Annotated in this window: 48 protein-coding genes (2 of these 48 only partly in view); 26 read left to right on the plus strand and 22 right to left on the minus strand. The window is 74.3% G+C overall.

What is annotated here, in order from left to right; genetic code table 11:
• Positions 1-461 carry the 3' portion of an EF-hand domain-containing protein gene (locus ACIQVT_RS02555; protein ID WP_403747864.1) on the plus strand. The gene continues 73 nt to the left of window position 1, outside the view, so only the last 461 of its 534 coding nucleotides appear in the window; its start codon lies off the left edge, out of view; the stop codon is at positions 459-461.
• A 25-nt stretch (positions 462-486) separates the two neighbouring features.
• On the opposite strand, the gene ACIQVT_RS02560 is transcribed toward ACIQVT_RS02555, so the two are convergent.
• The 11 genes from ACIQVT_RS02560 to ACIQVT_RS02610 all read right to left on the minus strand — a co-directional run bounded on the left by ACIQVT_RS02560 (position 487) and on the right by ACIQVT_RS02610 (position 19,036).
• Positions 487-1,392 (minus strand): class I SAM-dependent methyltransferase, encoded by a 906-nt coding sequence (locus ACIQVT_RS02560; protein WP_403746240.1) that lies wholly within the window; start codon positions 1,390-1,392, stop codon positions 487-489.
• A gap of 79 nt (positions 1,393-1,471) precedes the next feature.
• Positions 1,472-2,578, minus strand: a complete 1,107-nt coding sequence (locus tag ACIQVT_RS02565) for an NAD(P)-dependent alcohol dehydrogenase (protein WP_403746243.1) — start codon at positions 2,576-2,578, stop codon at positions 1,472-1,474.
• Entirely contained in the window at positions 2,575-3,984 is a 1,410-nt protein-coding gene (locus ACIQVT_RS02570) for an aldehyde dehydrogenase family protein (RefSeq protein ID WP_403746246.1), read from the minus strand. Before ACIQVT_RS02570 ends, ACIQVT_RS02565 begins: the two co-directional genes overlap by 4 nt.
• 8 nt (positions 3,985-3,992) lie before the next feature.
• Positions 3,993-4,748, minus strand: coding sequence for a (5-formylfuran-3-yl)methyl phosphate synthase (locus ACIQVT_RS02575; protein ID WP_403746249.1), 756 nt, complete (start codon positions 4,746-4,748; stop codon positions 3,993-3,995).
• Between the two features lie 341 nt (positions 4,749-5,089).
• Positions 5,090-8,038: a condensation domain-containing protein gene (locus tag ACIQVT_RS02580; protein WP_403746251.1), complete on the minus strand. Its 2,949-nt coding sequence runs from the start codon at positions 8,036-8,038 to the stop codon at positions 5,090-5,092.
• A complete protein-coding gene (locus ACIQVT_RS02585; protein WP_403746254.1) occupies positions 8,028-9,911 on the minus strand; it encodes an amino acid adenylation domain-containing protein in 1,884 nt (627 codons plus the stop codon). The genes ACIQVT_RS02580 and ACIQVT_RS02585 overlap by 11 nt, the downstream gene beginning before the upstream one ends.
• Position 9,912: 1 nt before the next feature.
• Positions 9,913-11,805, minus strand: coding sequence for a non-ribosomal peptide synthetase (locus ACIQVT_RS02590; RefSeq protein ID WP_403746257.1), 1,893 nt, complete (start codon positions 11,803-11,805; stop codon positions 9,913-9,915).
• Entirely contained in the window at positions 11,805-14,957 is a 3,153-nt protein-coding gene (locus ACIQVT_RS02595; protein WP_403746261.1) for an amino acid adenylation domain-containing protein, read from the minus strand. The genes ACIQVT_RS02590 and ACIQVT_RS02595 overlap by 1 nt, the downstream gene beginning before the upstream one ends.
• A gap of 304 nt (positions 14,958-15,261) precedes the next feature.
• Positions 15,262-16,557, minus strand: coding sequence for a condensation domain-containing protein (locus ACIQVT_RS02600; protein ID WP_403746264.1), 1,296 nt, complete (start codon positions 16,555-16,557; stop codon positions 15,262-15,264).
• Positions 16,558-16,689: 132 nt separating this feature from the next.
• On the minus strand, positions 16,690-18,054 hold the full coding sequence (locus tag ACIQVT_RS02605; protein ID WP_403746267.1) for an MFS transporter: 1,365 nt from the start codon (positions 18,052-18,054) through the stop codon (positions 16,690-16,692).
• A 316-nt stretch (positions 18,055-18,370) separates the two neighbouring features.
• Positions 18,371-19,036 (minus strand): ScbR family autoregulator-binding transcription factor, encoded by a 666-nt coding sequence (locus ACIQVT_RS02610; protein ID WP_403747867.1) that lies wholly within the window; start codon positions 19,034-19,036, stop codon positions 18,371-18,373.
• 526 nt (positions 19,037-19,562) lie between these two features.
• Between ACIQVT_RS02610 and ACIQVT_RS02615 the strand changes: the two genes are divergently transcribed.
• On the plus strand, positions 19,563-20,321 hold the full coding sequence (locus ACIQVT_RS02615) for an HAD family hydrolase (RefSeq protein ID WP_403746272.1): 759 nt from the start codon (positions 19,563-19,565) through the stop codon (positions 20,319-20,321).
• Between the two features lie 697 nt (positions 20,322-21,018).
• Here the strand turns inward: ACIQVT_RS02615 and ACIQVT_RS02620 are convergent.
• Complete coding sequence (locus ACIQVT_RS02620; RefSeq protein WP_403746274.1) at positions 21,019-21,588, minus strand: hypothetical protein; 570 nt, start codon at positions 21,586-21,588, stop codon at positions 21,019-21,021.
• A gap of 227 nt (positions 21,589-21,815) precedes the next feature.
• Between ACIQVT_RS02620 and ACIQVT_RS02625 the strand changes: the two genes are divergently transcribed.
• Complete coding sequence (locus ACIQVT_RS02625) at positions 21,816-22,103, plus strand: hypothetical protein (RefSeq protein ID WP_403747869.1); 288 nt, start codon at positions 21,816-21,818, stop codon at positions 22,101-22,103.
• 66 nt (positions 22,104-22,169) lie between these two features.
• Here the strand turns inward: ACIQVT_RS02625 and ACIQVT_RS02630 are convergent, their stop codons facing one another.
• Complete coding sequence (locus ACIQVT_RS02630) at positions 22,170-23,576, minus strand: FAD-dependent monooxygenase (protein ID WP_403746277.1); 1,407 nt, start codon at positions 23,574-23,576, stop codon at positions 22,170-22,172.
• Positions 23,577-24,016: 440 nt separating this feature from the next.
• On the opposite strand from ACIQVT_RS02630, the gene ACIQVT_RS02635 reads away from it, so the two are divergent.
• The 5 genes from ACIQVT_RS02635 to ACIQVT_RS02655 all read left to right on the plus strand — a co-directional run bounded on the left by ACIQVT_RS02635 (position 24,017) and on the right by ACIQVT_RS02655 (position 27,347).
• A complete protein-coding gene (locus tag ACIQVT_RS02635; protein ID WP_403746280.1) occupies positions 24,017-24,613 on the plus strand; it encodes a TetR/AcrR family transcriptional regulator in 597 nt (198 codons plus the stop codon).
• A gap of 186 nt (positions 24,614-24,799) precedes the next feature.
• Positions 24,800-25,585: an MEDS domain-containing protein gene (locus tag ACIQVT_RS02640; protein ID WP_403746283.1), complete on the plus strand. Its 786-nt coding sequence runs from the start codon at positions 24,800-24,802 to the stop codon at positions 25,583-25,585.
• A complete protein-coding gene (locus ACIQVT_RS02645) occupies positions 25,582-26,541 on the plus strand; it encodes an anti-sigma factor RsbA family regulatory protein (protein ID WP_403746286.1) in 960 nt (319 codons plus the stop codon). The genes ACIQVT_RS02640 and ACIQVT_RS02645 overlap by 4 nt, the downstream gene beginning before the upstream one ends.
• A 127-nt stretch (positions 26,542-26,668) precedes the next feature.
• Positions 26,669-26,851, plus strand: coding sequence for a hypothetical protein (locus ACIQVT_RS02650; protein ID WP_403746289.1), 183 nt, complete (start codon positions 26,669-26,671; stop codon positions 26,849-26,851).
• Between the two features lie 61 nt (positions 26,852-26,912).
• The gene (locus ACIQVT_RS02655; RefSeq protein WP_403746292.1) at positions 26,913-27,347 is read left to right on the plus strand and encodes a glutaredoxin domain-containing protein; all 435 of its coding nucleotides are present in this window, start codon (positions 26,913-26,915) and stop codon (positions 27,345-27,347) included.
• A 45-nt stretch (positions 27,348-27,392) separates the two neighbouring features.
• Here the strand turns inward: ACIQVT_RS02655 and ACIQVT_RS02660 are convergent, their stop codons facing one another.
• Positions 27,393-28,025 carry an AAA family ATPase gene (locus ACIQVT_RS02660; protein WP_403746295.1) on the minus strand — a complete coding sequence of 211 codons (633 nt, stop codon included), beginning with the start codon at positions 28,023-28,025 and terminating at the stop codon, positions 27,393-27,395.
• Positions 28,026-28,435: 410 nt separating this feature from the next.
• Here ACIQVT_RS02660 and ACIQVT_RS02665 point away from each other — a divergent pair, with 410 nt between their 5' ends.
• The 4 genes from ACIQVT_RS02665 (at position 28,436) to ACIQVT_RS02680 (ending at position 31,767) form a co-directional block, all read left to right on the plus strand.
• A complete protein-coding gene (locus ACIQVT_RS02665; protein WP_403746298.1) occupies positions 28,436-28,588 on the plus strand; it encodes a hypothetical protein in 153 nt (50 codons plus the stop codon).
• A 320-nt stretch (positions 28,589-28,908) separates the two neighbouring features.
• On the plus strand, positions 28,909-30,075 hold the full coding sequence (locus ACIQVT_RS02670; protein ID WP_403746300.1) for an alanine--tRNA ligase-related protein: 1,167 nt from the start codon (positions 28,909-28,911) through the stop codon (positions 30,073-30,075).
• 48 nt (positions 30,076-30,123) lie between these two features.
• Positions 30,124-30,768: a dihydrofolate reductase family protein gene (locus ACIQVT_RS02675; RefSeq protein ID WP_403746303.1), complete on the plus strand. Its 645-nt coding sequence runs from the start codon at positions 30,124-30,126 to the stop codon at positions 30,766-30,768.
• 114 nt (positions 30,769-30,882) lie between these two features.
• Entirely contained in the window at positions 30,883-31,767 is an 885-nt protein-coding gene (locus ACIQVT_RS02680) for an aminoglycoside phosphotransferase family protein (protein WP_403747871.1), read from the plus strand.
• Here ACIQVT_RS02680 and ACIQVT_RS02685 read toward each other — a convergent pair.
• On the minus strand, positions 31,692-32,849 hold the full coding sequence (locus ACIQVT_RS02685; RefSeq protein ID WP_403747875.1) for an MFS transporter: 1,158 nt from the start codon (positions 32,847-32,849) through the stop codon (positions 31,692-31,694). The genes ACIQVT_RS02680 and ACIQVT_RS02685 overlap by 76 nt on opposite strands.
• 556 nt (positions 32,850-33,405) lie before the next feature.
• Between ACIQVT_RS02685 and ACIQVT_RS02690 the strand changes: the two genes are divergently transcribed.
• Positions 33,406-33,747, plus strand: a complete 342-nt coding sequence (locus ACIQVT_RS02690; protein WP_403746307.1) for a hypothetical protein — start codon at positions 33,406-33,408, stop codon at positions 33,745-33,747.
• 65 nt (positions 33,748-33,812) lie between these two features.
• Here the strand turns inward: ACIQVT_RS02690 and ACIQVT_RS02695 are convergent, their stop codons facing one another.
• On the minus strand, positions 33,813-34,049 hold the full coding sequence (locus ACIQVT_RS02695) for a hypothetical protein (protein WP_403746311.1): 237 nt from the start codon (positions 34,047-34,049) through the stop codon (positions 33,813-33,815).
• Between the two features lie 63 nt (positions 34,050-34,112).
• Positions 34,113-35,066: a Ku protein gene (locus ACIQVT_RS02700; RefSeq protein WP_403746315.1), complete on the minus strand. Its 954-nt coding sequence runs from the start codon at positions 35,064-35,066 to the stop codon at positions 34,113-34,115.
• Between the two features lie 181 nt (positions 35,067-35,247).
• On the opposite strand from ACIQVT_RS02700, the gene ACIQVT_RS02705 reads away from it, so the two are divergent.
• Both ACIQVT_RS02705 and ACIQVT_RS02710 read left to right on the plus strand, forming a co-directional pair.
• A complete protein-coding gene (locus tag ACIQVT_RS02705) occupies positions 35,248-36,135 on the plus strand; it encodes a GNAT family N-acetyltransferase (RefSeq protein WP_403746318.1) in 888 nt (295 codons plus the stop codon).
• Positions 36,136-36,438: 303 nt separating this feature from the next.
• Positions 36,439-36,981, plus strand: coding sequence for an MOSC domain-containing protein (locus tag ACIQVT_RS02710; protein WP_403747877.1), 543 nt, complete (start codon positions 36,439-36,441; stop codon positions 36,979-36,981).
• A gap of 201 nt (positions 36,982-37,182) precedes the next feature.
• Here ACIQVT_RS02710 and ACIQVT_RS02715 read toward each other — a convergent pair whose 3' ends face one another.
• Positions 37,183-37,620, minus strand: coding sequence for a MarR family winged helix-turn-helix transcriptional regulator (locus tag ACIQVT_RS02715; protein WP_403746321.1), 438 nt, complete (start codon positions 37,618-37,620; stop codon positions 37,183-37,185).
• A gap of 200 nt (positions 37,621-37,820) precedes the next feature.
• Here ACIQVT_RS02715 and ACIQVT_RS02720 point away from each other — a divergent pair, with 200 nt between their 5' ends.
• The 6 genes from ACIQVT_RS02720 to ACIQVT_RS02745 all read left to right on the plus strand — a co-directional run bounded on the left by ACIQVT_RS02720 (position 37,821) and on the right by ACIQVT_RS02745 (position 44,652).
• Entirely contained in the window at positions 37,821-38,993 is a 1,173-nt protein-coding gene (locus ACIQVT_RS02720) for a PP2C family protein-serine/threonine phosphatase (RefSeq protein ID WP_403746326.1), read from the plus strand.
• A 133-nt stretch (positions 38,994-39,126) separates the two neighbouring features.
• Positions 39,127-40,023: an STAS domain-containing protein gene (locus tag ACIQVT_RS02725; RefSeq protein WP_403746329.1), complete on the plus strand. Its 897-nt coding sequence runs from the start codon at positions 39,127-39,129 to the stop codon at positions 40,021-40,023.
• Positions 40,020-40,448, plus strand: coding sequence for an STAS domain-containing protein (locus ACIQVT_RS02730; RefSeq protein WP_403746335.1), 429 nt, complete (start codon positions 40,020-40,022; stop codon positions 40,446-40,448). Before ACIQVT_RS02725 ends, ACIQVT_RS02730 begins: the two co-directional genes overlap by 4 nt.
• Positions 40,448-40,903, plus strand: a complete 456-nt coding sequence (locus tag ACIQVT_RS02735) for an ATP-binding protein (RefSeq protein WP_403746338.1) — start codon at positions 40,448-40,450, stop codon at positions 40,901-40,903. Before ACIQVT_RS02730 ends, ACIQVT_RS02735 begins: the two co-directional genes overlap by 1 nt.
• A gap of 739 nt (positions 40,904-41,642) precedes the next feature.
• Complete coding sequence (locus tag ACIQVT_RS02740; RefSeq protein ID WP_403746341.1) at positions 41,643-43,487, plus strand: PP2C family protein-serine/threonine phosphatase; 1,845 nt, start codon at positions 41,643-41,645, stop codon at positions 43,485-43,487.
• Entirely contained in the window at positions 43,465-44,652 is a 1,188-nt protein-coding gene (locus ACIQVT_RS02745) for a PP2C family protein-serine/threonine phosphatase (protein ID WP_403746344.1), read from the plus strand. The genes ACIQVT_RS02740 and ACIQVT_RS02745 overlap by 23 nt, the downstream gene beginning before the upstream one ends.
• Before the next feature lie 33 nt (positions 44,653-44,685).
• Here ACIQVT_RS02745 and ACIQVT_RS02750 read toward each other — a convergent pair whose 3' ends face one another.
• Together ACIQVT_RS02750 and ACIQVT_RS02755 are read right to left on the minus strand one after the other, a co-directional pair.
• Positions 44,686-45,192: a MarR family winged helix-turn-helix transcriptional regulator gene (locus tag ACIQVT_RS02750; protein WP_403746347.1), complete on the minus strand. Its 507-nt coding sequence runs from the start codon at positions 45,190-45,192 to the stop codon at positions 44,686-44,688.
• Positions 45,193-45,444: 252 nt separating this feature from the next.
• The gene (locus ACIQVT_RS02755; RefSeq protein ID WP_403746351.1) at positions 45,445-46,674 is read right to left on the minus strand and encodes a phosphatidylserine/phosphatidylglycerophosphate/cardiolipin synthase family protein; all 1,230 of its coding nucleotides are present in this window, start codon (positions 46,672-46,674) and stop codon (positions 45,445-45,447) included.
• A 187-nt stretch (positions 46,675-46,861) separates the two neighbouring features.
• On the opposite strand from ACIQVT_RS02755, the gene ACIQVT_RS02760 reads away from it, so the two are divergent.
• A complete protein-coding gene (locus ACIQVT_RS02760; protein ID WP_403746354.1) occupies positions 46,862-47,104 on the plus strand; it encodes a hypothetical protein in 243 nt (80 codons plus the stop codon).
• A 24-nt stretch (positions 47,105-47,128) separates the two neighbouring features.
• On the opposite strand, the gene ACIQVT_RS02765 is transcribed toward ACIQVT_RS02760, so the two are convergent.
• A complete protein-coding gene (locus tag ACIQVT_RS02765) occupies positions 47,129-48,412 on the minus strand; it encodes a PAS domain-containing protein (RefSeq protein ID WP_403746360.1) in 1,284 nt (427 codons plus the stop codon).
• Positions 48,413-48,756: 344 nt separating this feature from the next.
• On the opposite strand from ACIQVT_RS02765, the gene ACIQVT_RS02770 reads away from it, so the two are divergent.
• Genes ACIQVT_RS02770 through ACIQVT_RS02785 form a run of 4 tightly spaced genes read left to right on the plus strand, consistent with a single transcriptional unit; the run spans position 48,757 to position 53,906 of the window.
• Positions 48,757-50,130 (plus strand): acetyl-CoA carboxylase biotin carboxylase subunit family protein, encoded by a 1,374-nt coding sequence (locus tag ACIQVT_RS02770; protein ID WP_403746363.1) that lies wholly within the window; start codon positions 48,757-48,759, stop codon positions 50,128-50,130.
• Positions 50,127-52,139 carry a PEP/pyruvate-binding domain-containing protein gene (locus ACIQVT_RS02775; protein WP_403746367.1) on the plus strand — a complete coding sequence of 671 codons (2,013 nt, stop codon included), beginning with the start codon at positions 50,127-50,129 and terminating at the stop codon, positions 52,137-52,139. The genes ACIQVT_RS02770 and ACIQVT_RS02775 overlap by 4 nt, the downstream gene beginning before the upstream one ends.
• Positions 52,140-52,147: 8 nt before the next feature.
• The gene (locus ACIQVT_RS02780; protein WP_403746371.1) at positions 52,148-53,485 is read left to right on the plus strand and encodes an MFS transporter; all 1,338 of its coding nucleotides are present in this window, start codon (positions 52,148-52,150) and stop codon (positions 53,483-53,485) included.
• Positions 53,486-53,519: 34 nt separating this feature from the next.
• Entirely contained in the window at positions 53,520-53,906 is a 387-nt protein-coding gene (locus ACIQVT_RS02785) for a thiol-disulfide oxidoreductase DCC family protein (protein WP_403746374.1), read from the plus strand.
• A 955-nt stretch (positions 53,907-54,861) separates the two neighbouring features.
• Here the strand turns inward: ACIQVT_RS02785 and yicI are convergent.
• Positions 54,862-57,122 carry the 3' portion of an alpha-xylosidase gene (gene yicI / locus ACIQVT_RS02790; protein ID WP_403746379.1) on the minus strand. It continues 16 nt past the right edge of the window, so only the last 2,261 of its 2,277 coding nucleotides appear in the window; its start codon lies off the right edge, out of view; it ends in the stop codon at positions 54,862-54,864.

A 57,122-nucleotide genomic window follows, 5' to 3' on the forward strand; every position in this document is an offset into this window, starting at 1 on the left:
ACTCCGACGACTTCGACCTGATGACGGACCGGGTCCTGGAGGCGGCGACCGCGTCGGACGACGGCGCCAGGGCCGCCGTCCGGGCCGCGTTCCGCCGCTGGTGGACGACGCTGGCCACCGAACTGGACGGCGACGGCGACGGCGTGATCACCGTGGACGAGTTCCGTCCGTTCGTCCTCGATCCCGCGCGGTTCGGTCCCACGATCACCGAGTTCGCCGAGGCGCTCGCCGCACTCGGCGACCCCGACGGGGACGGTCTGATCGAGCGCCCCCTCTTCGTGTCGCTGATGACGGCGATCGGCTTCGAGGAGGCGAACATCCACGCCCTGTTCGACGCCTTCGGCCCGGACGCCGAGGACCGCATCACCGTGGCCACGTGGGCCGCCGGCATCGAGGAGTACTACGCCCCGGACAGGGCCGGGATCCCGGGCGACCGGCTGGTGGGTACCCGGGCCGTCTGACCGCGTCGTCGGAGCGCTGCGGGCGTCACGGCCGGGGTTTGTGCGCGAACACCCAACGGTTCCCCTCCAGCGCGTCGTTCGGCTCGGGGAGGGGGCCACGACCGTGCCGACGGGTGAAGTCGAAGGGCGTGTGCATCGAGGTGGACCAGCCCTTGGCCGTGAGGACGCCCGCGGAGTCGGGCCGTGGCCCCGCGTCGAAGAGATCGAGCAGGTCGATGCCGATCCGCTCCCGCGTCGCCGTGTAGATCGGGCTGTCGCGGTACGCCAGCAGGTCCTTCTCCAGCTTGGCCTCGAAGGCCAGCGCGCTGCCCGAGGTGGTCAGCCGGTCCACCGTGTCGATGAGGTACGTCTCGACGGGGCCCGGCAGGTAGAAGAGGAGTCCTTCGGCCAGCCAGACGCTCGGTGCGGCCGGGTCGAAGCCGGCGCCGGTCAGCGCGGTGACCCAGTCCGTGCGCAGGTCGGCCGGTACGGCGACGCGCTTCGCCTTCGGGGTGGCCGCCAGGTCCGTGAGCACCCGGTGCTTGAACTCCAGCACGCCCGCCCGGTCGAGCTCGAAGACGGTGCGGCCGGACGGCCAGTCCAGCCGGAAGGCGCGGGTGTCCAGCCCCGCGCCCAGCAGGACCACCTGCCGGGGGCCCGTCCGGACCGACCGGAGCAGGAAGTCGTCGAGGACCCTGGTGCGCAGGCCGAAGTAGCGGGCGAACCGGCCCCACAGCGGGTTGCCGTCCCCGTCCGGGACCTGGTCGATGCGCACCGGCCAGTCCGCGCAGGCGGGGGCGGCGCGCACGAAGTGTTCCGCGTAGCCGTCCCGGGCCAGGCTGTCGTCGCGGTGGGTCTCGATCGCCCGTGCAGCGGCGACCAGGAGGGCGGTCAGGCCCACACCTCCGTCCACGCCTTCCACGTCCGTGTGCCGCGGTGCCGTGCCGGTCATGCTTCCTCCGTTGCGGGGAGCGGGGGCGGGAGCTGTCCAGGTGTGGGTCGGGGTGGGTTCTCGGTGCCGCGTGCCTCGTTCACCGGCTCGTCCGCTCCGGGAGCAGGACCGGTTTGACCACGCGGCCGGCGTCGCAGTCGCGTTCGGCCTCGTTGATGCCGGCCAGCGGGTAGGTGCGGATGAGCTGGTCGAAGGGGAAGCGGCCGGCCTGCCAGAGCCGGGTCAGCAGCGGTATCAGCAGTGCGGGGACGGCGTCGCCCTCGCAGATGTGGCGGATGCCGCGGCCCCCGTCGAGCGTGCCGGGTTCGAGCGGCAGCGCGGTGTGGAGCCGTGCCACCAGTCCGAGCGTGCCGGTGGGGCGCAGTGCCCGGAGCGCGTCGTTGATGAGCGGGGCGGAGGCGGTGGTGTCGAGCGCGTACCGCGCGCCGCCGTCGGTGAGCCGCCGGATTCGCTCGGCCTGTCCGGCCGTTGCTGCGGGCAGAGGGATCGCGCCGAACCGTTCGGCCAGGGCCAGCCGCCGGGGGTGCCGGTCGACGGCCACGGTCAGCGCGCCGGCGGCGGTGGCCGCCATCACCGCGGCGAGCCCCACGGCTCCCGCGCCGAGGACGACGAGGGTGTCGCCCGGACCGGCGGCGAAGGTGTTCAGCACGGCTCCGGCGCCGGTGAGGAAGCCGCAGCCGAGCGGCCCGAGCAGTTCGACGGGGAGCGCGGGGTCGACCCGTACGGCGTTGCGGGCCGGGACGAGCGCGTACTCGGCGAAGGAGGACTGGCCGAACCAGCGGGGGGCCAGCGCTCCCCCGGCCGCGTCGGTGAGCCGCGGCGCGTCGTCCTCGCGTCCCCCGAAGAGGTTGAGGGAGGCGAAGGAGTCGCAGTAGGCGGGGGCCGCGCCGCGGCAGTTGCGGCAGTGCCCGCAGGAGTCGAAGCTCAGCACGACGTGGTCACCGACGCCGAGTCCGGTGTCCGCGCCGCCGCCCGTCCGCACCACGACCCCGGATCCCTCGTGGCCGAGCACCGCGGGCAGCGGGCTCCGGCCGGCCGATCGCCGGACCGCGAGATCGGTCCGGCACATCCCGCAGCCGGCGATCTCGACCAGGACCTCGCCGGCGGCGGGTTCGGTCCGCAGGGCCACCTCCTCGACCTCGAACGGGCCCTCGTACGAGCGCAGTACGGCCGCCCGGAACCTCACCGTGGTCCCTCCTCCGGCCGGTGGACGACGAACGGCCGCAGGTTGCCGTACAGCCCCCACGGTCCGCCGGCCACGCCGACGCCGCTGTCCTTGACGCCCGCGAAGGGCTGGGCGAGGGACAGTTCGGCGTGGTGGTTGATCCAGGCCGTGCCGCATTCGAGCCGGTCGGCCACCGCCGCGGCCCGGTCGGTGTCGGTGCCCCACACCGAGCCGCCCAGTCCGAAGCCGGTGCCGTTGGCGGCGTCGACCGCTTCGTCGAGACTCCGGTACGGCAGCACCGGCAGGACCGGACCGAACTGCTCCTCGGTCACCACCGGGCTGTCGGGCGGGACGTCGGTGAGGATCGTGGGGGCGAAGAACCAGCCCGGCCGGTCCAGTCGGTGGCCACCCGCCGCGGCCCGGGCGCCGGCCGCCAGGGCCCGCTGGGCGAGCTCCTCGACCCGGGCCAGCTGGGGGGCGTTGTTGACCGGTCCCAACCGGGTGTCCGGGTCGAGGCCGGGCCCGACGGTGACGGTCCTGGCGCGCTCGGCGAGCGCCTCGACGACCCGGGCGTGGAGCCGGGCCGGGACGTAGACGCGTTTGACCGCCATGCAGACCTGCCCGCAGTTGCGGAAGGCGGCCCAGAACAGCCGGTCGGCGATCCGGTCCACCTCGACGTCGTCCAGCAGGACGGCGGCGTCGTTGCCGCCCAGTTCCAGGGTGACCCGTGCGAGTGAGGCCGCCGCCGCTCCGGCGACGGCCCGCCCGGTCGGCACCGAGCCGGTGAAGGTGACGTGACGGATGCCGGGGTGGGAGGCGAGGCCGGCGCCGAGCGGTTCGCGGCCGGTGACGACGGTGAGCACGTCCTCGGGCAGGACGGTGGCGAGGACGGAGGCGAGCAGCCGGGTGGCGAGCGGGGTGAACGGGGACGGTTTGAGGACCACGGTGTTGCCCGCCGCGAGCGCGGGCGCGAACTTCGCCGCCGCGAGCTGGAGGGGGAAGTTCCACGGCACGATCGCGGCGACGGGTCCGAGGGGGCGCCAGCGGATCTCACTGTGCACGGGCCGGCCGTCGGCGATCCGCCGGGTCCTGGGGGCCAGGCCGGCGAAGTATCGCAGGCGAGCCGCCGTTCGGGCGGTCTCCGCGTGCGACTCGGCCAGGGGCTTGCCCTGTTCCCGGGTGAGCAGCCGGGCGAGGTCGTCGCCGGCCGCCTCCACGGCGTCGGCCGCCGCGAGCAGCGCGGTGGTGCGGGCGTCGGGATCGGCACGCCAGCGGTGCCAGGCGCGGCGGGACCGGTCGACGACGGCGTCCAGCGTGTCCGGCTGCTGGTCGGGGGCCTCGTCGAAGACCTCCGCGGTGGCCGGATCGACGACGGGGAGAGGCGCGGCCCGGTGTCCGGGGACGCGGTGCGGCTCGGAGGTCGGCATCCCGGCGGTCAGCTCACGGCGGTGACGCCGGCCGCGTGCTCCCGGGCGTGCCGGTCCATCTCCGCCCGGAAGGCGGCCACCAGGTGTGGTCGGATCCGGCCGGTGTTGCGGTCGCCGCCCTCACAGACGGCCCCGCGGACCCCGACGATGTCCGTGCCGATCCGGGTGAGCGGACCGAGGTCGGCCTGTTTGACACTGCCCGCGAGCGCGGCGAGCAGCCCGGCGGCGTGGGCCAGCCGGACGAACTCGGCGCAGGCGTCCGGCGGCACGTGATCGAACAGCCGCGTCCCGTCCTTGATCGCGGTGTCGAGCATGGCGGCGTCGGCGCCGGAGCGGGCGGCGATGTCGGGCAGGGCGAGCGGGTTGACGCAGCCGACGCGGTGGGCGTCGGCGTAACCGGAGGCGACGACGAGCGCTTCGGGGCGGTGGTCCTTCACCGCCCGGACGACCGCCCGCATGACCTCGATGCCCTGGTCGGGCGTCGTGCATCCGTAGAGGCCGACCTTGATGTAGGTGGCACCGGAGACGACCGCGCCGAGCGCGGCCTGCGCCACCGTGCCGGGCTTGTACGGGACGTCGCCCACGGTCGCGGACACCGGCTTGTGCGCCGGTACCGCGTCGCGGATCGCCCGGATGACCCACGGGAAGTTCGCGCCGAGAGAGCCCTCGTCGGGCTTCTTGACGTCGACGATGTCGAGGTGTTCCGCCGCCTTCGCACAGTCGAGAGCCTCCTCGACGCCGTCCGGGGAGATGAGAAGCAGCACCGTGAACTCCCTCCGCCCGCCGATCCACCCGGCCGGGGGGCAGGGGACCGCGGATCACCTGGTTCCTGTGTGGTGCACCCATCCTTTCCGTCACCCGAGGGAACCGGGAGGGCGCACAGAGTGCCCATCGGGCGCTCAGGCCCCCGGGAGGTGCGCCGTACATAGCTGCCCGAACCCTTTCGAACAGTGACGTTTCGCCCGGCCGTGCACGCTCGATGAGGCGTGTGCGGCACCCCCGCGTTTCGGCGCGAGAGGCGGGTCCGGCCGGTGGCGGTCGCTGCCACCGGCCGGACCCGCCTACGTTCCGGGGCCGCCCGGCGGCCGACGGACGCCGGCGGTGCTCACCGGTCGTCGTGGGTCATGCCCTCGATCATCTGGGTGAGTACGGTCCGCCGGTCCTCGCCGGGACGAGCCCGCAGCGGCCGGGCCAGGCGGGCGCTGTCGTAGCTCCAGCGGTGGTCGAGGTCCCGGGGGACCTCGTCGGTCTCGCGGATGTCGGCCCGGGTGCCCAGGAGTTGTGCGAGGTCCCGCGCCAGGTCGTGCCAGGAGACGTGGCCGCCGCACGCGTTGGCGACGCCGTGCACGGGCCGGTCCAGGCTTTCGGTCACCGCTCTGGCCAGGGCGGCTGCGTGCACCCAGGCCACCCCGTACCAGTCGTTCCCCCCGGTGCCGGGGCGGGGCAGGTCTATCGGCGCGCCCGTGCGGGCGGCCTGGTAGAGCCCGCCGATGGCCCCCCAGCGCAGTTGTTCGCGCAGCCGGTCGTGGGCGCCCCAGACGATGGGTGACCGCACGGCACTCGCTCCCCCGCGTCCCCCGGTCCCCGCGGCACTCAACAGCAGGGCCTCGCAGTCGAGTTTGGTCCTCCCGTACGGGCTGACCGGTTCCTGGGCGGGTGATTCCTCGGCGACCCGGTGCGTGGCGGGGTGTCCGTAGGCGTCGACGCTGCTGACGAAGACGAAGGGGCCCTGCCGCCAGGCCCCGACCATGGCCTCCATGGCCGCCAGGTCCACCTCGTGGCGGGTGAAGGTGCAAGCGGCGTGGACGACCGCGTCCGCGCCGGCGACGGCGTCCCGCAGTCCCGCCAGGTCCGTCAGGTCGCCCTCGACGACATCGACGCCGTCACCGGCGACCAGATGCGCCGACTCGGGCCGGGCCAGTGCCAGCACGGGCCGGCCCTGGGCGACGAGTTCCCGCAGGACGAACGCGCCGACGCCGCCCGTCGCTCCGGTGACGAGGACCGTGCCGGTGCGCGGGCCCCGGGAGCGGGCCGGCTTCCGCGCGGCCTTGGCGGTGCTCTGCTGCGCCGCGCGTTCGTCGAGGAGCGCGGTGAGCGCCCGGGGGGTGCGTGCCTGGAGGACGTCGAGGCCGGTGAGCGGCAGCGCGAGCCGTGTGCGCAGCCGTTCGGCGAGTTGCACGGCCACCAGGGAGTGCCCGCCGAGGGCGAAGAAGTCGTCGTCCGGTGCGGGCACGGTTGCGAGCAGGGCGGCGAACGTCTCCGTGACGGCCTCGGCGCGGGGACCGGGTGACGCGGTGGGAGCGGGCGCGCCGGGCAGCCGCGCGAGGTCCAGGGTGCCGGTGGCCGTGCGGGGCAGCGCGTCGAGCACGGTGACGGCGGCGGGGACGTCGCCGGGCGGCAGCGACCGGCGCAGCAGGCCCAGCAGTTCGTCGCCGCGGGGGCCGACGCTGTCGCGCAGGACGGCGTAGGCCACGGGTCGTTCCCCGACGCGCTCGTGCACGTCGGCGTCGGCGACCCGGGGGTGGGCGCGCAGGGCCCGGGCCGCCGGGTGGCCGGCGTCGTCCGCGGCGGGTGCGGGACGGGTGCCGGGGCCGGTGAGTTCGCTCAGCGGGGTGTCCGGGTGGGCCGCGGCCGCGGCCAGCAGCCGGGCGTGGTCCTGGACCGTGGTCCGGGCCACGGCGTCGTCCAGTGCGCCCGGGTCGTACTGGACGAGTGCCGCCGGGCGCGTGGGGTCGGCCAGGTCGAGTCCGTAGGACAGGGTGAACTTCGCGTCGCCGACGCCGATGTCGACGTACTCGGCGGTCGTGCCCGGCAGGCGGAGCACTGTGGGTTCGCCGAGGACGTCGGAGGTGACGCGGACCAGGCCGGTGCCGTCGGTGCCGCGTGCCTGGGTGCCGAGGCGTTCCAGGACGAGGTCGAAGGGGAGGCGCCCGTGGCGCTGGGCCTCCAGGAGCGCGTCGCGGACCCGGTGCAGGAGCCGGGCGAAGGACGGGTCGCCGGAGGTGTCGACCCGTACGGGCAGGGTGTTGACGCAGAGGCCGACCAGGGCGCGCATGGCCGTCCCGGTGCGGTGGGTGCTCGCCACGCCGATGACGAGGTCGTCGTCGCGGGTGAGCCGGTGCAGCGCGGCGAAGGCTGCGGTGAGTGACACCGCGAACAGGGTGGCGCGGTGTTCGGCGCCGAGCGTGCGCAGGGCGTCGGGCAGGCCGGGGGCGAGGGGCACCGTGTGGACGGCGGCCGGTCGGGCGGCGGTGCCCCCCGCGGCCGTCGTCGGCCGGGGCAGTGCGGGCGGTGCGGCGTCGGCCAACAGACCCGCCCACCGGTCGAGTTCGGCCTCCAGACCGGGGAGCGCGTCGTGCTCGCGGTGGGCGTGGTCGGCGTACTGCGGCGGTGCGGCGAGCGGCTCGGTGCCGTCCTGGTCGCCGGCCGCGTACAGGACGGCGAGTTCGGCCGCCACCGTATCGAGCGAGCCGCCGTCGACGGCGATGTGGTGGAAGGTCAGCAGTACCGTGTGGTCCCGCGGTCCATGGCGCAGGACCAGGGCCCGGACGGCCTCGCCGGCCGTGAGGTCGAAGGGGCGGGCCGCCTCGCGGCGCAGTGCCTCGGGCGTGTCCGCCGGGTCGGTGTCGGCCACGGGCACGGGGACGGCCGCCGGCGGCGGGAGCACCTCCTGGCCGGGGGTGCCGTCCTCTTCGGTGTAGCGGGTGCGCAGGATCTCGTGCCGGGCCACCAGCGCGGTGAGGGCGGTGGCGAACGCGGCCGGGTCGAACGGGCCGCGCACGCGGGTGGCGAACGGCACGTGGTAGGAGTCGCCGGCGCCGCCGAGCCGTTCCATCAGCCACATGCGGCGCTGGGCGCGGGAGAGCGGGTGGCGTCCGTGCCGGACGGTGGTGCCCGGCCGGGTGCCGGACGGTGCGGGACCGTCGGCGTCCGCGGTGGCCGCGCCGCCGGGGGCGGTGGTGGTGCGCCGGGCGGCGCCGGCCCGGGCCCGGCGCAGCAGTTCTTGCTGGAGTTGCCGCCGGGTCGGCGCCGTGGGGTCGGCGTCAGTGGGCATCGTGGTGCTCCGGGGTCGGGGGGTGCAGATCGTGGTGGGCGGTGAGCAGGGCCTGTTCGACCAGGGCCGCCTGTGCGGCGACGGTCGGGGCGGCGAAGAAGTCGGCGAGGGTGAGTTCGACGCCGAGTTCCTCGCGCAGGTCGTCGGTGACGGCGAGGGCCAGCAGCGAGTGACCGCCGAGGGCGAGGAACTCGGCGTCCGCGCGGGTGACCTCGCTGCCCAGGGAGCGGCTCCAGACGTCGGCGACGGCCTGTTCCACGGGGGTCATCGCCGCGGCCGGAGCGTCGGGGCGGCTGTTGCCGGCCGTGCGGGCCAGGTCGGCGAGGGCGCGCCGGTCCACCTTGCCGGCCGGGGTGAGGGGCAGGTGGTCCACCAGGGTGACCGTGTCCGGCACCAGGTGGGCGGGGAGGACGGCGGTCAGGCGTTCGCGCAGCGCGGCACCGGCGGGCACGGGTCCGGGTGCGGCGACCACGAGGGCGACGAGCCCAGCTTCGGCGGTGCCCGCGCGGTCGACGGTGACGGCGGCGTCGACGACGTCGTCGTACCGGCGCAGGGCGTGCTCGATCTCCCCGGGTTCGATGCGGAAGCCGCGGACCTTGACCTGGTCGTCGTTGCGGCCATGGAAGTCGAGGGTGCCGTCGGGGCGGGCGGAGACCAGGTCACCGGTGCGGTAGAGCCGGCCCGCGGCCGGGTGCTCGACGAACCGTTCGGCGGTCGGTCCGGGCAGGCTCGTGTAGCCGTGGGCCAGCCTGCTGCCGCCGACCCACAGTTCGCCGCGCTCCCCCGCCGGGACGGGCCGGCCTTCGGTGTCCAGGACGTGGGCGGTGGCCCCGGCGATGGGCCGGCCGATCGGTACGGGGGCGTCGCCGTCGTGGGCGGTGACGCGGTGGGCGGTGGCGAAGGTGGTCGTCTCGGTGGGCCCGTAGCCGTTGACCAGTTCCAGCCAGGGGAAGGCGGTCAGGACGGCGTGGGCCGGTTGGGCGGCCATCGCCTCACCGCCCACGACGACCGAGCGGAGCTGGCCGAAGAGGCGGGAGCGGCGGGCGGCGAGCTGGTGGAAGAGGGCCGTGGTGAAGAACGCGACGGTCACACCGTGGCGTTCGACGTGCCGGGCGAGATCCTCCAGCGAGGGCCGCTGCTCGGTGCAGACGACGACCGCGGCGCCGTTGGCGAGCGCCACCCAGATCTCGAACGTGGAGGCGTCGAAGGTCATGGGCGAGTGGAACAGGACGCGGTCGCGGGCGGTGACGGTGACGTAGTCCGGTGCGGTGACCAGCTCGGCGATGGCGCCGTGCGGTACGACGACTCCCTTGGGACGGCCGGTGGAGCCGGAGGTGAACATGATGAACGCCGGGCCGCCGGGGTCGCTGTGGTCCAGCTCGGGGCCGTCCGTGAGCGGCTCCTCGGGCAGGGCGAGGACGGGGCCGGTGAGCGCGGTGGCGTCCAGCAACTTGGGGTCGCCCACGGTGAGCGCCACCCCGGCGTCGCCGATCATCGCCTCGGTGCGCGGCCGGGGCTGGGCGGGGTCGAGGGGGACGCAGACGGCGCCCGCGAGCCAGAGCGCGAGCTGGGCGACGACCGTGCGCGCCGACCGGGTCGTCAGCAGTGCCACCCGGTCACCGGGGGCCACGCCGTGGTCGCGCAGGTGCGCGGCGAGGGCTCGGCCGGCCCGGAGCAGGTGGCCGTAGGTGAGGGTCGTGTCACCGTCGACGACGGCCAGGGCGTCCGGGGTGAGTTCGGCGCGCCGGGTGACGAGCGCGGGCAGCGCCGTGGCCCGGGCCGGGGGCTCGCCGGGTGCGGCGGCCGGAGTGCGGGGCGGTGTCGCGGGCGCGGGGTCCGCCGTGGCTTCGGGCTGCGGGAGGGTGGGTGCCATGTCAGGCTCCTGCCGGTCGCGGGGTCAGGCGCTGGTCGAGGAGTGCGGCGAAGGCGCGCAGGTCGCTGCTGCGCAGCAGTTCGTGGGCGCGTGGTCGTACGCCGGTCGCGCTCTCGACGGCCGCGAGCAGGCGGGCGGCGACGACGGAGGTGCCGCCGGCGTCGGTGAGGTTGTCGGAGAGGGTGGTCTCGGGCCGGCCGAGGAGGTCCCTCACGGTGGTCAGGACGAGGTGTTCGGTGAGTGTGGCGTCGGCGAGGTCGTCCGTGGCGGGCGCGGGCGCCGGGTCGGGACGGTGCGCGGACAGCGCGGCCCGGTCGACCTTGCCGTTGGCGTCCAGGGGATAGTCGTCGACGATCCGTACGGCCGCGGGCACCGCCTGCTCGGGGAGCCAGGCCCGGACCGCGGCGCGCAGGTCCGCGGCCGCCGGCTCGGCGCCGTCGGCGGGCCGTACGTGCGCGACGAGCCGGGCGTGTCCGGCCCGGTCGCGCAGCACGGTGACGACGGCGCTGCGCACCCGGGGGTCCTGCTCGAAGGCGGCCTCCACCTCGGCCGGTTCGATCCTGACGCCGCTGATCTTGACCTGGTCGTCGAGGCGGCCCAGGAAGACGAGGGTGCCGTCGGCGGTCATCCGGACCCGGTCGCCGGTGCGGTAGAGGCGGTCGGCCACGGGCGGGGCCGGCTGCCGGGGCGGGGCGGTGAACCGCTCCGCGGTCAGCTCGGGGTCGAGGTAGCCGAGGGCCAGGCAGTGGCCGCCGATGCGCAGTTCGCCCTCCTGGCCGCGCGGGACGGTCCGGCCGTCGTCGTCGGTGACGACGACGGTGACACCGGGCAGCGGGGTGCCGATGGGGGGCGGGGCGGGGTCGCCCGCCTCCGGGTCGGTGGCGCGCATGGCGTGGGTGGTGGTGACCACGGTGGCCTCGGCGGGGCCGTAGGCGTTGTGGACGGTGGCGGTGACGTCGCGCCCGGGGCGGCGGCGCATCCGGTCGCCGCCCACGACGAGGTGGCGCAGGCTCAGGTCGCGCGGCCAGGGCCGGTCGAGCAGCGGCTCCACCATGGGGGTGGCCGCCACGGACACGGTGACGGCGGCGTCGCGCCACCACTCGGTCAGTACGCGCGCGTCCCAACGGGTGTCGTCGGGGGCCGGGACGAGGGCGGCGCCGGAGGTCAGCCCGGCCCACAGTTCGAGCAGATGGGGATCGAAGGCGACCCCGATGAGCAGGGACTGACGGTCCCCGGGGGCCAGTCCGGTCTCGTCGCGGTACCAGTCGAGGGCGACGGACAGCGAGCCCTCGGCCACGGCCGCCGCCTTGGGGCGGCCGGTGGATCCGGAGGTGAGGACGGCGTAGAAGGCGCCTTCGGGGGCGCGCCGCGTGCCTCGGCCGTGGGCGACGGAGACCGCCACCGCGGCGGTGGGGGCGTTCACGCCCTCGGTGGGCAGGGGCAGCGGGGTCGACTCGCCGGTGCGGTGGGCGGCGGGCAGGACACCGAGGTCGCCGACGAGGCAGGCGACGTCGAGGTCCTCGGTGACGGCCTGGGTGCGGCGTTCACCGGGGCGGGGGCCGAGCGGCAGGTAGACGGCGCCGGTCCGGGCGAGTGCCACGGCGGTCACCACGAGGGCGGCGGAGCGGTCGAGGCAGACCCCGACGAGGTCGCCGGGGCGCACGCGGTCCGCCAGAGCGACGGCGACGGCCGTGGCGGCGGTGTCGAGGTCCTGGTACGTCCAGGTCCGGGCGCCGTCGATCACGGCGGGTGCCTGCGGGGTGCGGCGCACCCAGTCCTCGAAGCGGGCGAGCACGGCGGTCGGCTCGGCGGCCGGACCGTGGGCGACGCTCGGCGCGGCGACGGTGGCGGCGGGCGCGGGTACGGCGGCGGGGGCGGGCGGGGACTGGGTCATCACGACTCCCTGGAGGGGGTGGCGGTGGCGGCGAGGGCGCCCGCCTGGTCGGCGAGTACGGGGTGACGGAAGAGCGTCCTGAGCGGCGGGCGGGTGCCGAGACGGGGCTCCAGCCAGGCCGCCAGCTCGGCGGCGAGCAGGGAGTGGCCTCCGCTGCGGAAGAAGTGGGAGCGGCTGTCGAAGCGGCTGTGCCCGAGGACCTCGCGCCAGCCCTCCGTCAGCAGGGCCGTCATCGGGTCGTCGGACTCCGGGCCCGCCGGCGCGGTCTCCGCGTCCGGTGCGGCCGGCGTGGCGCTCACCGGTTCGAGGGCCGCGGCGCGGCGGGCCAGGGCGGTCCGGTCGGGCTTGCCGCCGGCCAGGGTCGGCATGGTGTCCAGCCGTGCCCAGCGGGCGGGCACGAGCGGGCCGGGCAGCCGGCGGCTCAGCTCCGTGTGGAGCGCCTTCTCGTCGAAGTCCACGCGGTCGGCGCCGTCCTCGAGGAAGCCGACCAGGCGGGGCGCGTCGGGGCCCTCGCGGTCCAGGACGACGGCGCAGGACCGGCCGCCGAGCGCCGCGGACGCCGCCGCCTCGATCTCCTCCAGCTCGATGCGGTGGCCGCGCAGCTTGACCTGGTTGTCGCGCCGGCCCAGGAAGTACAGCAGGCCGTCCGGACCGCGGTAGCCCAGGTCGCCGGTGAGGTAGACGCGTTCTCCGCCGAGGGCGTCCACGGTGACGAACCGGGCGGCCGTCACCTCCGGGTTGCCCGCGTACCCCTCGGCGAGGCCGGGTCCGGCGATGGCGAGTTCGCCGACGGCGCCGGACGGCAGCGGCCGGTGGTGGGCGTCCAGGACGTGGACGCGCTCACCGGGGAGTTCGGTGCCCAGCGGGATCTCGGCGCCCTCGGCGAGGGCGTCGCGGGAGATCTCGTGGACGGTGGAGCTGATGGCCGCCTCGGTGACGCCGTACACGTTCAGGACGGTGGCGTCGGTGTCGGCCAGGAACTCCCGCAGGGCCTGCGCGGGAAGCCGCTCACCGCCCAGCACCAGGAGTCTGGGCGCCCAGTCGCCGTCGCGCAGCGCGGGCCGCAGCTCGTCGCGGGTGGCGAGGAAGTAGCTGGTGGGCAGGTTGGCGACGGTGACCCGGGCGGACGCGAGCAGGCCGGCGAGTTCGGCGCCGGTGGGCACCTCGTACTCGGGGAGGACCAGACAGGCACCGGCGTACAGGGCCGGCAGCACCTCCTCCAGCGCCACGTCGAAGGAGGGCTGGGCGAACATCAGGACCCGGTCGGCCGTGGTCAGGCCGAACCGGTCGGCGGTCGCGGTCAGATGGTGCGTGAGCGCCGCGCGGCCGACCGCCACCGGCTTCGGTGTGCCGGTGGAACCCGAGGTGTGGATGACGTACGTGGCGCCGGGCAGCACGTCGGCCGCGTGGGCCGCGGGCAGTACGGGCGCGTCGACGCGGGCGGTCGGCAGTCCGTCCGGCAGAGCCGGGCCGCCCTCGCCGGTCAGGACGAGCGCGGGGGCGAGCCGCTCCAACAGCAGGGCGAGCCGGGCCGGCGGGTCGGACGGGGACAGCGGGCAGTAGACGGCGCCGGTCCGCAGGCAGGCGAGCAGGGCGACGACCGAGTCGGCGCTCCTGGGCAGGACGACGGCCACCGGCCGGCCGGGCGTGACACCCGCGGCGAGCAGCCGGGAGGCGAGCGCGCCGACCCGTTCGTGGAGTTCGCCGTAGGTGAGGCGGCGGGCACCGCACAACAGGGCGGGCAGCGACGGGTGGTGGGCGGTCACCGGGTCGAGCGGGTCGCGGTCCGCCGGTACCGGCGGGGCCTCGGCGGCCGGCTCGGGCGCGGCGGGGGCGAGGTCGGCCAGCGCCGCATGGGGCATGTCCAGGTAGGAGCGCAGCAGGTCCAGGAAGCGGCCGCAGAGCAGCCGGGCGACGTCCTCGCCGAGGAGGTCGGCGTCGTAGTCCCAGACCAGGGTCATGCCCGGCGCGCCGTGGCGCGGGGTGACACCGCGCCGGTCGTCCGGCAGCAGCACCACGTCGAGGTCGAAGCGGGTGGTGCCGGTGTTGAAGCCCTCGAAGAGGGTGATGTCGAGGCCGGGTACGTCGATCTCCGGCAGCGGCGCGTCGTGGGCGCTGAACATGACGGAGAACAGCGGGTTGTCGGCGCCGCTGGTGTGCAGGCCGAGTGCCCGGGTCAGTTCCTGGATCGGGACGTCCTGGTGCGGCAGGGCGCGGATCAGGGTGTCGGTGATCTCGTCCATCGTGTCCTGGGCGGGGACGGCGGCGTCCAGGTCGAGGGGGAGCGGGATGGTGTTGACGAACATGCCGACGGCGTTCTCGTAGCCGCGGGGACGGTTGCCGACGGCGGTGCCGACGACCATCCTGGAGCGCCCGCTGTGCCGGCGCAGGAGTTCGGCGAACAGGCCGAGGAGCGCGGCGAAGGGGGTGAGGCCGCGGGACCGGGCATGGGCGCGCAGCCGCTCGGCGAGGTCGGCGCCGATGGTCTGGCGCAGTTGCCCGCCCCGGTGCCTGCGGCGGGCGCCCGGGCGGGTGAGGCCGGGCAGCGGCAGGTCGTGGGGCTGGTCCAGCAGCGCCGTGCGCCAGAACTCCAGGGACTCGGGAGCGTACGCGGCCCGGGCCTGGGTGCGGACGTGGTCGGCGTACGACGGGGCGGCGGGGAGTTCTAGGGGCTCGCCGAGGACGTGGGCGCGGTACACGCGGAAGACGTCGTCGAGGAGGATCGCGAAGGAGTGCCCGTCGTGGATCAGGTGGTGCTCCACGTGGACCAGCCGGTGGTGGCGTTCGGCGAGGCGCACGAGGGTCCAGCGGATCAGCGGTGCCTCGAAGGTGTCGAGCGGCGTCTCGGCCTCGGCGCGCAGCAGTCGCGCGAAGGCCTCCTCGGTGTCGTCCGCGTCGCCGAGGTCGACGGTGCGCAGCCTCGGAGCGCACCGCGGCGCGACGCGCTGCCCGGGGACGGACCCGGTGGAGGTGACGAGTTCGAGGCGGAGCCCGGGGTGGCGGTCCAGGGTGGCGGTGAGTCCCCGGCGCAGCGCCTCGGTGTCGAGGGTGCCCCACAGGTCCAGCGAGGCGGTGAAGTTGTAGGCACGGCTGCCCGGCTGCATCTGTTCGTGCAGCCAGACGATCTCCTGCGAGGAGGAGAGCGGAAGCATGGTGGTCCCTGAGGTCGTCGGGTCGGGTGTCCGGTGCCGGGCATGGTGTGGCCGGTGCCGGTCGTGCGGGCGGCTCCACGGGTCGCGCGGTGACGCCTGGTTGGTGGGTGATGTGGGTGATGTGCGTGCTGCCGGTGATGCGGGTACCGCTGTGGGTCACGCGTGCGGTGGTGCGGAACGGGCGGCGGCGCGGACCCCGGGGCAGGGGGATCACGGCCGGCGGGTGTGACGGGTGCGGTCACGGCTCTACCGGGGGCGACGGGTGCGGTCGCGGTTCCCCCGGGGCGACGGGTGCGCGGGCGGGTCAGTGCGGCAGCCGCTCCACCGGGCGCAGTGCCCGGGTCAGCGCGTCGAACGCCGCCAGCGCGGTGTCGTCGTCGAGGATCGCGCGGTCCCACACCATCCGCAGCCGGATCTCCGCGCCCTGGGTGACGGAGACGGCGAAGGGACCGCGCACCGGTCTGCCGTCGACATCGGTCTCCCGTCCCTCGGCGCCGGCCAGTACGAGCGGCGGACGGCGGCTGGCGTCGTCGACGGTCAGCAGTCCGTCGAGGTTCCCGGTCCAGCCCGAGCCGGCGGACCGGGCGGCGGCCACCACCGTGTCGAACGGCGCGTCGGCCCGCTCCAGGTCGTCCCACCAGGCGTCGGCCGTCTCCTCGGGGTCCGGCTCGTCGCCGGTGACGAGCGGGAAGACGACGGTGTTGAGGAAGCAGCCGATCACCGGCGCCGCGCCGCCGGGGCGGCCGCCCCACGGGTAGCCGAGCGGGACGACGTGGCCGGGGCCGTAGAGCGAGCGGGCCGCGGAGCGGCAGGCGTCGAGCAGTCCGGGGAACGGCACGCCGTCCTCGTGGGCGGGCAGCCGGGCCTGTGCCGCACCGGTCGGCAGGGTGCCGTCGGGCACGCGTTCCGGGCGGCGCCCGGGTGCCCGCGCACGTACGGCACGCAGCCGGTGCGCCCAATAGGCGGCCGCCCCGGGCGAGTCGGCGCGTTCCTCGGCGGCGAGCTGGAGGAGGACGGCTCGGCGGTAGGCGTCGAGTTCGGCCTCGGTCTCCTCGGGTGCGGGGGCATGGGCGTCGGCGACTTCGGTGTACGCGGTACCCAGGTCCTCGACGATCCGGGTGAGGGAACGGCCGTCGCACACGGCGTGGTCCAGGGCGACGGCGAGGAGGTCCTCCTCCTGGTTCTCGTGGTCCCGGGCGAGGAACAGCCGCAGCGGTGGACCCTGCGGTTCCCAGGCGGCCAGTGCGCGCCTGAGGGTGTCGGCCGGGCTTTCGCCGGGTGCGGGAGCGGGCAGCGTGACCTGGACGTCGGGTTCGCCGACCCGCAGGACGGGGGTGCCGCGGACGACGACGGGCCGCGAGCGCAGGGCGGTGTGCCGAGCGGCGAGCAGGCGGGCCGCCGAGCGCAGGCGCTCCGGATCGACGGCTCCGTGGGGGAAGGCGAAGAACATCGGCACCACGTCGGGACGTCCCGACGGGTCCAGCGCCCGCACCAGCACGAAACGGCGCTGCGCCCCGGTGACGGGCAGTACGGTGCCCGACCGGTCGTCCACGGTGAGCTGCCGGTAGCGGGCCAGGTACTGGCTCGTGATGCTGAGCACGTGGTCCTTCCTGTCGTCGCCGCGGTCGCGCGGCCGGTGGTGGCGGTGGCGGCCGGCACGACGGCCGGGCGGTGGCCGGCCGTGGCGCGGGTCCGGGCGGTGGCGCCGGGGGTCGGGGGGCGGCGCCGGGGTTCAGGCGGTCGGCGCGGGAGCGGGTGTCCCGTCGTCCTCCGGTGCGCCGGCCCGGCTCGCGGCCCCGACCGCGGGGCCGTCTGGGGTGCCGTCGGGAGTGTCGTCGGAGATGTCGTCGGGGCCGGGGAGGTCACGCATCCGGCGCAGCGGGGAGAGCAGCAGCGGCAGCGGTACGACGAGGAAACCGGCCGCGCACCAGGCCAGCGCCGTACGCGGTCCGTAGGCCCCGGCGAGGGCACCGCCGAGGAGCGCGCCGAGCGGCAGTGTGCCCCACATGAGGAAGCGCAGGGTGGCGTTCATCCGGCCGAGCAGCCGCGGCGGGCACAGTCCCTGGCGGAAGCTGACCTGGGCGACGTTGTAGACGACGGCGCCGAAGGACACGACCGTCGACCCGGTGGCGAAGAGCACCGCGCCCGGCGCGCCGTGGTCCGACAGCGGCCACAGCACGGCGAACGGGCCGGTCACGAGGACGGACAGGACGATGACCCGGGCCTGTCCGAACCGGGCGGCGAGGCGTCCGGCGCACAGGGCGCCGAGCAGTCCGCCGACGGCCGACGCGGACAGCACCAGCCCGAGCGCGCCGGGCCGGAGGCCGACGACACGGACGAGGTGGACGGTCTGCGTCGCCATGAGGACGGCCGCGCACAGGTTGGCGAGGGCCGTGGTGCCGGCGATGACGCGCAGCAGCGGATGACCGGTGACGAAGCGGATGCCCTCGCCGATGTCCTTGCGCAGGGAGGAACCCGCGACCGGCTCGGGCGGTTGCTCCGGCTGGTCGATGCGCAGCAGGAACAGCGCGGAGAGCACGTAGCCGACGGCGTCGGCGACGACGGCGAGGTGCGCGCCGACGAGCTGGACCAGCCCGCCGCCGAGACCGGGGCCGGTCACCTGGGCGGTGGAGCGGACCGTCTCCAGCGATCCGTTGCCCGCCACCAGTTGGTCGCGGGGCACGATCTGCGGCAGGTAGCTCTGGTGGGCGACGTCGAAGAAGACCGTCGCCACGCCGGTGACCAGCGCGACGACGTAGAGCTGGACCAGCGTCAGCACGTGGGCGGCCGCCGCGGCGGGGATGCTGGCCATGGCCAGGGCACGTACCAGGTCCGCGCGGATCATCAGGGGCCGCTTGCGCATCCGGTCGGTCAGTGCGCCGGCGGGGAGGCCGACGAGCAGGAAGGCGGCGGTCTCCGCGGCGGTGAGCAAGCCGACCTGGAAGGCGGAGGCGTGCAGTTCCAGGACGGCCACCAGGGGCAGGGCCACCAGGGTGACCTGCGCACCGAGTTGTCCGGTGGCCGCTCCGGCGAGCAGCAGGCGGAAGTCGCGCAGGCGCATCGGACCACCGGTGGCGGCTCGGTTTGTGACGGGCATATGACGGACACTCACCGAACGACCGTTCCAGAGTCAAAAGATCCACATCACTTTCGGTCGATCCTTGCGTCCTTTCGTACCGGCACAGGAAAATTTTCGGCGGACCTTCGGTACCTCCGCATGAATGACCGTCACCTCACCATCACCCGCGTGACAGGCGCGTACGGGAGGGCGCGGGCGGGCCGGGCGAGTGCCGTCGGCGCCCGGCACGGAGAGTGACCCTTACGGTCATGGCATGGTCTTGGCCGAAAACGATCACTTTGGATCGCGTCCGTGCGGAATCGATCATTCCGGCAGCTATGGGACGTACGGACCGTCAGGCGGTGGCGGCGGAAGCCGCCTCGCCCATCACCTCCGCCCGCGCCCGCCCCACCATCTCCGAGGGGTCGGCGCCCCGCTGGAGGGAGGGCAGGGTCAGGTGCCACCAGTCGGTGAGGCGGTGCGTGATGGTCTGCGGTCCCTCCAGCGCCTCGGTGAGGGTGCACAGCCCGAAGAAGGCGCTGACCAGGGTGCGCGCGGTGGGCGCGGGGCGGACCCGGTGCGCGAGGTGGCCGGCGGCCCGGGCCTGGGCGAGGAGCCGGGTCGCGGCGGTGGTCCAGAGCGCGAACGGATCGGGGAGGGCGGCATCGATGGCATCGCGCTCCGCCCACAGGCGCGCGCCGGCCCGCGTGAGGGTGTCCTCCGCCAGGGCCCGCGCGATCTCGTAGCTCAGGGCGACCAGGCGCTCCAGCGGCGGTACGGCCGGATTCACGTACCGCGCGGCGAGGCCGGGCCAGGTGGCGAAGCGGTGCCGGATGACGGCCAGGGCGAGCCCTTCCTTGCTCGCGTAGTGGAAGTAGACGGAACCGCTGGTCCGACCGGAGCGCGCGCTCACGTCGTTGACGCTGGTTCCGGCGTAGCCCTGCTCGGCGAAGAGGCAGGCCGCTGCCTCCAGGAGAGATCTGCGGGTTGCCCTGGCCCGTTCCTGCACCGTGTCGTCCACCTTCACTCAGCGGTATCCAAACGACCGAGAATGTAGTGCGCCCGCGTACGCCGGAGGCAATCAACGCATTCTGTGCGCGGTAATTGCGCATTCCTTCGACAGTGAACACTCACGGGTGATTACGGACCGATTCCCGGCGCGGACCGCGTCGCCGGGCGGACCTGTCCGGCCCGCATGAGGCTGGTCAGGGCTGCTTCCCGCATATGCCCCCAACTTCTCGTGTTCCGCGCGGGATTGAGTCCGCGAATTGGACGGCTGACCACCGTCGACCGGTCCCGACCTACACCTCTCCCCCGGCCGCTGTCGAGCACTCGAAATAGTGATTGTGCAACGCGCCCTGACGAAAATAACGTAGCGATCGCGATGTTTCCCGTTTGCGACGGATTGCCCGGGATGAGGGCTGTCCGTCCGTACGAGGACGCCGGAGCGGGCACGCGGTCCCCGGGCGTCCGGCACGGGGAGCCGCTACCCACCCGCTCCGCGGTCCCGCCACGCGCACGACCGCCCCTCCCCCCACGAGGCCACCGTGATCACTCGGACACAGTCCCTTCTCGACCGGTTCCCCGAGGCCGTCGTCTTCGACTGCGACGGCACGTTGATGGACACCGAACGTCACTGGCAGGACGCCCGGACGCGGGCTCTCGGCGCCTTCGGGCTGACCCCTCCACCCGGGTTCGCGGAACGCGCCAAGGGACTGCACTACGCCGACTGCGGGCGGCTGATGGCCGAGGAGACACAGAAACCGGAGCTGACGGCGGACCTCACGAGGGCGCTGCTGGAGTACTTCCTCGCGCTCGTCGCCGACGATCCCGTGACGATGCCCGGGGCCGCCGAGTTCGTGCGGCTGCTCTCCGGCCGCCTGCCGCTCGCCGTGGCCAGCAACTGCCCCCTGGAGGTGGTCGAGGAGAGCCTCGGCCGAGCGGGACTGCGCCGGCACTTCGAGCACATCGTCGTCCCCTCCGGCACGTCACCGGACGCGGACGGCAGCGGCGCGGCGGACGACGGACCGGGGACCGTACGGCCGAAGCCCTGGCCGGACGTGTACGCGACGGCGGCACGGCTGTGCGGCGTACCGCCGCGGGCGGCGCTGGCCGTCGAGGACTCCCTGACAGGCATCGAATCCGCGTCCCGCGCGGGCCTTCAGGTCCTCGGGGTGGGCCCCCGCCCGGCCGGGGACGACGCCGACCGGGCCGACCTGTGGGTGCCGACCCTGGGCGCTCCCGACCTCCTGGCCTGGGTCCGGGACCATGTGCCCGGACAGGTCCGGGCGCACGGGCGGGACTGAGGCCCGGCGGGGATGCGCGGCGGCGGAGGTGGTGACCGTCACCGGCCTGCCGCCGCATCCGGCCATGGCCCGGTCAGCCGGGTCGGACAGCGGCACTTGGCGACCGCGAACGGTTCCCGCCCCCTGGGTGGACCGCCCCGACAGGCAGCGGCAACGCTCCCTGGCGGGCCGGTCCCGCAGGTCGCGGACGAGCGCGCCGGCCGGCCGGCGCCCGTTGGATGCGCCGGCCCGGGAGCGGGGCGGGCTCCCGGCGGTGACCGTCGCCGGCGCACCGCGAGACCCGAACACGGTCGCCGACCGGTCCGGGCGGCCACGAGCGCCCCAGCCGACGGGGCGTGCCGCCCGAGGTCCGGTAAAGCGGGCCGGGCGGGCGGGAATCGCCGGCCCACTCGCCTGCGGCGCGGGTACCGCCGTCCGCATCCGGCTCGGCACCGACGGACCGCCCCGGCGCGCAGCGCCGCCGGTGCCCGCGAAGCTGCTCCCCACACCGGTACCCGCCGCCACTGGGCACAGCACAGCCGACGGCGCACGATGCGCGATATCGGACATATCGCGCGCCGGAGCGCACAGCCACCACCTCCGCGCCGGGTGGGCTACCGTCACGGCGCGCCGCCGTCGCTGCTGGACGTACGACGCGACGGCGGCCGGGCCCTCGCTCCCGGCCGCCGCGCACGCCACCGCAACCGCGGTCGCGGCCCTACGACGTGAAGGGGACGACCGAACGGGCGCGCTCCCACATCTTGGGCAGCTGTTCGGCGGGGCGCTGCTGCTCGCCGTGCAGGGCGTTGAGCACGACCAGGCCTCCGGTCAAGGCGGGGACCACCCACTGGACGCACGCCAGCTGCCGCCGGGTCTTCTCGAGGTCGATGGGGTGCTGGGCGGCCTTCTCGGCGTCCTGGGGGTCGGGAGAGGAGGCCAGCTCGACCTTCTTGCCCAGGATCCGGGCGTAGGCGGTGGCGGCCAGCGCCGCGGCGGTGACGACGGTCTTGGCGGTGGTGGAGGCGGCCACGCCCTTCTGGGTGGCGACCCGGTGCGCGTTGACGGCGAGCAGTCCGCCACCGCCGAACAGGTGAGCGCCGATGGCGGCGGCGTTCACCGGTGCCCACTTCGCCCAGCCCGACGAGGCGATGCGGTCCCGGGCCGCCCCCGCCACCCCCTCGTCGGCGGCCGCGCCGTTGAGCCCGATCGCGCCCATGAGGGAGCCGCCGAACCAGGCTGCCAGACCGAGATCGTGCAGGCTACGGATGGAAGTGTTGCGTTCGGACATGACGGTGCTCCTCGCACGGAAGGATCGGGGCCGACCGACGAATGCCAGTCACCGTCATGCTCACCCGACTCGCCGGTGAGCACCATCACAGATGCCCCGGACGGGTAATGTCGGCAACGGCCCGAGCCGGCCGGCCGACCGCCCACCGCCGGACGGATGTTCAGCCGACTGGGCCGTCGGCTCGGGGGCGCGGGCGGTGAAAGACGTCCGGCGAGAAGCCGTCGGTCCTGTTCGTCTGCGTGCACGACGCCGGCCGGTCCCGGATGGCCGCCGCCTGGCTCGCCCATCTGGCCGGCGACCGCGTCGAGGTGCGCTCCGCCGGGTCCGCGCCGGCCACCGAGGTCAACCCGGCCGCCGGTACAGGCCATGGCCGAGGTCGGCATCTGAACTGGAAGCTGGACGATCCCGCCGGCCGGGGCGTCGAGGCGGCGCGCCCGATCCGCGACGGGATCCGGAAGCCGGTCGAGGACCTGATCGGCGAGATCGCCCCGCCCGGGAGACGGACCGGACCGTGACTGCCCCGCCCCGCCCGGGAAACGGAGGGAGCAGTGCCGGCCGGTGACAGGCGCGCGTCCGGTGGATCAGGTGCCGGTGCGGTCGGCAGAGTGGCGGCCGATGTGGCCGTCGGGGCGTATCACGACCTCCGTACCGGCCGAGGCGTCGTACGCCGCGTGGGCGTGGCCCCCGGTGTCCGTGACGTAGGGGCCGGGCACGGTCTCGCCGGGACGCAGGACCGCCCAGGCGTGGGGCTCGTCGGGGGCGGGGCCGCCGAAGGTCAGGCGGGTGGCGTGCGGGCCCCGGTAAATATCGAAGAGCCGGATGTCCTTGCCGTCCCGGTCGGTGACCGGCGCGTCCGGCGCGCGGTCGCCCGCGCAGACGCGGGCCGGGGACGGCGCCCGGTAGGTGATGTCCAACTGGCGGGTGGTCTCGTCGCGTTCGTGCGCGTCCTCGGCGCCGTCCTTGTGCCGGCGCAGCAGTTCCGTGGAGAGGTCCAGGACGCGTTCCGCCGTCGCCCGGCGCTCGGTCTCGTAGGAGTCCAGGAGCGCGGCCGAGCCGTCGGCCAGCTTCCAGCCCAGGTTGTAGGCGTCCTGCACGCCGGTGTTGAGTCCCTGGCCGCCGGTCGGCGGGTGCGCGTGCGCGGCGTCGCCGGCGAGGAACACGCGGCCCACGCGGTAGCGCTCGGCAAGCCGGATGTTGGGGCGCCAGATGCTCGACCAGGTCAGGCGGTCCAGCCGAACGCCGCGGGTGAAGCCGTCCAGGACGTGCTGGAGCGTGTCGAGCGATGCGTCGCTCACGGCCTCGGGCAGCGGGGCGTGGAACTGGAACAGTCGGCCGGTACCGGGCAGCGGGCTGAGGTGGACGCCGTGTGTCGGCTCGGAGGCGTGGGCGAACCAGTGGGCCCAGGCGTGGTCCAGGTCGTCCGCCGCCACGTCGGCGATCAGCATGCGCATGGCCTCGTCCGTCGTCCCCGGGAAGGCGATGCCGAGCGCCTTGCGGACCGTGCTGCTCGCGCCGTCGGCGCCCACCAGGTAGGCGGCGCGGACCGTCTCCCCGGTGGACAGGCGGGCGGTGACCCCCTTCTCGTTCTGGGTGAGTCCGGTCAGGGCGGCCCCGAGCCGTACCCGGACACCGAGTCCGGCCAGGTGTTCCCGCAGGACCGCCTCGGTCTGCGCCTGGCCGAGGCACCACGGGTTCGGATGGGGCACACCGGGGCTCGGCGCTACGGGCTCGGCCATCCACCGGTCCATGACGTGGACCCCGTCGAGGTGGACCCGCGTGGCCGGCACGGGGGAGCCCGCGGCGAGCACCGCGTCCAGTACGCCGAGGTCCTCGAAGACCTCCAGCGTGCGCGGCTGGAGCGTGTCCCCCCGCGATCCGGCGAAGTGCCGCTCCGCCTTGTCGACGATCACGACGTCGATGCCCCGCCGGGCCAGGTCGATACCCAGGGTCAGACCGGTCGGCCCGGCTCCCGCGACGAGTACGCGCATGCTCTCCCTCTCAATCACTGAATCAAGATTCACTGAATTCAGATTCACCGTACCGCAGCGGGACGCGGGAAGGAACTGCCGGAGACGCCGTCCTAGGCGCGTGCGGACAGCGTGTGCGTAGACGTAGGCGTGGCGGTGCGCGGCACGGCTCGGCGCCCCGACGGAATGCTCACCCTCGTCGTCGTCGCGCACGAGGCCGATCTCGGTCGCCCCGCCGAGCACAGACCCAATGTGGCAGCGCGGAAGCGACGCTGTCTCGAAGCGCGGTTGAGCCGTCCGACCGACAAACAACAGAGCCGGACAGGACACGCGAGCACGCGATGGCGAAGGCATTGAACTCGAAGGCATCGGACTCGGGGGCGGACGCACGATCGGACGCACGATCGGAGTGGACGTCGTCGCGCGGAACCGCTGATACCGTTCCCGTTCGGGGAGGTGCCGTGAAGCGCAAGGAGAAGGCGGCGGAGACCGAGGTCGCTCTGAAGGCCGCGGCGCGGCGGGTGTTCGCCGAACGGGGCTATCTGGTCACGAAGATCACGGACATCACCGCCGAGGCCGGCCGTTCCGCGGGCTCCTTCTACAACCACTTCAGCGGCAAGGAGGCGCTCCTCGAAGCCCTCATGGCCGATCTGTCGGACGCCTCCGACGCGGTGGCCGCCGAACCGGGGCACCTGCACGACTTCACCGACCCCCAAGCCGTCCGGCAGCACGTCGCCGTCACCGTCCGCCTCTACCGCGACCACATCGGCACCGTCCGCGCGATGCAGCAGGCCGCCCTCGTCAGCGAGGGGTTCGCCGCGGTCGTGGAGCGGTACTCCGCCACGGAGATGAACGACATCCTCGATCACGTCACGGCGGTCTCCGACGCCGGACGCACGCTGCCGGCCCCACCGGACACCGCGGTCCGGATGGCCTTCGGCCTCGTCCATACCTTCCTCCGGGACCGGCGCCCGGAGAACGACGGGCTCGACGACGACGCGCTGACCGAGGCACTCACCCGGTTCGTCTACCGCGGCCTCAACGGCCACGACTACTGACGGGCGCAGCCGGCCCGGCTCCGCCGGCCACAGGGGCCGCGCATGATCCCGTACCGTCGGAGCACGATCCGGCAGGCGGCGTTCCGGCGCCTGTGCCGGGTGCTCCACGGCGACGAGCAGGCGGAACGAGTCGGCGGCCGAGTGCGCCGCGCATGCCAGTAGGGTGAGACTCTGAGGGGAGGAGCGGTGAGAACGGCGCGCACATTGACGAGACTCGACGAGGTCGGCACGGGTGACCACGTCTGCCAGCTGCTGGGCCCGGCGGACGACGTCATGGACCGCAGTCGGGCGTTCGTCGCGGACGGAGCCCTGTTCGGGGACAAGGTGGTGATCGTCGGTCCGGCCGCCGAGACGGCGGCCAGCGAGTTCGCCCCCATGGTGCTCGACCCCGCCCGGCTGGGGGGCTCCCTCCTCGCCGCCGTGCGCCGCGAGGCCGCCAGCGCCGGGCGCGAGGGATTTCGCTCACTGCGCGTCCTCCACCATGTGACGCCCGACGGCTCCGCCACCCGGCCGGAGGAGCTCCTGCGCAGCGAGCTCGACCTGGAGGAGTTCGCCGCCGACAGCGGCGCCCTGGTGGTCTGTGCCTACAGCAGTGGCGACTGGGGCGCGTCTACACTGGAAAAAGTCAGATGCGTGCACCCCCACCACCTGGGCAGCCGTCCGGCATCACCCGCATTCCAGGTGTACCGGACGGGAAAGGACGGCTGGACGGTGAACGGGGTTATCGACGCCGAAGGCGCCCCGGCCTTCGCCGCCATCCTGCGAACGTTGCTCGCCCGGTCGAGGACGGTGCGCCTGTGCTGCGAGGCGCTGGACTTCTTCGACGCGGCCGGGATGAGCGCCCTGGCCGACGCGGCCGGCCATCTGCCGGACCGCAAGGTCGTCCTTGAAGGAACCAATGAGACGGTGCGGCTGGCCTGGGAGCTCTCCGGGTTCGCCACCCCCGTCGTCCCGGTGGTGATGACGCCGTGACCTCCTCCCGCCCCGCACCCACGTCCGCCGGTTCCGGGGCCGGCTACCGGCACGAGCTGTACCCCTACCGCGGCAGGGACGAGTTCGTCGAGGGCACCGTGGGCTTCATCCGGGAGGCGCTCGACGAGGGCGAGGCCGTCGTCGTGGCCGTCCCCCAGGACAAGGCGTCCCTGCTCCGCGCCGAGATCCCCGACGACGGGGCCGTGCGCTACGTCGACACCACCCCGACGGCGCGCCACCCGGGTCGGCTCATCGGAGCCTGGCAGGAGTGGATCGAGGAGTACGTCTCCCAGGGGCGCCCGGTGCGCGGCATCGGGGAATCCGCCTGGGAGGAGGCCCGCAGCCAGGCCGAGGTGGAGGAGTTGCGCTACCACGAGTGGCTGCTCAACAAGGCCTTCGCGCACAGCCCCGCCTGGTGGCTGCTGTGCCCCTACGACACCGCCGGCGAGAGGGCCGCGCTGGAGAGCATGACCCGCTGCCACCCCGAGATCCGCGCGGACGGTCGTACCACCGCGTGCGCGGACTACAGCCCGCACGCCCCCTTCGACTTCGCCGCGCTGACCGACCCCTGCGACCCGTACGAGGAGTTCTCCTACGCGGGCGGCAGCCTGCCCGCGCTGCGGGAGAAGATCACCGCCTGCGCCGAACGCCACGGGCTCGGCGGCCGGCGGCTGCGTGAACTGCACCTGGCCGCCACCGAGGTCGCGACCAACAGCATCCGGCACGGCGGGGGTCAGGGCGTGCTGCGCACCTGGAGCGAGGAACACCGGCTGATCTGCGAGTTCCGTGACGCCGGATACATGGAGGATCCGCTCGCGGGACGCTCGCGGCCCACCAGCACCCAGCTCGGCGGGCGGGGCCTGTGGCTCGTGCACCAGTTGTGCGATCTCGTCGAGATACGGTCCACGCCGCAGACGGGCACCACGGTCCGCCTCCACACGGAGCTGCCCGGCTGACCACCGCCGGCCGCAGCGGGTACCGGCCCGACGGCACCCTCCACGGCCGTGTCCGGTGAGACGCGAAGGGAGGTGAATGCCGTGCCCGGTGGGGAACCCGGCTCCCACAGACGAGGGGAAGCCCATCATGGCCGACGACGACTTCTACACACGCGACCGCCCGGACAATCCGCAGTACGTGGAGGACCGCCCGCGAGGAGGAGGACCGGAGGACACCCATCGGAGGAACAGCAGGGGCGGCAAGTCCGTATGGATGGTGATCCTGCTGATCGTCGTGGCGGTCGTACTCATCGCCCTTTTCATGCCGTGATCCGGTCGGGTACGGGGCTTGGCGCCAGGGGCGTCCCGGTCCCGCGCTAACCTGCGTGCCCATGACGCGTTCCTGGTCGACGCCGACGCTGTTCCTGCTGTGCGGGTCCGTCCTCACGGCCGCCCTCTGGTCCGGGGGCGGCGTCGGCGCGGCCGCCCCGGTGCTGCTGTTGTCCGTGCTGTTCGCGGGCCTGCACTCGCCGCTGTTCTTCCCCAGGTCGACGGGTGTGGCGCAGGCACGGCGCCGCAGCGCCGCCGACGGCCGGCCGGTCGTCTTCTGGCGGCCCGGGTGCCCGTACTGCCTGCGGCTGCGCGCCCGGTTGGGTCGTGACGCCCGCCTGCTGCACTGGGTCGACATATGGCGGGACCCGGAGGGAGCGGCGGCGGTACGAGCGGTCGCCGACGGGAACGAGACCGTGCCGACGGTCGTCGTGGCCGGCCGTGCGCACGTGAATCCCGACCCCGCGTGGGTACGGGCGCAGCTGCCACGTGCGTGATCGTTGATCGGGTGACGGCGCCGGCCGGAGGAGTCGAGCAGGCGCTCAGTCGAAGCGGATGTGCCGGATGCCCGTCCAGGCGCGCCGGGCCCGTCCGCGCAGCGCTCCCTCGCGGTTCGGGGCGAGCGCCAGGCCGGCGGTCGCGGCGACGTGCTCGGCGACCTCGGGCACGGTGAGACGGTCGGTCCACACGTGGTGCGCGAACTCCTCGGCGCGCAGGCGCTCCAGACAGAGGTCGAGCTTCGACACGGCGAACGTCTCCCGGCGCAAGGGGGCGTCCTTCCCCGCCACCAGCCGGACGGCGCGTCCGAAACCGCGCTCGCGCAGCCGCCGCAGCACCGTCCCACGGTCGGCCATGAGCGTGAAGTGCCGTACGTCGTGGCCCCGTTCACGCAACCGGCCGACGGTCTCCCGGAAGTACGCCGGCTCCAGCACCGTCATCGGCACGATGACGGTCCCGTCGTGCCTGTCGAGGACATGGTCCAGCACCTCGTACACCCCGTGCCGCCAGGTGACGAGGTCCTGGAAGTCACCGCGCAGCGGCGGGGGCATCATGCGGTGCAGCCCGAAGCCCAGGTGTTCCGGGTCGCAGACGACGCTGTCCACCAGCCGGTGCCGGAGTTCGTACGCGGTCTGGGTCTTGCCGCCACCGAACGGACCGTTGATCCACAGAAGCATGGCCCCGACCCTACGGTGTGCCCCCGCCCCCCGACCGGGACGAGGAAGACAGGGTGCGCCAGGCGGGCCGACGGGTCGGCGCCAGGTACGCGGCGACCGCCACGGCGAGGCCGCCACGACCGCCACCCCCGGCCGGCCGCGTCAGCCCGGCCGGCATCGCCGCGGCGCCCGCGGTGAGCCAGGCCCGGCGCCGGCCGGCCGGGTGCCGGCGGACACACCGCGCGGCAGCCCGGGACGAGTCACGTCGCACCTCGCTTCTCACCGCCTCGGGCCGTGAGACGGGTGTGGTCCGATACTGCGCCCGATGTGCGGGTGCGGCGACTCCGGTCACCGGCCGGCCCGCGGAGTTGCGTCCGGCGGCTGCGGTACGACCCTGGAACCATGAACGTCACCCGGAAGGCGGCCCGGCGGTGAGCCCGCTCGGGCAGCTGAACCCCGAGGCGGCGCACGTGGTCGCCGCCCTGGTGGGCATCGGGCTGGTGTGCCTCTACGCCCTGCTGGTGATGCTGGTCCGCAAACGACAGGGGCGACCGCTCAGCGGCCTGCCGCCGAGGGACCGCTAGCGCGGGGCCCCGTGACTCCCGCGCGCCCGGGGGTGGCCGTGCGCGTCTGCCCTCCGCCCCGTGCGGACGGGCGGAAAACCGGGTGCTCGGCGACCACGGGCGCGCTATCTTCACCGCTATGGACGTCACAGGCCGAACCACCACCGCGACCGCGCGAGCGACCAGCTCGCCGGTTGCCGCCGCCTGACGTACTTCCCAGTCCCACCGGCGACCGGACACGGTCTGCCGGTGGTTCCTCGGCGTTCCCGCCCCGGTTCCGACGCCCGTGCGGACGTGCTGTCCGGCGCCTCCCCCGCGATGGACGCGAAGGAGTCGCTCCCATGAACACCGACCAGATCGTCCGCACGTTCCTCGAGTACTACGAGGAGCGCGGCCACCGCCGCATCCCCGGCTCGACCCTGCTGCCGCCCCCGGGCGACCCCGTGCTGTTCACGACCTCGGGCATGCATCAGCTCACCCCCTATCTGGAGGGGCGCCCGCACCCCCTCGGCCGGAGGCTGGTCGACGTACAGCGGTGCCTGCGCACCACGGATCTCGACGAGGTCGGTGACACCACCCACCTGACCGTCTTCGAGATGCTGGGGACCTGGTCGCTCGGCGACTACGAGGGCCCGTCGAGCCTCGACTGGGGGTACGGCCTGCTCACCGAGGGCTTCGGTATCGATCCGGGGCTGCTGCACGCCACGGTCTTCGCCGGGGACGGCCATACCGGCGAGGACCGTTCCTCCCTGGAGTTGTGGCAGGGGCTCGGGGTGCCGGTGGAACTCACCGTCGAGGACAACTGGTGGTCCAACGGACCGACCGGCCCGTGCGGACCGGACTCGGAGATCTTCCTGTGGACCGGTGACACCCCGCCGGAGTCGACGCCCACCCGCGACGAACGCTGGGTGGAGGTGTGGAACCACGTGATGATGCGCCACCGGCGGCTCCCCGACGGTTCGCTCGTGCCGCTCCCCCGGCACACCGTCGACACCGGACTCGGCGTGGAACGACTGGCCTCGCTGCTGCGGGGCCGCACGTCGGTGTTCGACTGCGACGTCTTCGATCCCTGGCGACGCCTCCTGCCGTCGCTGTGGCGGCTGGACGAGGAGTCGCTGCGCCTGGTCTGCGACCACCTGCGCTCCGCCGTCGTGGTGATCGGTGACGGGGTCCGCCCGGCCGGTACGGGCCGCGGCCACGTCCTGCGGCGTCTGCTGCGGCGGGTGCTCACCGTGCTCCGGCGCGACGATCCGAGGCGCGGCCTCGGGGACCTGCCGGACGAACTGGTCCGGCACACCCTGGACCACTTCCGCCAGGACGTGGACCCCGGCCTCCTGCGCCGGGTGCTGCTGGAGGAGGAGCACCGCTTCGACCGGCTCCTGGACCGGGGCCGGCACGTGCTGGCCCGGCCGCGGTTCCGGGGCCCGCTCAGCGAGGACGACCTCCATCTGCTCCACGACACCTACGGCCTGCCGCGCGACCTCGTCCTGGAACTCCGGCGGCGATGAGTTTTCCCCGGCCGCGGAGTCTGCCCACCGCCACCTAAGGAGAGATACATGCCTCAGCTGCTGAGAGTCCAGAACTTCAACGTGTCGAGCGACGGCATCGGGGCCGGCGCGGACCAGAGCCTCGAGCGCCCCTTCGGCCATCTCGACCCCGCGGAACTGTTCGCCTGGGCGGGCGCCACGGCGAGCTGGCCCATGCGCACCGAGCCCGGGGGCAGCCGGGGCCTGGACGACTACCTCGTCCGGGACTACCGGCGCGACATCGGTGCCGAGATCATGGGCCGCAACAAGTTCGGCCCCCAGCGCGGGCCCTGGCAGGACGACGAGTGGCGCGGCTGGTGGGGCGACGAACCCCCCTTCCACACCCCGGTGTTCGTGATGACCCACCACGAGCGTCCTTCGTTCACGCTGTCCGACACCACGTTCCACTTCGTGGCCGGCGAACCGGCCGAGATCCTCCGGCGGGCACGGGAGGCGGCGCAGGGCAAGGACGTCCGGCTGGGCGGCGGGGTCACCACCGTCCGGGAGTTCCTCGACGCCGGTCTCGTCGACACCCTGCACGTGGCGGTCTCCCCGGTGAAGGCCGGCTCCGGACTGCGGCTGTGGGACTCACCCGAGGAGTTGCTCGACCGGTACCACCTGGACGTCGTCCCCAGCCCGAGCGGCGTGGTCCACCACCTGTTCTGGCGGAGGTGACCGGCCCCCGAGCACGCCACCGGACCGGCCGGGCCGCCGAAAAGGAGTTCGGGGCCGCGGCCGGACCGTGCGATGATCCCGGCCGTGACCGGGAGATCTGACGGGGTGGGGACGATGCACGCGGACCGGGTGGAGACGGACGCCGACCTGGTCCGCAGGCTGCTGCGTGCGCAGTTCCCGCGGTGGGCGGGCCTGCCGGTCACCCCGCTCGCCTCCGGGGGCACGGTCAACGCCATCTACCGGCTGGGCGAGGAGCTGACCGTCCGGCTGCCGCTGCGCCCCGGCGGTGCCGGGGCCGTCGCCATGGAGGCACGGCTCCTCCCCCGGCTGGCCCCGCTGCTGCCGCTGCCGGTCCCGCAGGTGGTGGCGACCGGTGTGCCGGGCGAGGGATATCCCCTGCCCTGGGCGGTGCACCGGTGGATCGAGGGGCGCAACCCGGTCGAGGGTGACCTGGCCGAGCCGGAACGCGTCGCCCGCGACCTCGCGGAGTTCGCCGTCGCCTTCCGGAGGATCGACCTGCCCGGCGGTCCGCCCGCGCACCGGGGCGGGCCGCTGGTCGCCGAGGACCGGGATGTGCGCGCCTCCATCGACGCCTTGCGCCGTACCGACGAACCCTTCGACGCCGACGAGATCACCGCGGCCTGGGAGGAGGCGCTCGCGGTACCCCCGTGGCCGGGGCCGCCCCGCTGGACCCACTCCGACCTGATGCCGAGCAACCTGTTGCTCACCGGCGACCGCGTCTCGGCGGTCATCGACTTCGGCACCGTCGGCACGGGCGAACCGGCCACCGACCTGATCCCGGCCTGGAACCTGCTGCCCGCCCGGGCGCGGCGGGCCTACCGCGAGGCCGTGGACGTGGACGACGCGACCTGGGGGCGCGGCCGGGGCTGGGCGCTGTCCATGGCGGTCGTCCAGCTGCCGTACTACCGGTCGACGAACCCGGTCGTGTCCGCCAACGCCCGGTACGTCCTCCGGGGGATTCTCCGGAGCCGCGGGTAGGACAGGACCGCGCAGGCTCCGGCGGTCAGCAGGCCGCCGGCGAGGAAGGCGCAGCGTACCCCGGCGAGCGGCAGGATCAGGGCGCCGAGCACGGCTCCGGTCCCGATACCGGCGTTGTAGGCGCCGGAGTTGGCCGCGAGCGCGATGTCGGTGCGGCCCGGCGCACAGTGCAGCACCGCGTTCTGCGCGGTCATGAAGACGGGGCCGAGCGCCCCGCCCGTCAGCACCAGGAACACGACGGCGGCGACGGGGTCGGCGCCGGCCGCGTACAGGCCGAGCATCCCTGCCGTCTGCGTGGCGACGGCGGTGGTCAGGGCGGCCCGCGGGCAGCGGTCCAGCAGTGCCCCGGTGATGCCGGTCCCGGCCAGGCACGCGCCGCCGAACACGACCAGCAGCCCGGTGACGGCGTACGGGGAGAACCCGCTCACCTCTCGGAGGAAGCCGACGACGTAGGTGTACCCGGTGAACGCCCCGGTGGCGGACAGGATCCCGGCGGCCAGCACCGTCCTGAACCGGCGGGCGTCGGGAGCGCTGCCCCGGGCGGCGGGTTCCTCCTCCGGGCGTGAGACGGGCAGCGCGAGCGCGATCGCCGCCAGGCAGACCAGCCCCAGGACCGCCGGCACGGCCATGGGGACGCGCCAGTCGCTCCGCCGGCCCAGCCAGGTCCCGGCGGGCACACCGAGGACGAGGGCGAGCGAACCGGCGACGGACAGCGCCCCCATCACACGCCCGCGTACCCCCGGCGCGAACAGACCCACCGCCACCGGTCCCATCACCGCCCAGAACAACGCCTGGGCGAGCGCGGTGAACAGGCGCGCGGCCAGGAGCAGCCAGTAGGAGGTGGCCAGCGCCGCGACCGTACTGGCCACGGCCAGCGTGGCCAGGAGCCCGGTGAGCACGTGCCGCCGGGGCACGTTCCGGGTGAGGTGGGCGAGGGGCACGGACGCGGCGGCCACCGTCAGGCCGTAGCCGGTGACGAGGAGGCCGACCGCCGGCACCGGGACGCGCAGGCTCGGGGAGATCAGCTCCAGCAGGCCGATGGGCAGGTTCTCGGCCGTGTTGAAGGTGAAGGCGGCCAGCATCAGGGCCGTCAGCACCACCGGTCCGCGCCACACGGCCGGCCGCGCCGTGACCCCGCGGGCCACTCCCGTCGTCGCCCGCCGCGCCCGCTCCGCCGCACCGTTCACGGATCCACCTCACCCGGCTCACCGGCCCGGCCGCAACCGAATTGGCCGCGGAGCACGGGCGGAGCAGCACCCCGGTCGTCCGACTCGCGAGTGCTGGAGAGGGCCCCGAGGATGGGGGCGACAGGACCATCTATCCCTGGGGACGGCCAGCATGTCGGTGACACGGCTCAGAGGTTCGGGCAGGGCTCGGCGCCCGATCGGCCCGAGCGGCGCCCTCGGCGTCCTTCTGCTCGCGGGTGCGCTCGCGGGCTGCGGCGGCGGGCAGGGCTCCGGGTCGTCCCCCCGGGCGAGCGCCTCCCTCACACCGAACACACCGAACGCCTCGTCGTTCTCCGGGGCGCCTCCGTCGGCGCTCGCATCCGCCGCTTCCTCGGCGGTCGGCTCCGCCCGGGCCTCCGCCTCCGCCGCTGCGTCGTCGGCCTCGGCCCGGGCGTCCGAGTTCGAGGCGTCCGTGGACGCCGAGACCCAGCGCAGGAGCACGGCCGCGCAGCAGGCCCTCAAAGGTGTCGAAGGCCGTGGGAACGCCCTCTCGGAAGTCGCCATGACGGGGATGCCGAAGGCGCAGACCGGCGGGGTGCTCGCCGTCCTGGTCAAGATCACCAACAAGACCGCCGGCGAAGCGTCCTACGCCGTGCGGATCGACTTCCGGAACGGCTCGGGCAAGGTGGTCGAGACCCGGTACGTGGGCGCGGAACACCTGAAGCCCGGGGAGAAGAAGCAGCCCATCGCGTTCAGCCACGAACCGGCGGAGCCGAGACTGACGCCCGTCCTGGCCCAGGCGCAACGCTACTGACCTCGGCGCGCGAGGTCCGACGCGGTGCGGTACGCCCGGGCGGGGCGGGCGCCGCCCGGGCCGGCCTACCGCTCGTCGGGCGCTGAGTCGGACGCCGCGTCAGGCGCTGCGTCGGGCCAGGTGGCCAGCACGTCACCGGTCTCCTCGTCCGTCAGGGTGACGCTCGCACCGGGCATGCCGCCGTACTCGCCGATCCAGCGCCGGTACTTGTCCCGGGCGGTCTCCTCACGGTCCCACCAGCCGTGCTGCACCGGTCTGCCGCCGGACCGGAGCCGCAGGTGGTAGCGGCCGGGGCCGGTCATGAGCCGTGCGGCCGTGTGCGGTGGGACCCCTGCCGCCGGCCCCGGTCTCGGGCGGCCACGCGGTCACGCGCTCCTCGGCCGGCGTCCGGTCGTCTTCTTGGCCGCCGCCCGCTTCTCCGTCGCCCGCCCGGCGGCTTTCCGCTCGCCCGTCGCCTTCTTCGCCGGCTGCTTCTTGGCGGCCGTCTTCTTCTTCGGCGTGGGGAGCTCGTGCACGTCGGCCGGCCCCGACTCCCGCGAGCGGGACGCTTCCGCCTTCCGTACCGACTCCCGCAGCGCCGCCATCAGGTCGAGCACCTGGGCGGGCTGCTCCGGCGCCGGGGCCTCCGGCAGCGGCTTCTCCTCCCGCTTGGCCTCGATGATCCGCGCGATGGCCTCGGTGTACCGGTCCTGGAACTCCTCGCCCTCGAGCTCGTCGACGGTCATGGTGTCCATGAGGGCGAGCGCGCCCTCGATCTCGGTCTCGGAGACCTCCACCGGCGGTGGCAGCAGTTCGGTGGGCTCGCGGATCTCGTCGGGCCAGCGCATGGCGTGCAGGACCAGTACGTCGTCGCGTACCCGCAGCAGTCCCAGCCGTTCCCGGCCCGACCAGGCGTACTTCGCCACGGCCACCTTCGCCGACCGGCTGAGCGCCTTGACCAGCAGCTTGTACGGCTTGGCCGCGACCTGACCGGCCGGCTGGAGGTAGTAGCCCTCGGCGATGCGGATGGGGTCGACCGAGTCCAGCGGCACGAACGCGTCGATCTCGATGGCCTTCGCGGTCGGCAGCGGCAGGTTGCTCAGGTCCTCGTCCGTGATGGGGATGACCTGGGTCTCGGTCAGCTCGTACCCCTTGCCGATCTCCTCCTGGGCGACCTCGCGGTCCTCGAGCTCGCACACCTTGCGGTAGCGGACCCGGCCCTGGTCGGGCAGGTGGTACTGGTGGAACCGGATGCTGTGGTCCTCGGTGGCGCTGACCACGTTGATCGGCACGGTGACCAGACCGAAGGAGATCGCGCCTGACCAGATCGTTCGGGGCATGGCTGTCCTTCCGCAGACGCCCCGAGCACCACCAGGCTATGGACCCGGCCCCCGGTCCGCACGCGCGGACGGCTCCCCTTCCCCCGCCCGGCCCACCGCCGGCGGTCGGTGCCCGGTTCCGGCCACGGTCCTGTCCGGCCGGCGTCTCCCCCCGGGCCGGGCGGATCGGGGACCATGCGGCATGCGCCCGGACGACTGGCACCTCACCGAAGACATCGACGACTTCCTCACCCGCGCCGGGGCCTTCCTGCGCTCGCGCCCCGCCCTGCACACCATGCCGCTGACGGTCACCGAGAAGCTGCGCGCGGAGCGGGCCGGCCAGAACGGCACCGCGGGCCCGGTGTTCGGCCGGCTGGCGGAACCAGGGGGCGAGGTCCGCGCCGTCTTCTACCAGCGCACCCCGTCCGCTCCGCTGAGCCTCACCCCCGTCAGCCGTGAGCAGGCCGACCTGCTCGCCGCCCGTCTGGCCGGCCTCGGCCGCTCCCTGCCCGGGGTCGGCGGCGACCACGACAGTGCCACCGCCTTCGCCGAGGCGTGGCAGCGGCGTACGGGCGCGATCCCCCGGCTCAGTCACCGGATCCGGCTCCACCGGCTCGGCACCCTCACTCCCCCGCGGCCGTTCCCGCGGGGCCGGGGGCGTACCGCGGACGAGCGGGACCATGAGCGCGTCGTGCGCTGGTGCGGCGAGTTCGTCGATACCGTCGAGGAGGTCCCCGCCGTCGACGCCGATTCCTGGGCCGGTTCGCGCTTCGCCGACAGGCACTTCACGTTCTGGGAGACACCGGACGGCGCCCCCGTCTCCATGGCCGCCGCGACGACGATGGTGGCCGGCATGGTCCGGGTGGACCCCGTGTACACCCCGGCCCACCTCAGGGGACGCGGGTACGCGGGTGCCGTGACCGCCGAGGTGAGCGCGGCCGCGCTGGCCGCCGGCGCCACGGACGTCGTCCTCTTCGCGGACCCGGCCAACCCCACCAGCAACGCCCTGTACCGGCGCATCGGGTACGTCCCGATCGGCGAATGGGCCGGGTACCGGTTCTCCTCCGGGACACCTGGGGACGATCAGTGACGCGCTCGGCGGGAGTGCGCCGGGGCACACTCCCGCCGAAGCCGGAATGCATGGGCCGACCGGTCGGCGGGCCGGTCGATGGCGCCCCGTGAACCATCTTCTGTGCGGGCTCGCCGTCGACACCGCTCTGCCCCCGGAGCTGGTCGGGCGGCTGATCTCGGTCGCCGACCCGGACATCGCCGCCACCCTCGCCGGCCGCCCCGACCCCGGCCGCGAACAGGCCGCCGGACCTCCGCCCGTCACGCCCGCGCCGGCCGGCGTTAGAGTCATGAGGGCTTTGTCACCTAGGAGGGGGACCCGATGATGAGCGGGACAGTGACGGCGGTCAGCAGCAACGGCCGGTACTCGTTCACCAAGCCGAACCGGGACAGCGTCACGCTGCTCGCCGGGCTCGGCGTGGAGGGCGACGTGCATGCCGGTACGACGGTCAAGCACCGCTCCCGGGTCGCGCAGGACCCCACCCAGCCGAATCTGCGTCAGGTCCACCTCATCCACGAGGAGTTGTTCGCGGAGGTCGGCGCGGACGGCTTCCGGGTGGCCCCTGGTGACCTCGGCGAGAACATCACCACCAGCGGCGTCGACCTGCTGGGTCTGCCGGTCGGCACGCTGCTGCGCATAGGCGGTGAGGCGGTGTTGGAGGTGACCGGCCTGCGCAACCCGTGCCGGCAGATCGACCGCTTCCAGGCCGGGCTGCTGAAGCGGGTCGTCGGCCGTGACGAGGCCGGGCGGGCCGTGCTGAAGGCCGGGATCATGAGCGTCGTGCGGGAGGGCGGTGTGGTGCGGCCGGGCGACCCGATCCGCGTGGAACTGCCCAGCGAGCCGCACCGGCGCCTGGAGCGCGTCTGACCTCTCCCCGGCAGGCGGAGGGGTTGCGGGGATTATCGACGTTTTCGGGCCGCAATGTTGCTGTTTGACAATAGTGGGCCCCAGGCAACAATGGGGACCGTGTCGGACGGATACTGCGCGAGGACGGGGCACGAGCCCGTCGGGCGGGGAGCGCTCCGCGTGCCGGTGGGCGGCGGTGGCGGTGCGGCCGGCGGTGTCCGCTCAGGCGGTCCGGCTGCCGGAGTCCGGGGCGTCGTCGTCGAGTATCTGCGTCGCCGCCGTGGCGCAGAAGGCCTCCAGCCCCTCCAGCAGCGCGGTCCGCTGCGCCGCGGGCATGTCCGCCAGGACCTTGCGCAGTTCCCGCTCCCTGCGGGCGCGCAGGTCGACGAGGAACGCGCGACCCCGCCCACTCAGACGCAGCCGCACCTCACGCCGGTCCTGTGCGCTCACCGCCCGCTCCACGAACCCGGCGGCCACCAGCCGGTCGCACAGACGACTGGTGGACGGCGGGGTGGACGCGAGAGACTCGGCGAGGGTCCGCAGGTTGATGCCGTCATGGTGTTCCAGGATGTGCAGCACGCGCAGCTGGGACGCGGAGGTGGGCGCGGTGGAGGCGCGGCCCCACACGACTTCCAGCAGCTCGACGGCCGTGGTGGTCACACGCGCGACCTCATCGGGCTCTGGACGGCGGCGGAAGGCATTCACGGTCACACTCTCGCAGGCACTGGGGCGCCTGTCAGCGTACTAGGCACAGGCACTGGCTACAGATGATCCGGGGCGACCGTCGCAGCCCCTTCACAAGCGCGGCCCGGCACACCGTGGCCCGTACGTCGACCGGCGAAGGATGGGTGCGTTCCCTCATGGACGGAAGTGTGGCCGCCGAGCGCGCTCTGCGCACGGCGGCGCCCCACGAGTTGCTCGACGTCCTGCGCGCCCTGCTGGTGGAGCGGTACGACGCGCGGGACGTGGAGCTGTTCATGGCCGACTACAGCCTGACCGTGCTCCAGCCGGTGTCCGTGCTGCCGCACACCCTGGAACCGGTGTCGGTGCACAACAGCCCCGCCGGGCGGGCGTTCGGCTCCCAGCAGTGCTACAGGGAGGACCTGCGGGACGGGCGCGCCAGGCTGCACCTGCCGGTCAGTGTGCGCGGCGACCGGATCGGCGTGCTGTCCGTGACCCTGGCCGACGCCGGCCACGCCCGCCGGCACCAGGCCGAACTCTGCGAGATCGCCGAGGTGCTCGGACGCGAGGTGCTGGTGGCCGAGCGGGACACCGACCTGTACCTCCAGGCGCGGCGCAAGGACCGGCTGACGCTGGCCGCCGAGATGCAGTGGCAGTTGCTGCCCGGCCGTTCGTGTTCGCGTCCCGAGTACGATCTGGCCGCCCAGCTGGAGCCCGCCTACGCCGTCTTCGGCGACAACTTCGACTGGTCGGCCACCGCGGACCACCTGATCCTGTACGTCACCAACGGCATGGGCGAGGGTATAGAGGCGTCCCTGCTGACCAACCTGGCGATCAACGCCCTGCGCAACGCCCGGCGGGCCGGCATCCCCATCGCCGACCAGGCCGCCCTCGCCGACCAGGCCGTCTACGCCCACTACCGCGGACGCTGCTATCTGTCCGTCCTGCTCTTCGACTTCGACCTGACGACCGGCCGGGCGAGTGTCGTGGACGCGGGCTCGCCCCGGCTGTGGCGCTTGCGCGGCGATGTCGTGGAACACGTCGCCTTCGAGGCGCAGCTGCCCCTGGGTATGTTCGAGGAGACCGACTACGTCGTCCAGGAGTTCCAGGTCGAACCCGGCGACCGGCTGGTCTTCGTCAGCGACGGCGTGCACGCGGTGGCCTCGCCGAAGGGGGAGGCGTACGGGGAGGCGGCCCTGGCGCGGGCGATCCAGTCCACCCGCCTGCTCCCCGCGGCGGACGTGCCGCGTGCGATCCTGCTGGAGCTGGCCGGCCACCGGGGCGGTGCCGCGCCGGACGACGACGCCGTGACCGTCTGCCTGGACTGGCGCGGGAGGCCGGCCGGGCGGTGACCGGCGTGCCCGCGCGGTTGTGACGATCGCGTGTTGTTCCCCTCCCCGCGCTCGCGCTAATGTTTGCCATAAAGCAATAATTGCCTGATGGCTCGTCGTTCGGCCGGCCGCGGTGGCGCACAGCAGGGAGACGATGCAGGTGGCGGAGTACGACACGGCCCTCGACGTGACGCGGCGGCTCGGCGACTTCCTGGAGGAGCGCCGCGAGCAGATCGCCCAGCGCTGGGCGGACGCCACCCTGTTCCGTACCGTCTTCATCGTCTCGCGGGACGAGGCCGTCGAGGCGTGCAAGGCCGTGGTGGACGCCCTGGCCGAGGTGGCCCGCACCGGACGGCTGGAGGACGTCGGGGCGAGCGGCTTCGGCGCGGTGAGGGAGCAGCTCGGCCGGATGTCCGCGTCCCGCTCCCGGGCCGGGTCCAGCCCGTCGCAGATCGCCGGTGAGGTCGCCGGCCTGCGCGAACCGGTGATCGCCCTGCTGGACGCCGAGTTCGCGGACCCCGCCGAAGAGTCGGCGCACGCCTGCCGGCTGGCGCTGACGGTCCTGATGGGCACGCTGCGCCTGGTGGTCATGGAGACCGCGGTCAGTGCGGGCGAGGAACTGATCGCCCGGCAGCGCCAGCAACTGCTGGAGGTGGCCACCCCGGTCATCCGGCTGTGGGACGGCGTCGTCGCCGTGCCGCTGATCGGGACCCTGGACAGTGTCCGCAGCCAGGTCGTCATGGAGAGCCTGCTGGAGGCCATCGTCGACCAGCGGGCGCGGTTCGCCATCCTCGACATCACCGGTGTGCCGACAGTGGACTCGCTGGTGGCCCAGCACCTGATGAAGACCGTGGCCGCGGCCCGTCTGATGGGCGCGGAGTGCGTCGTCTCCGGTATCCGTCCCGCGATCGCGCAGACCATCGTCCAGCTCGGCATCGACCTGGGGTCGATCGTCACGCGGGCCGGCCTCGCCGACGCGCTGGCGTACGCGCTCGGCCGGCAGGGCATCGTCGTCTCCGCGGCACCGGCCGCGGGAGCGATTCCGCGGTGACCGGCTCGCCCGCCACCCGTCCGGGCTCGGTGCCGGTGCTGGCACTGGGAGACGTCCTGCTGGTCACCCTGCAAGGAGAGCTGCACGACGAGGCGGCCGAACAACTGCGGTACGACATCGTCCACCGCTGCGCCTCCGGTCCGGCGCCGGTCGGCGGTGTCGTGATCGACCTCTCGGGTGTCGACATGGTCGACTCCTTCCTCGGCCGCGTGCTCGTCGAGATCGCCGCGAGCACGCGCCTGCTGGCGACGCGGACCGTGCTGGCCGGCATGCGCCCGGCCGTGGCCATCACCCTGGTCGAGCTGGGGCTCACCCTGCCCGGCCTGACGACGGCGCTGGACGTCGGCAGGGCCTTGTCACTGCTCGGGCACCCGTCACCGGCGACACCGCCCGGCCAGTCGGCTCGTCCGGAAGCGGGTGCGTGATGCATGACGCGCCCTCCCCCTCCCTCCCCCCGGCCGTGCGCCTGCCCATCGGCTCGGAGGCGGACCTTCCCCGGGTGCGCCAGCGGGTGCGCCAAGCCGCCGGCGACCTCGGTTTCCGGCTGGTCCAGCAGACCAAGCTTGTGACCGCGGCCAGCGAACTGGCCCGCAACACCCTCGTCCACGGCGGCGGCGGACACATGGAGCTGACGCTGCTCGACGACGGCACCCGGCGCGGGGTGCGGCTGTCCTTCGTCGACACCGGCCCCGGGATCCGGGACGTGGAACGGGCCATGACCGACGGGTACACCACCGGGGGCGGGCTGGGCCTCGGTCTGAGCGGGGCGCGGCGGCTCGTCCGGGACTTCTCCCTCGACACCCGGCCCGGCCGGGGCACCACCGTCACCATCACCGACTGGGCCCCCGGGCTGCCCTCGTCCCGCACAGATGCCTCGTGAGCGGGCTTCGAGGCATAGCGGCCCAGGACGGCACCGGGGTACGGGACGGCCGTACCGCCGGGCGCGGCGCGCGGGCACTTCCCCTGCCGGACGCGCACCGTACGGCGGTCCCGTCGGGCCGTCCGGGCGGGCACGCCGTCGTCCGCACGGCCGGCTCGCCCGCCGCGTCCCCGTTCGGCGCGCGCCCGGGCGTGGGCCCGCGCACAGTCGCCTGTCCCGGCCCGCACGACCGGCCGGGGCAGGGCGCCGCCGCGCGCACGCGCCCGGCGCGGCCCGCGGTCACCCCGCGGACCGGGCCGCTCGGGCCCGGCCCGAGCGGCCCGGCCGAGGGGAACGCCGCCTCCCCCGCCGAGACCGGACATCCCGGTGACGCCTTCTCCCAGGGGCGTCGCCGTCCTCCCGTGATGCCGACACCACTGGGCGGTCCGGCCCGGCGAGGTGCGCGGCTCGCCGGCTGTCCCGGCCCGCCTCCCCGCCCGAGCGGCACGCGGCGGCGCCCGGTGGCTCCGGCGGCCACCGCGCGGGCCGGCTCCGCCGCCACGGCTCCTCGGCGGACGGTCCGCCCGGCCGTCCCGAGCGGTGCCGGGCCCACCGGCCGCCGGGCGCGCCCGCCCGGTCGACAGCTCCGCGGGGCCGGTCCGGCCGCCGTCGTCCCGTGGGACGCCGCCGGCGCCGTACAGCCCTCGCGCGACGACAGCAGTATGGCCGTACTGACCCCTGACCCACCGGACGGACGTCCATGACCCCGACCCCTGATGTCTGGAAGATCGCGTCCGTCGGTGACGCGGCCCGGGCTCGCGCAGCCGTCGACCGCGTCGCCACGGACGGCGGCGCGCCGGCGCTGGACCGCGCCCGCTTACTGACGTCGCTGACCGCACGGCTGCGCGGCTGCCTCGACGAGGGCGGCGCCTGGGAGCTCCGGCTCCGCGCCCGGCGGACCAGGGCCGGCCGGGAGGGCCGGCTGGAGGTCTCTCTGCGGCGGCCCGGCTCCCCCGCGCCGGACCCGGACGGCGAGCCGGCCCTCGTCTGTCCCCTGCCGCGCCGCCCCGCCCCGGACGGCCCGGCCGCCGGCACGACGCTGTCCGAGGCGCTGCTGCGCGCGGACGAGAACACCGCGGCCGTCCTGAAGGTCCTGGACGAGCAGGAGCGCCTCGTCCGGCTGCACCTGGAGGAGCTGCACCAGACCAACCAGGGCGTCCTGGCGCTCCACTCCGACCTGGAGGCCGCGGCGCTCGCCCAGCGCGAACTGCTGGAGGCCGAGCGGACCGCGCGCGCCGAGGCCGAGCGGGCCCGGCGCCTGCTGACCTTCCTCGGCGACGCCAGCGCCGCCATCACGGCGTCGCTCAGCCACACGGCCATCCTGCGCCGCCTCTCCGACATGCTGGTCCCGGAGTACGCGGAGCACCTGGACGTGTGGCTCTTCGACGAGGAGGACGGCGAGCAGCAGGAACAGGTGCGGGAGCGTCCGCCCGCCGCCGTCGCGGCCGCCCGCACCTGCCGCCCCCAGCACGCCGGCGCCCATCCCGGGGAACTGCCCGGTACCGACGACCTGCCACCGTCCGCGCAGCCCCCGCGCCGTCCGGTGCTGGCCCTCCCCCTGATGGCCCACCGCCAGCTGGGCGTCCTCACGCTCACCGCGCCCGGGCCGCGCTTCGACGCGGACACCACCGTGATGCTGGTCGAACTGGCCCGGCGGGTCGGTGTCGCCCTGGAGAACGCGCGCCGATACGAGCAGTACCGCGACACCGCCGAGACCCTTCAGCACGCCCAGCTCACCGACCTGCCCACGGTGCCCGGTCTGCTGCTGGCGGCGCGCTACCTGCCCGCCACCCGGGGCCTGAACATCGGCGGCGACTGGTACGACGCCTTCCTCCAGCCGGACGGCAGTCTGCTGGCCGTCATAGGGGACGTCACCGGGCACGGTCTGCACGCCGCCGTCGTCATGGGCCAGCTGCGCACCGCGCTGCGCGCGTACGCCGTCGAGAACGACAGCCCCGGCGACATCCTGACGCACCTGCACCGCATGCTGCGGCACCTCCAGCCGGAGCTGTACGCCACCGCCCTGATCGCGCGGTTCCGGCCGGGTGAGCCGGAGGTGGTGTGGGCGTCGGCCGGCCACCCGCCCGCCGTGGTGCGCGACACCGACGGCACCGTGCGCGTGCTGGACGCCAAGCCCGGCGTGATGCTGGGCATCCCCGTGCCCTACGCGTACACCGACCACCGGGCGGACCTGCCCGCCGGTTCGATGCTGGTGCTGTACACCGACGGCCTGGTCGAACGCCGGGCGCGGGGCATCGACCCCGGCATCGAGCGCCTCGGCCGGGTCCTGGCCACGCTGACCGGCGCGGAGCTGGAACACGACCTGGACGCGGCGGCCGACGCCCTGCTCAAGCCCCTGCTGCACGACTCCGAACGCGATGACGACGTCTGCGTCCTGATGTGCCACACCATGGCGCCGGCCGTGCCGGAACCGGGGCCGGAGGCGGGCCGGGGCCCGTCCCCGACCCGGCGTCCGGGAGGTGGACGTTCTCGGGGTAGCGTGGAGGACACGAGGCGAGAGGGTGGATGCCGTGAAAGCTTCTGAACCGCTCCCGTCGGCGGAGGCCCTGCTGCGCGCTGCCGCGCCCCACGCGCTGGTCGCCACGGCCCGCCGCATCCTCGCCGAGGGTGTCGGAGCGCGCGAGGTCACCCTGCTCCTCGCCGACTACGGTCTGACGGTCCTCCAGCCGGTGTCCCACCTGCCGCACACCGGGGCCCCGGTCTCCGCCCACGACGGCCCGGCGGGCAACGCCTTCCTCACCCAGAACCCGGTGGTCGAGGTCCTCCGGGAGCCGGACGGTCACCTGGTTCACCTGCCGATCACGGTGCGCGGCGACCGGCTGGGCGTCCTGTGCGTCCGGCTGCCGGCCGACGCCGCGGGCCCGGACACGGTGCTCCAGCTCAGCGAGTTCGCCACGGCACTGGGCCACGAGGTCGCCACCGCCGGCCGGGACACCGACCTCTACCTCCAGGCCCGCCGCACCCGCCGCCTCACCCTCGCCGCGGAGATGCAGTGGCAGCTGCTGCCGGGCCGTGGCTGCGCCCGCGACGAGTACGTCATCGGCGCTCACCTGGAGCCCGCCTACGCCATCGGCGGGGACAACTTCGACTGGTCCACCAGCGCCGACCGTCTGGTCCTCAGCGTCACCGACGGCATGGGGCAGGGGATCGACGCGTCCCTGCTGACCAGCCTCACCGTCGGCGCCCTGCGCAACGCCCGCCGCGCCGGGATCGGCCTGGCCGACCAGGCGTCCCTCGCCGACCAGGCCGTGTACGCCCAGTACGGCGGCAAGATGTACGCCTCCACCCTGCTGCTGGAGTTCGACCTGGCCACCGGCGCGGCCCGGGCGGTGGACGCGGGCTCGCCGCAGCTGTTCCGCCAGCGCGACGGCCACACCGAGCGGATCGAGCTGGAGGCCCAGCTGCCGCTGGGCATGTTCGAGGAGACGGCCTACGAGGAGCAGACCTTCCTGGTCGAGCCCGGGGACCGGCTGCTCGTGGTCAGCAGTGGTGTGCACGGCACCCGCTCCGCGGAGGGGAACCTCTTCGGCGAGCAGGCCCTGCGTCTGATCCTGGGCGCCACCCGTCCGGCACCGCCGCACGAGACGGCCCGCGCGGTCGTCGCCGGGCTGATCGAGCACCACGGCAGCCGGGAGCTGATGTCAGACGCCGCCGTGGTCTGCCTCGACTGGCACGGTCCCCGCACCTGACGCCGAGCGGTACGGCGCGGCGGTGTGCCGGGTTCAGGGCCGGGGGCCGTCGGCGCCCCGGCCGGGGTCGTTCCGGGCGGCGAGGAACGCCCGCATCCCGAGGCTGAGCGCGTCCCGGTCGCCGGGCGCCATGGCGGCGAGGACCGCGGCGAGCGCCTGTGACCTGCGGGCCGCCACCTCGTCGAGCACGTGCCGGCCGGGCGCGGTGAGGACCAGCCGCACCTCGCGCCGACGGTGTGGGTGCAGCAGGCGTTCGAGGAGACCGGCCGCCTCCAGCCGGTCGCACAGCCGGCTGGCCGTCGGTGGCCCTATCTCCATGCCCTCGGCCAGCGCGGTGAGGTTGAGACCGGGTTGTGACTCCAGGATCCGCAGGGCCCTCAACTGGTGCGGGGACAGCCGCAGGCTCGCGCCCTGGGCGGCCACCGACCACAGGTTCGCCAGCCCGTCCGCGGCATCGGCGATCTCCAGCGCGACGGACAGAGGGTCGTGGTCCCCGGGTCCGCCCGGCCGGTCGTCCCCCGAGCCACCGAGACGAGTCACGAACACATCGCTTTCAGTAATAGCCTGCCCATACGGATATCACCCTCATTCAAACGCGGATACCCGGCGACCCGCCGGGCAAGCACCGCCGGCCGGGCCGTCGTAGGGGCCGAAGTGCCCGAAAGGACCTGTTCCGGCCCGGCAACTATTGTCTGAGGGAAACTTCTTCGTACCCGCCCGTCCGTGCCCGGGCAAGGGGCAGGGCCGATTCCGGCCGGCGAACCGCGGCCGACCGGGGCGCCGGCCGGCGGATCACAGGAAGCGCCGGACCGGGGTGACCGCGGCCTCCTTCACGCGCTGGAGGACCGCCCGCCGTCTCCACCGGCCGAGATCGATGTCCACGCTGTTCCGCAGGTCCTCGTCGTAGTCGCGGTCGAGTTCGGCCGTGAACGCCTCGTCCAGGACGGCGAGCATGACCTCCTCGTCGTGGTCCATGGACCGGCGGTTGAAGTTGGTGGAACCGATCAGGGCGGCGACCGAGTCCACCGTGATGATCTTGGCGTGCATCATCGTCGGCTGGTACTGCCGGATGTGCACGCCCGCTTCCAGCAGGCGGGTGTAGTGGTGCTGGCCGGCGAGCTGGCAGGCGCGCTGGTCGGTGTGCGGGCCGGGGAGCAGGATCTCCACGCGCACCCCGCGCCGGGCGGTCCGGCACAGCAGGTCGATGAAGTACGTGTCGGGGGCGAAGTAGGCGGTGGCGAGGCGGAAGCGCTCCTCGGCGGAGGTGAGCATGATCCGGATGAGGGTCTGCATGTCCTGCCAGCCGATGCTCGCCGAACCGCGCACCACCTGCACGACCGAGGAACCGGCCTGGCGGTGCTCGGTGAAGCGGTCGCGGTCGTCGAAGAGCTCGTCGTGGCACTCGGCCCAGTTCTGCGCGAACGCGGCGGCGATCCCGTCCACGGCCGGGCCGCGTACCCGGACGTGGGTGTCGCGCCACTCGCCCGGACCGCGGGCGTCGCCGCACCACTCCTCCGCGATGCCGACACCGCCGGTGAACGCGGTGTTCTCGTCGACGATCAGGGCCTTGCGGTGGCAGCGGTGGTTCTGCTTGAACGGTGACAGCCAGACGGGCCTGCGGAACCAGGCCACCTGCACCCCGGCGGCGTCCATGAGGTCGAGCAGGTCCCGCTCTATCTCCTTGGCGCCGAAGCCGTCCAGCAGGAGACGCACCCGTATCCCCTCGCGGGCACGGTCGGCGAGGGCGACGGCGAAGTCGCGGGCGATCTGGCCACGCCAGTAGACGAACGTCATCATGTCGATCGTGTGGCGGGCCGACCGGATCGCCCCGAGCATCGCGGGGAAGATCTCGTCACCGTTGCGCAGCGGGAGCAGTTCGTTGCCCTCGGTGGCCGCGATGCCGATCAGCCGCTCCAGGCGCCGGCGCAGGCGCTGCTTACGGGCGGCCGCGTCGGACGCGGTGCCACGGGCGGGAGCGGCCGATATGCCGTCGAGGATCACGCGGGTTCTCCGTAGGGCCATGGGGTGTGACTGGGCATGGGCGCGGGCGTCGCCGGACGGGCCCGCAGAAGCACATGCCCGGCGCGCGGGGTCTCACTCCCCCGCCCGTCGGGTGCCGTCCGGTCGTCCGGACCGGCCGCAGGTCCACCCGATCGGGCGGTGCGTCCGATGGTCGCACGATCCGGCGCGGCCACTAGGATCTGGCCCCGTGACAGACGTCCCCGATGAGCTGATCAGACTGGAACGAAGCGCCCAGGAGGAGCGGGCCGCGCTCGCCGGCCTCACCGGTGACGCGTACGAGGCGCAGTGGCGTCGCTGGCGGACGGCGTCCGAGGCGGTGCGGGCGGCCGTCACCCGGCGCGCCGCGGCCACCGGCGCCGACGAGCACGAGGTGGAACACGCCGTGCAGATCGCCGTGCGGCAGGCCCAGGAGGATCCGGCCGTCGAATAGGTGACCGGGGCCCGCACCGTCCGGTCACACCGGGCTGAGGGGGTGGGCCGCCGTGGCGGACCGGGGCGGCCAGGCCTGGGGGGAGAGGATGCCGAGCACGTAGGCGCGGGCGACGAGGGCCGGGCGGGTGGCGGCGCCCAGGAGGTCGCGCAACCGGCTCAAGTGGTAGTCGACCGTCTGCCGTGAGAGGTGCAGCGTCCCGGCGATGTCGGCGTTGCTGTGCCCGGCGGCCAGCAGGGCGAGGATGCGTATCTGGGTCGCCGTCAGGGGTGGTTGCGCCTCGCCGCGCGGGCCGACGTGGGTGATGACGGCCCACACGCCGGGCGCGTGTTCCGCGGCCCGGCGCACGGCGCTCAGGTGGACCCGGACTCGGCGCTGCCGGCTGTCCCCGTCGACGAGTACCGCCGAGGTCCGGGCGGTGCGGCGCCGGCCGCCGACGAGGTCGCGCCAGATGCGGTGCACGGCGGTGCGTTCGGGGGTCCGCGCGAGCAGGGCGTCGGCCGGCAGTCCGATGAGGTCGGAGAGGCGGACCCGCAGGAATTCGGCGACCGCGGTGCCGGCCTCGCCCACCAGCCCCTCGGTGGAGAGGCGGACGCAGAGGAGGCCGCTGTGGTCGCGCAGGGCTCTCAGGTCCTCCTCGGCACGGTGCCGCTGTTCCAGCGCCCGGCTGTAATCGGTGACGTCGACGTAGATGCCCGCCACGCAGCGCTGCCCGCCCCAGCGGACCGGGAAGCGGTACCCCGCCGCCCGTCCGGAACCGCCGTCGGGGCGGCGGTAGGCGAGGGTGTGCCGTACCGGCCTGCCCCCGGTCAGGACCTCCCGGTCCAGGGCGAGGAAGCGGAGGACGTCGTCGGGTTCGTCGACCTCGGCGAGGTGTCGGCCGATCACGGCGTCGCGGGTGGTGCCGTACAGGTGGGCGTAGGCGTGGTTGGCCCACAGGTAGCGGCCGGTGGCGTCGCGGACGAAGGCCGCGGCGGGGGTGAGGTCGGCGAACGCGGCGTACGGGTCGTCCTGCGGTGCGCCGTCCACCTCGACCGCCACTCCCCTGCTGCGGTCGTGGCCGGCGCCGTCCTGGCGGTCCGGCCAGTTGACGTGGAAGGTACGGCCCTCGAAGCGGGCCCGGTAGGGGGCGTCGGGGGCGGCACGGGTCCCGTCGCGGCCGGCTCGGAGGGCTTCGAGGAAGCGGCGCGCGGTGCGGTCGTCGTCGAACGCGCCACCTCCGCCCTCGACCACTCCCAGCCCGCCGTCGGCTTCCCACCAGGACACCGGAAGGGGCGCGAGCAGCGTCTTGAAATCGGCCTCGTCCACGGCCCAACTCCTTCAATGGTCCACCACATCACGTTGCGTGACACAGCATGCGTATCCCGTGGCGGAGCAGACATGCGGGCCGGGCGGACCGCGTACGCGTGCGCACCGTCCGGGCACTAACGCATCACAGAGTCTTCACCTGCCTGGAACGGCCCCCGGTAGTCGGGCATTTGCCTGAACCGTCGGCCTGTCTCCCGACAACGGGGGGCAGTTGGGGCTGGTTCGCTTGAAGGAGACGGCGGGGCGGCTGACCTCGCACCGGCGGTGCGTCCGCCGGCCGCCGTATCCCGTCCGGGCGCGGCCCGCGTCCGGGCCTTCGGGACGACCAAGGGAGTTGGGTATCGGTGAGCAAGGTGCTGTACGTGCATGCCAAGGGCGGCCCCCCGGTGGGACACGCCCTCGCGCGGGTGGCCGCGAGGTCCGCGGTGCACCTGCTGGCACTCAGCGAACTGCCCGCCGCGGTGGCGGAACGGACCGCGGACCTGTGCGACTCGATGGTCACGCACACCGCTGTCGAGGGGCGCGACCTGGTGGACGTCATCGCCGCCCGGGCCCGGACGGTGGGCGCGGAGGCGGTCGTCACCTTCTCGGAGTACGCGGTGGTCGCGGTCGCCGAGGCCTCCCGGCGGCTCGGGCTGCGCGGTGCCGGTCCCGCCGCAGCGCTCGCCCGGGACAAGCGGCTGATGCGGGCGGCGTGGGAGCGCCGGGGGATACCGCAGCCCCGGTTCCGCGCGGTCCGGACCGAGGCCGAACTGGAGCGTGCCGCGGCCGAGTTGTCGTTCCCGCTGCTACTGAAGGCCGCGTGGAGCGCCGGTTCGACCGCCCACCAGATCATCGGGGGGCCAGGTGAGGTGCGGGACGCCTGGCGGCGGTCGCGCGCGGTGATGGCGGAGTCGGCGCTGCTGGGGTTCGCGGAGCTCCATGTGGCGGGCGCCGGTGAGGACTTCATCGTCGAGGAGATCGTCAGCGGGTGCGCGCGGGAGTGGTTCGACGGGGCCGGCTGGGGTGACTACGTCAGCGTGGAGGGCGTGGTCGTCGGCGGTGTGTTCCGGCCGGTCTGCGTGAGCGGCCGGATGCCGACGGTGGCGCCGTTCACCGAGCGGGCCGGTATCACCCCGGCGGCGCTCGGGGCCGCGGCCCAGGACCGGATCGTGGAGCTGGCCCGGCGTGCCGTGGACGCCCTGGGGCTGGAGGACTGCGGCACGCACACGGAGATCAAGCTCGGCGCGGACGGCCGTATGTGGGTGATCGAGACGGCCGCGCGGTTCGGCGGCGCGATGACGGTGCCGCAGATCGAGCAGGTCTTCGGGCTGGACCTGGCCGGTATGTTCACCGACCAACTGCTCGGCGGCTCCCCCGGCTGGCCGGCGCGGGCGCTGACGCCCGAGGACGCCGTCGGCGCGGCCGGGTCCCTGGTCGTGCTCGCCGTGAACGGTGACGGCTCGCCCTGGGCCCGCCGCCACCTCTGGGACTCCGCGACGGTCGTCCGTTCGGCTCCCGTCGGGGCGGGCAGCACCCTGTCCGTCGTCGCCGAGAGCGCCTTGCCCGACGGGGCCCGGGTGCCGGTCTACGACCCCGCCGCCGGCGCCAACACCATGGCCGCGGTGTGCCTGCTGTCGGCCGACCGCCCGCAGTCCGTCGTCAGGGACTTCACCGCAGTGGTGGACGCCCTGCCGCGCATCCTGCCCACGGACGTGACCGAGGAGGCCCGCGCATGACGCACGCACCCGCCGGGGCGGACGTGACCGAGGCGGCCGCCGACCGTACCGTCGTCGGCGCGAACCTGTCGCTGCCGCTGTTCCGCGCGCTGTCCGGGGTGCTCGCCGGACACCCGTACCTGAAGGTCGTCGTCGACCGTGCCGAGAACACCTGGCACCTGCTCGACACCCGGGTGCACCCGTTCCACGTCGACTACATCGCGACCCGCGTCCTCGGCATGACGCTGGCCGAACTCGACGCGAACCTGGACGCGTTCAACGCCTCGGTGTACATGGACCCCGAACGCCGCTTCCTCCTCGGCGTGGTGTCCCTGCACACGGAGGAGGAGAGCGACGGCTCCGAACGGCCCTTCCTCGTGCTGGAGACGACCGAGGCGGACACGATGCCGGGGCCTTTACTGGAGGAGTTCTACCACTACGTGCGCGGGCGGGTGGACGGCCGCCTGCCGCTGCTGCTGAAGCCGGCCAACCACGGCCAGGAGCACGAGCTGGCCGCCATCGGCGAGACGCGCGTGCCGCGCGTCCTCAGCCACGAGCTGTTCGGCAACCGCACCCGCACCTGCCTCAACCCGGGCGAGGCCGAGGGACGGCTGCGTTACTTCCGCACCACCGCCGAGTACGAGGCCGCGGCCGGGGAGCTGGGCTGGTCGGACATCGTGGCGATGCCCCGGCTCCCCGACGACGTGCCGCGGACCGCCGGGTTCGTCAACACGGTCCCCACCACACCGCTGTCGCACACCAACGTCCTCGCCGCGGGCTGGGGCATCCCGAACGCCATCGTCCGCGACCTGGACGCCGTGGTCCGGCGGGAGGGCCTCGACGGCGCGTGGGTGCGCTACCGCGTGCGTGAGGACGCCGTGACCCTGGAGCGGCTGCCGGGCGCGCCCTCGTTGGAACGGCCCGCCTGGCACCAGCAGCGCATCCGCATCGAGACACCGCTGCTGGAGGAGGCGCCGATCCTCGAACTGCACCGGCTGCGCCGCGCCGACCGGGACAGTTACGGCACCAAGGCGGCAAACCTCGGGGAACTGCACCACGTCCTGGACAGCCGCACCGCGGACCTGACGGTGTTCTACACGCGCCCGCGTCCGCCACGGCCCGATCTGCTCGGCCACCTCGCCGCCCGGCTGGGCGAGCCCGGCGCGTCCCCCGAGCGGCTGCGCGCCGCGGCGGCCGAACGCGTCGCGCGCACGGTCCGCGCCCCCCGGGGCGTGGCCCTGCCGTTCCGGCTGCACCATCTGTTCCTCACCTCCTCCCCCGCCCTGCAACAGGGCATCGGCAAGCTGAAGATGGCACTGGAGCTGGAGGCGCTCGACGTCGTCGACGCGCTGTCCCTGCACCTACAGCGCCTGACGTGCAGCACGCCGATGCCCGAGGAGGTGGTGCGGGCGATCACCGCCTCGGTGGCGCCGCTCACGGCCGACGGACGCCGTCTGGTGGTCCGCTCCTCCTCCAACGCCGAGGACCTGCCGGGCTTCTCCGCCGCCGGGATCTACGACTCGGTGACCACGGTGCACGGCACGGAGCAACTCATGGCCGCGGTACGACAGGTGTGGGCGTCGCTGCTGTCGCCGCGCAGTGTGCGCCTGCGGCACCAGGTCGGCATCCCGCTGGACGACACGTACATGGGGGTGATCGTGCAGGAGTACGTGCCCGCCGGTCTGGGCGGTGTGCTGGTGACCTGCGACCCGACCCGGCCCGAGGACTTCCGCAACGTGTACCTGAACTGCACGCCCGGCTCGCCCGAGCAGGTGGTCGACGGCACGGTCCTGCCGCAGCAGTACCTGTACAACACCGTCGAGGGCGGCGGGCGTACGGTCGGCGTCGGCTCGTCGGGCGAGGACCTCCCGGCGGCCACCCGCGCCTCGCTCGCGGAACTGGCCCTCGCGGGACGGCTGTTGCAGTCCCACTTCAGCGAGGACGATCCCGACGGCGCCCTGGACATCGAGTGGCTCATGACCGCGGAGGGGGCCTTCCACCTGGTCCAGGTCCGCCCCTACGCCAGGTGAGGCGCCGTATGTCCCTCTCGCGTCCCTCGCCCGCCGCGCCGGCGCCGTCCCCGGCGGCGCGCCGCCTCATCCGCCTCAACAACGGGTTCCAGCTGCTGTTCAACCTGCTGTGGTGGATGCCCGTGTTCTACGCCTACCAGCGTGACGCGGGCCTGTCCGACGGGCAGATCTTCGGCATCCAGAGCATCTACTACATCGCGTTCTGCCTGTTCGAGATCCCGACCGGTCTCGTCGCCGACCGCATCGGCGCGCGCAACTGCCTGCGCGCGGGCGCGGTGGTGATGACGGCGGCGAACCTGGCGCCGGTGCTGGACCCCACGTACACCGGTTTCCTCGCGCACTTCCTCGCCATCGCGGCCGGGCGGTCCCTGACGTCGGGCGCGGCCAGCGCCTACCTGTACGACGGGCTGCGCGCCGAACGGGCGGAGGGCCACTACCTCAAGGCGGAGGGCACGGCGCGGGCTCTCGGACTCGCCGCCAAGGTCGTGTGCTGGCCGCTCGTCGGACCGCTGATGGCGCTGGCCCCGCAGACGCCGTACGTGCTGAGCGCGGCGTGCGCGGCGGGATCCCTGGGGTGCGCACTCGCCCTGCCGCGCCTCGCCGGGCAGGACACGGACACCCGTCCGCGCGGCCGGGAGCGGCGCGGCGGCGGGCTCCTGCGGGACACGGGCGCCGCCCTGCGCGTCCTGTGGTCGTCGCCGTGGCTGGCACTGCTCATGGTGCAGGGCGTCGCCGTGTTCACGCTGTCGCGGATCTGCCAGGTCAACCTGTTCCAGCCGGTGCTGCTGGCGCACGGCATCGGGGAGAGCACGCACGGCAGTGTCCTGGCGGCCATGACGGTCGCCGAGGCGGTGGCGTCGGCCCGTCCCCAGTGGCTGAGCCGCCGGCTGGCCCCGGCCGGCTGGGTGTCCGTGCTGAGCGTGGCCCTGGCCGCCGTGCTGGCGGGCACCGTCGTGGGCGGCCCGTGGACGGTGGTGGCGCTGCTGTGCGGGTTCGCCGCGATCACCGGGTTCGTCTACCCGGTGCAGCGCAAGCTCGTCAACGACGCCATCCCGGCGGACGCGCCGCGGGCCACGCTGCTGTCGGTGGAGAGCATCGTGGACCGCGGGGTGTGCGCGGCGGCCGCGGTGGCCGCCGGCGCCTGTCTGGCGGCGGGCCGGCTGGACGCGCTGCTCTGGTGGAGCGCCGCGATCACCTGTGTCGTCATTCCCGCGCTCCACCTGGGCCTGCGCCGGACCGGCCCCCGCGGCGCCCCGGCCGGTCCCGGTGGACGGGGAGCGGATGCCCCGGCACCGGACGAGCCCGTGTCCCTGCCCGTCGACGAGGGAGCGGCGCCCCGCTCCTGACCGGTCCGCTCCGGCGGTGCGGCACCCTGGAGGCATGCGGACACGACCTGTGCTGATCTACGACGGCGACTGCGGCTTCTGCACGGCTTCACTGACCCTCGCCCAGAAGTGGATCAGGCCTCGCTGCGAGGTGGTGGCCCAACAGCGAGCACCGCTGGAGGAATTGGGCGTCACCCCGCGGCGAGCGGCGTACGAGGCGCTGTGGGTCACCCCTGACGGCACCGTGTACGGCGGTGCCCAGGCCGTCGCCCGGCTGCTGTCGAGCGCGGGCGGTGGCTGGCACGTCCCGGGCGCGCTGCTGCGGCTGCCCCCGCTGCGCTGGATCGCCCACGGCCTCTACCGCCTCGTCGCCCACAACCGGCACCGGCTGCCCGGCGGCACAGCGGCCTGCGCCCTCCCGGCCACCCCCGGCCGCCGGTAGCCGGGCCCCCGGCACGGACCACCGGCCGAGCCCCGCGGCAGCGCCCGCGCATCCCACGCACCCGGACCCAGGGCGGCGGACGGCCGGCGGCTCCGCTCGGTGACCACCCCCGCCTCCGGGTGCGCCGCAGCCGAGCGAGCCGCTCGATGCCCGCGGCAAGCGCGGAGATACACCGGCCGGCGACACCGTGCAGGCCCCTCGACGGCCGGCCCGAGCGCGAGCAGTGGGCCCCGTCTCTACCGCCTCGTCACCACAACCGGCACGGCGGCCAGGGGCCCTCCCGGCCACCCCCGGCCGCCGGGCCCCGGCACGGACCACCAGCCGAGCCCCGCCCGTCGCACGCGCCCGGCCCGGTCTCGGACAGCCGGTGACTCACTCGAAACCCCCACCTCCGGGTGCGCCGCAGCCGAGCGAGCCGCTCGATGCCCGCGGCAAGCGCGGAGATACACCGGCCGGCGACACCGTGCAGGTCCTCGACGGTCGGTCCGCTACCGGCGGCCGCGGCCCCGCGACGCCGCCCGCGCGTCTCACGCGCCCGGACCTGGGGCGGCGGACGGCCGGCGGCTCCACTCGGTGACCCCCGCCTGCGGTGCGCCGCAGCCGTGCGCCGGACGGCGACACCGCGCAGGCCTCGACCGTCAGCCCGAGGACGAGCGGGCGGCCGGGAGGTGTGCCGGGGCCGGAGTGGGCGGACTCTGGTCGCCGGCCCGCGTGCCGCGGGCTCACGGTGGGGGACGGACGCGCCGTGGGGTCCTCCCCGGTGCCGCCGGTCCGCGACCGCCCCCCGACCTCGCACGCCGCGTCGGTAGCGCGCCGTGCCCTCCCCGGACCGGGGTGGTCCCACAGGGCGGGGGCAGGAACCCGGGCGCTGGTCCGTGAACCGGGCGATACGTTCGACCCCGTACGGCACGCGCCCGCGGCCGAGGGAACCGGTCCCGCTCCCGGTGCCGGGCGGTCACCGCAGGGGGACGGTCACCTCGCCCGTGCCCGCGGCGTGCGCGCCACCGGAGACGCGCACGGTGAAGGGCCGGTCGGTACCGTCCGCGGTGACGCGCAGGAGGCCGCCCTCGCGCCGGACGTGGAACCGCGCGGCCGGCGCCCCGGTCAGGTCGGGGACGCCGACCAGGTGGGCGTACTCGTCCGTGGCCGGGAGGTGGACGAGCAGGGTGGGGCCGTCCAGCCAGTCGCCGTCGGGCCGCCGGTCGTCGCCGGCCAGCGGCAGGACGGCGCCCTCACGGACGTAGAGCGGCAGGCTGTCGTAGTCGTGCCGTTCGGTGCGCCACGCCGGGCCGGTGACCCGCTCCCCGCTGAGCAGGTGGGTCCAGGTGCCCTCCGGCAGGTAGACCTCCACCTGACCGTCCTCGCTGAACACCGGGGCGACCAGGAGGTCCGGGCCGAGCATGTACTGGCGGTCGAGCGGGCGGCACGCCGGGTCGTGCGGGAACTCCAGGACCATGGGCCGCATCACGGGTACGCCGGTGTGGTGGGCCTCGGCGGCGGCGCCGTACAGGTAGGGCATGAGGCGGTGCTTGAGCAGGGTGAACCGTCGGGCCACGTCGACGGCGCCGGCACCGAACTCCCACGGCACGCGGTACGACGACGAGCCGTGCAGGCGGCTGTGGGAGGACAGCAGGCCGAAGGCCAGCCAGCGCTTGAAGACCGCCGGGTCCGGGGTGCCCTCGAAGCCCCCGATGTCGTGGCTCCAGAAGCCGAAGCCGCTCAGGGAGAGGGACAGGCCGCCCCTGAGCGACTCGGCCATGGCCTCGAAGGACGACCAGCAGTCGCCGCCCCAGTGCACCGGGTACTGCTGGCCGCCGGCGGTCGCCGAGCGGGCGAAGAGCACGGCCTCGCCCTGCCCGCGCTCCTTCTCCAGGAGCTCGAAGACGGTCCGGTTGTACAGGTGGGTGTAGTAGTTGTGCATGCGCTCCGGGTCGGAGCCGTCGTGCCAGACGACGTCGGTCGGGACGCGTTCGCCGAAGTCGGTCTTGAAGCAGTCCACGCCCTGGTCCAGCAGCGGTTTCAGCTTGGACCGGAACCAGGCGCGGGCGTCCGGGCTGGTGAAGTCGACCAGCGCCATGCCCGCCTGCCACAGGTCCCACTGCCACACGTCCCCGCCGGGCCGGCGCACGAGGTGGCCGAGTGCGGCGGCCTCCTCGAACAGCGGGGACTTCTGCGCGATGTACGGGTTGATCCAGGCGCTGACCCGCAGTCCCCTGGCCTTGAGCCGGGCGAGCATGCCCTCCGGGTCGGGGAAGACGTCGGGGTCCCAGGTGAAGTCGCACCACTGGTACTCGCGCATCCAGAAGCAGTCGAAGTGGAAGACCGACAGCGGGATGCCGCGCTCGGCCATGCCGTCGACGAACGACATCACCGTCGCCTCGTCGTAGTCCGTGGTGAAGGAGGTGGACAGCCACAGGCCGAAGGACCAGGCGGGCGGCAGGGCCGGGCGGCCGGTGAGGGCGGTGTAGCGGGTGAGGACCTCCTTGGGGGTGGGGCCGGCGACGACGTGGTACTCCACCGTCTGGTCCTCGACGCTGAACTGCACCTGCCCCACCGATTCGGAACCGACCTCGAAGGAGACCCTGCCGGGGTGGTTGACGAAGACGCCGTAGCCGCGTGAGGAGAGGTAGAACGGGATGTTCTTGTAGGCCTGTTCGCTGCTGGTGCCGCCGTCGGCCTGCCAGCTCTCCACGGTCTGGCCGTTCTTGACGAAAGGCGTGAAGCGTTCGCCGAGGCCGTAGACCTGCTCGCCGACACCGAGCGCGAGCTGGGCGAGGACGTGGTGGGCGCCGTCGCCGGTGGTGGCGAACGCGGTGCCCTTGCGGCCGGCCCGGGTCAGCTCGCGTCCGTCCGCGTCGTGGAAGGTCAGGGTCCAGGGAGCGGCCCGGTCCAGGCGCAGGGTCAGCGGGCCGCTGGTCAGCTCGGTGACGGTGCCGTCCTGCCGGACCTCGCCGGCACCGGTGCCGTCGGAGCCGGTGGCGAGGCCGAAGTCCGGTCCGGGGCGCGTCCCGCCGGCGTGGTGGGTGACGCGCACGCCGATGACGCCCTCGGCGGGTGAGAAGCAGTCGACGGTGAGGAGCGGCGCGTTGAGCGTGTCCCCTCTGCGCGTCACCTTCTGGGTGGCGGCATGTGCGGTGAAGCGCTTCGATTCGAGGCGTACATCGCGCACCTCGGTGGCATAGGCGATCTGCACGCCGTCGCGGACGCGCCAGAACC

Origin of the sequence: Streptomyces sp. NPDC100445, assembly GCF_044759735.1 — a bacterium.
Taxonomy (GTDB): Bacteria; Actinomycetota; Actinomycetes; order Streptomycetales; family Streptomycetaceae; genus Streptomyces.

Excerpts from the sequence above, each read along its gene's own strand:
- ACIQVT_RS02560 (WP_403746240.1), bottom strand. The coding sequence starts at position 1,392 with ATGACCGGCACGGCACCGCGGCACACGGACGTGGAAGGCGTGGACGGA.
- ACIQVT_RS02570 (WP_403746246.1), bottom strand. The coding sequence starts at position 3,984 with ATGCCGACCTCCGAGCCGCACCGCGTCCCCGGACACCGGGCCGCGCCT.
- ACIQVT_RS02580 (WP_403746251.1), bottom strand. The coding sequence starts at position 8,038 with ATGCCCACTGACGCCGACCCCACGGCGCCGACCCGGCGGCAACTCCAG.
- ACIQVT_RS02585 (WP_403746254.1), bottom strand. The coding sequence starts at position 9,911 with ATGGCACCCACCCTCCCGCAGCCCGAAGCCACGGCGGACCCCGCGCCC.
- ACIQVT_RS02590 (WP_403746257.1), bottom strand. The coding sequence starts at position 11,805 with ATGACCCAGTCCCCGCCCGCCCCCGCCGCCGTACCCGCGCCCGCCGCC.
- ACIQVT_RS02595 (WP_403746261.1), bottom strand. The coding sequence starts at position 14,957 with ATGCTTCCGCTCTCCTCCTCGCAGGAGATCGTCTGGCTGCACGAACAG.
- ACIQVT_RS02605 (WP_403746267.1), bottom strand. The coding sequence starts at position 18,054 with ATGCCCGTCACAAACCGAGCCGCCACCGGTGGTCCGATGCGCCTGCGC.
- ACIQVT_RS02620 (WP_403746274.1), bottom strand. The coding sequence starts at position 21,588 with ATGTCCGAACGCAACACTTCCATCCGTAGCCTGCACGATCTCGGTCTG.
- ACIQVT_RS02630 (WP_403746277.1), bottom strand. The coding sequence starts at position 23,576 with ATGCGCGTACTCGTCGCGGGAGCCGGGCCGACCGGTCTGACCCTGGGT.
- ACIQVT_RS02650 (WP_403746289.1), top strand. The coding sequence starts at position 26,669 with ATGGCCGACGACGACTTCTACACACGCGACCGCCCGGACAATCCGCAG.
- ACIQVT_RS02655 (WP_403746292.1), top strand. The coding sequence starts at position 26,913 with ATGACGCGTTCCTGGTCGACGCCGACGCTGTTCCTGCTGTGCGGGTCC.
- ACIQVT_RS02660 (WP_403746295.1), bottom strand. The coding sequence starts at position 28,025 with ATGCTTCTGTGGATCAACGGTCCGTTCGGTGGCGGCAAGACCCAGACC.
- ACIQVT_RS02670 (WP_403746300.1), top strand. The coding sequence starts at position 28,909 with ATGAACACCGACCAGATCGTCCGCACGTTCCTCGAGTACTACGAGGAG.
- ACIQVT_RS02675 (WP_403746303.1), top strand. The coding sequence starts at position 30,124 with ATGCCTCAGCTGCTGAGAGTCCAGAACTTCAACGTGTCGAGCGACGGC.
- ACIQVT_RS02680 (WP_403747871.1), top strand. The coding sequence starts at position 30,883 with ATGCACGCGGACCGGGTGGAGACGGACGCCGACCTGGTCCGCAGGCTG.
- ACIQVT_RS02685 (WP_403747875.1), bottom strand. The coding sequence starts at position 32,849 with ATGCTGGCCGCCTTCACCTTCAACACGGCCGAGAACCTGCCCATCGGC.
- ACIQVT_RS02695 (WP_403746311.1), bottom strand. The coding sequence starts at position 34,049 with ATGACCGGCCCCGGCCGCTACCACCTGCGGCTCCGGTCCGGCGGCAGA.
- ACIQVT_RS02700 (WP_403746315.1), bottom strand. The coding sequence starts at position 35,066 with ATGCCCCGAACGATCTGGTCAGGCGCGATCTCCTTCGGTCTGGTCACC.
- ACIQVT_RS02705 (WP_403746318.1), top strand. The coding sequence starts at position 35,248 with ATGCGCCCGGACGACTGGCACCTCACCGAAGACATCGACGACTTCCTC.
- ACIQVT_RS02710 (WP_403747877.1), top strand. The coding sequence starts at position 36,439 with ATGAGCGGGACAGTGACGGCGGTCAGCAGCAACGGCCGGTACTCGTTC.
- ACIQVT_RS02720 (WP_403746326.1), top strand. The coding sequence starts at position 37,821 with ATGGACGGAAGTGTGGCCGCCGAGCGCGCTCTGCGCACGGCGGCGCCC.
- ACIQVT_RS02725 (WP_403746329.1), top strand. The coding sequence starts at position 39,127 with ATGCAGGTGGCGGAGTACGACACGGCCCTCGACGTGACGCGGCGGCTC.
- ACIQVT_RS02735 (WP_403746338.1), top strand. The coding sequence starts at position 40,448 with ATGCATGACGCGCCCTCCCCCTCCCTCCCCCCGGCCGTGCGCCTGCCC.
- ACIQVT_RS02740 (WP_403746341.1), top strand. The coding sequence starts at position 41,643 with ATGACCCCGACCCCTGATGTCTGGAAGATCGCGTCCGTCGGTGACGCG.
- ACIQVT_RS02755 (WP_403746351.1), bottom strand. The coding sequence starts at position 46,674 with ATGGCCCTACGGAGAACCCGCGTGATCCTCGACGGCATATCGGCCGCT.
- ACIQVT_RS02775 (WP_403746367.1), top strand. The coding sequence starts at position 50,127 with ATGACGCACGCACCCGCCGGGGCGGACGTGACCGAGGCGGCCGCCGAC.
- ACIQVT_RS02780 (WP_403746371.1), top strand. The coding sequence starts at position 52,148 with ATGTCCCTCTCGCGTCCCTCGCCCGCCGCGCCGGCGCCGTCCCCGGCG.
- ACIQVT_RS02785 (WP_403746374.1), top strand. The coding sequence starts at position 53,520 with ATGCGGACACGACCTGTGCTGATCTACGACGGCGACTGCGGCTTCTGC.